45 protein-coding genes and 2 pseudogenes (2 of these 47 only partly in view) are annotated in these 57,671 nt (G+C 60.1%); 29 read left to right on the plus strand and 18 right to left on the minus strand.

Going from position 1 to position 57,671, the window contains the following annotated elements; all coding sequences use genetic code 11:
- From BFR47_RS09515 to BFR47_RS09540, 7 genes are all read right to left on the minus strand, one after another.
- Nucleotides 1-10, minus strand: the 5' end (the start) of a protein-coding gene (locus BFR47_RS09515) for an AzlC family ABC transporter permease (protein ID WP_071472844.1). It extends 722 nt beyond the left edge of the window; the window shows 10 of its 732 coding nt (coding positions 1-10); the start codon lies at nt 8-10; its stop codon lies beyond the left edge, outside the window.
- A 511-nt stretch (nt 11-521) separates the two neighbouring features.
- Nucleotides 522-1,856, minus strand: a complete 1,335-nt coding sequence (locus BFR47_RS09520; protein WP_071472845.1) for an MmgE/PrpD family protein — start codon at nt 1,854-1,856, stop codon at nt 522-524.
- Between the two features lie 99 nt (nt 1,857-1,955).
- On the minus strand, nt 1,956-2,978 hold the full coding sequence (gene proX / locus BFR47_RS09525) for a glycine betaine/L-proline ABC transporter substrate-binding protein ProX (protein WP_083399076.1): 1,023 nt from the start codon (nt 2,976-2,978) through the stop codon (nt 1,956-1,958).
- A gap of 49 nt (nt 2,979-3,027) precedes the next feature.
- Complete coding sequence (gene proW, locus BFR47_RS09530; RefSeq protein WP_071472846.1) at nt 3,028-3,987, minus strand: glycine betaine/L-proline ABC transporter permease ProW; 960 nt, start codon at nt 3,985-3,987, stop codon at nt 3,028-3,030.
- A 38-nt stretch (nt 3,988-4,025) separates the two neighbouring features.
- Complete coding sequence (locus BFR47_RS09535) at nt 4,026-4,838, minus strand: ATP-binding cassette domain-containing protein (RefSeq protein ID WP_281245959.1); 813 nt, start codon at nt 4,836-4,838, stop codon at nt 4,026-4,028.
- 8 nt (nt 4,839-4,846) lie between these two features.
- A complete protein-coding gene (locus BFR47_RS19125) occupies nt 4,847-5,134 on the minus strand; it encodes an ATP-binding cassette domain-containing protein (protein WP_281245960.1) in 288 nt (95 codons plus the stop codon).
- A 692-nt stretch (nt 5,135-5,826) separates the two neighbouring features.
- On the minus strand, nt 5,827-7,053 hold the full coding sequence (locus BFR47_RS09540) for an aromatic ring-hydroxylating oxygenase subunit alpha (protein WP_217645510.1): 1,227 nt from the start codon (nt 7,051-7,053) through the stop codon (nt 5,827-5,829).
- 293 nt (nt 7,054-7,346) lie between these two features.
- Here BFR47_RS09540 and BFR47_RS09545 point away from each other — a divergent pair, with 293 nt between their 5' ends.
- The 6 genes from BFR47_RS09545 (at nt 7,347) to BFR47_RS09570 (ending at nt 15,257) form a co-directional block, all read left to right on the plus strand.
- Nucleotides 7,347-8,306, plus strand: a complete 960-nt coding sequence (locus BFR47_RS09545) for a LysR family transcriptional regulator (protein WP_245748872.1) — start codon at nt 7,347-7,349, stop codon at nt 8,304-8,306.
- Between the two features lie 482 nt (nt 8,307-8,788).
- Entirely contained in the window at nt 8,789-9,634 is an 846-nt protein-coding gene (locus tag BFR47_RS09550; protein WP_281245962.1) for a dihydrodipicolinate synthase family protein, read from the plus strand.
- Between the two features lie 3 nt (nt 9,635-9,637).
- On the plus strand, nt 9,638-11,143 hold the full coding sequence (locus tag BFR47_RS09555; protein WP_071472848.1) for an aldehyde dehydrogenase: 1,506 nt from the start codon (nt 9,638-9,640) through the stop codon (nt 11,141-11,143).
- 97 nt (nt 11,144-11,240) lie between these two features.
- The gene (locus BFR47_RS09560) at nt 11,241-12,587 is read left to right on the plus strand and encodes an NAD(P)/FAD-dependent oxidoreductase (RefSeq protein WP_071472849.1); all 1,347 of its coding nucleotides are present in this window, start codon (nt 11,241-11,243) and stop codon (nt 12,585-12,587) included.
- A 62-nt stretch (nt 12,588-12,649) separates the two neighbouring features.
- Nucleotides 12,650-13,762, plus strand: coding sequence for an FAD-binding oxidoreductase (locus BFR47_RS09565; RefSeq protein ID WP_139215146.1), 1,113 nt, complete (start codon nt 12,650-12,652; stop codon nt 13,760-13,762).
- Between the two features lie 298 nt (nt 13,763-14,060).
- Nucleotides 14,061-15,257: a cyanate transporter gene (locus BFR47_RS09570; RefSeq protein WP_071472850.1), complete on the plus strand. Its 1,197-nt coding sequence runs from the start codon at nt 14,061-14,063 to the stop codon at nt 15,255-15,257.
- A 65-nt stretch (nt 15,258-15,322) separates the two neighbouring features.
- On the opposite strand, the gene BFR47_RS09575 is transcribed toward BFR47_RS09570, so the two are convergent.
- From BFR47_RS09575 to BFR47_RS09585, 3 genes are all read right to left on the minus strand, one after another.
- Nucleotides 15,323-16,957 carry a choline dehydrogenase gene (locus BFR47_RS09575; protein ID WP_071472851.1) on the minus strand — a complete coding sequence of 545 codons (1,635 nt, stop codon included), beginning with the start codon at nt 16,955-16,957 and terminating at the stop codon, nt 15,323-15,325.
- A gap of 136 nt (nt 16,958-17,093) precedes the next feature.
- Nucleotides 17,094-17,444: a cupin domain-containing protein gene (locus tag BFR47_RS09580; RefSeq protein WP_071472852.1), complete on the minus strand. Its 351-nt coding sequence runs from the start codon at nt 17,442-17,444 to the stop codon at nt 17,094-17,096.
- Between the two features lie 39 nt (nt 17,445-17,483).
- Nucleotides 17,484-18,677 (minus strand): M24 family metallopeptidase, encoded by a 1,194-nt coding sequence (locus tag BFR47_RS09585; RefSeq protein ID WP_071472853.1) that lies wholly within the window; start codon nt 18,675-18,677, stop codon nt 17,484-17,486.
- 114 nt (nt 18,678-18,791) lie between these two features.
- On the opposite strand from BFR47_RS09585, the gene BFR47_RS09590 reads away from it, so the two are divergent.
- The 5 genes from BFR47_RS09590 (at nt 18,792) to BFR47_RS09610 (ending at nt 24,336) form a co-directional block, all read left to right on the plus strand.
- The gene (locus tag BFR47_RS09590) at nt 18,792-19,628 is read left to right on the plus strand and encodes a LysR family transcriptional regulator (RefSeq protein WP_175514091.1); all 837 of its coding nucleotides are present in this window, start codon (nt 18,792-18,794) and stop codon (nt 19,626-19,628) included.
- A gap of 119 nt (nt 19,629-19,747) precedes the next feature.
- A complete protein-coding gene (locus tag BFR47_RS09595) occupies nt 19,748-20,512 on the plus strand; it encodes an NAD(P)-binding domain-containing protein (protein WP_071472855.1) in 765 nt (254 codons plus the stop codon).
- Nucleotides 20,513-20,994: 482 nt separating this feature from the next.
- Nucleotides 20,995-21,879, plus strand: a complete 885-nt coding sequence (locus BFR47_RS09600; protein ID WP_071472856.1) for a LysR family transcriptional regulator — start codon at nt 20,995-20,997, stop codon at nt 21,877-21,879.
- 401 nt (nt 21,880-22,280) lie between these two features.
- On the plus strand, nt 22,281-23,264 hold the full coding sequence (locus tag BFR47_RS09605) for a DUF1852 domain-containing protein (RefSeq protein ID WP_071472905.1): 984 nt from the start codon (nt 22,281-22,283) through the stop codon (nt 23,262-23,264).
- Nucleotides 23,265-23,307: 43 nt separating this feature from the next.
- Nucleotides 23,308-24,336: a methionine synthase gene (locus BFR47_RS09610; protein WP_071472857.1), complete on the plus strand. Its 1,029-nt coding sequence runs from the start codon at nt 23,308-23,310 to the stop codon at nt 24,334-24,336.
- Between the two features lie 57 nt (nt 24,337-24,393).
- On the opposite strand, the gene BFR47_RS09615 is transcribed toward BFR47_RS09610, so the two are convergent.
- The gene (locus BFR47_RS09615; RefSeq protein ID WP_071472858.1) at nt 24,394-25,272 is read right to left on the minus strand and encodes a DMT family transporter; all 879 of its coding nucleotides are present in this window, start codon (nt 25,270-25,272) and stop codon (nt 24,394-24,396) included.
- A gap of 176 nt (nt 25,273-25,448) precedes the next feature.
- Entirely contained in the window at nt 25,449-26,495 is a 1,047-nt protein-coding gene (locus tag BFR47_RS09620) for a GlxA family transcriptional regulator (protein ID WP_071472859.1), read from the minus strand.
- Between the two features lie 301 nt (nt 26,496-26,796).
- Between BFR47_RS09620 and glyA the strand changes: the two genes are divergently transcribed.
- The 9 genes from glyA to BFR47_RS09665 all read left to right on the plus strand — a co-directional run bounded on the left by glyA (nt 26,797) and on the right by BFR47_RS09665 (nt 38,124).
- A complete protein-coding gene (glyA, locus tag BFR47_RS09625) occupies nt 26,797-28,050 on the plus strand; it encodes a serine hydroxymethyltransferase (RefSeq protein ID WP_071472860.1) in 1,254 nt (417 codons plus the stop codon).
- 129 nt (nt 28,051-28,179) lie between these two features.
- Nucleotides 28,180-29,730 carry a sarcosine oxidase subunit beta family protein gene (locus BFR47_RS09630; protein ID WP_083399077.1) on the plus strand — a complete coding sequence of 517 codons (1,551 nt, stop codon included), beginning with the start codon at nt 28,180-28,182 and terminating at the stop codon, nt 29,728-29,730.
- Nucleotides 29,727-32,756 carry a sarcosine oxidase subunit alpha family protein gene (locus BFR47_RS09635; protein ID WP_071472861.1) on the plus strand — a complete coding sequence of 1,010 codons (3,030 nt, stop codon included), beginning with the start codon at nt 29,727-29,729 and terminating at the stop codon, nt 32,754-32,756. Before BFR47_RS09630 ends, BFR47_RS09635 begins: the two co-directional genes overlap by 4 nt.
- Nucleotides 32,749-33,378 carry a sarcosine oxidase subunit gamma gene (locus tag BFR47_RS09640; RefSeq protein ID WP_071472862.1) on the plus strand — a complete coding sequence of 210 codons (630 nt, stop codon included), beginning with the start codon at nt 32,749-32,751 and terminating at the stop codon, nt 33,376-33,378. Before BFR47_RS09635 ends, BFR47_RS09640 begins: the two co-directional genes overlap by 8 nt.
- 145 nt (nt 33,379-33,523) lie before the next feature.
- Nucleotides 33,524-34,390, plus strand: coding sequence for a formyltetrahydrofolate deformylase (purU, locus tag BFR47_RS09645; protein ID WP_071472863.1), 867 nt, complete (start codon nt 33,524-33,526; stop codon nt 34,388-34,390).
- Between the two features lie 120 nt (nt 34,391-34,510).
- Complete coding sequence (locus BFR47_RS09650; RefSeq protein WP_071472864.1) at nt 34,511-34,855, plus strand: cupin domain-containing protein; 345 nt, start codon at nt 34,511-34,513, stop codon at nt 34,853-34,855.
- Nucleotides 34,856-35,547: 692 nt separating this feature from the next.
- Nucleotides 35,548-36,864 carry an NAD(P)/FAD-dependent oxidoreductase gene (locus BFR47_RS09655; protein WP_071472865.1) on the plus strand — a complete coding sequence of 439 codons (1,317 nt, stop codon included), beginning with the start codon at nt 35,548-35,550 and terminating at the stop codon, nt 36,862-36,864.
- Between the two features lie 94 nt (nt 36,865-36,958).
- A complete protein-coding gene (locus BFR47_RS09660) occupies nt 36,959-37,585 on the plus strand; it encodes a LolA family protein (RefSeq protein ID WP_071472866.1) in 627 nt (208 codons plus the stop codon).
- 8 nt (nt 37,586-37,593) lie between these two features.
- Nucleotides 37,594-38,124 carry an SRPBCC family protein gene (locus tag BFR47_RS09665; RefSeq protein ID WP_071472867.1) on the plus strand — a complete coding sequence of 177 codons (531 nt, stop codon included), beginning with the start codon at nt 37,594-37,596 and terminating at the stop codon, nt 38,122-38,124.
- 12 nt (nt 38,125-38,136) lie between these two features.
- On the opposite strand, the gene tyrR is transcribed toward BFR47_RS09665, so the two are convergent.
- Nucleotides 38,137-39,687 carry a transcriptional regulator TyrR gene (gene tyrR / locus BFR47_RS09670; RefSeq protein WP_071472868.1) on the minus strand — a complete coding sequence of 517 codons (1,551 nt, stop codon included), beginning with the start codon at nt 39,685-39,687 and terminating at the stop codon, nt 38,137-38,139.
- Between the two features lie 227 nt (nt 39,688-39,914).
- Here tyrR and BFR47_RS09675 point away from each other — a divergent pair, with 227 nt between their 5' ends.
- The 5 genes and pseudogenes from BFR47_RS09675 (at nt 39,915) to BFR47_RS09695 (ending at nt 44,302) form a co-directional block, all read left to right on the plus strand.
- Entirely contained in the window at nt 39,915-40,475 is a 561-nt protein-coding gene (locus BFR47_RS09675) for an acyl-CoA thioesterase (protein WP_071472869.1), read from the plus strand.
- A 12-nt stretch (nt 40,476-40,487) separates the two neighbouring features.
- Nucleotides 40,488-41,914: pseudogene (locus BFR47_RS09680) on the plus strand (aminotransferase-like domain-containing protein).
- Between the two features lie 196 nt (nt 41,915-42,110).
- On the plus strand, nt 42,111-43,499 hold the full coding sequence (ccoG, locus tag BFR47_RS09685; RefSeq protein ID WP_071472870.1) for a cytochrome c oxidase accessory protein CcoG: 1,389 nt from the start codon (nt 42,111-42,113) through the stop codon (nt 43,497-43,499).
- A 58-nt stretch (nt 43,500-43,557) separates the two neighbouring features.
- Entirely contained in the window at nt 43,558-43,875 is a 318-nt protein-coding gene (locus BFR47_RS09690) for a DUF4144 family protein (protein ID WP_071472871.1), read from the plus strand.
- Between the two features lie 34 nt (nt 43,876-43,909).
- A complete protein-coding gene (locus BFR47_RS09695; protein ID WP_071472872.1) occupies nt 43,910-44,302 on the plus strand; it encodes a septal ring lytic transglycosylase RlpA family protein in 393 nt (130 codons plus the stop codon).
- 90 nt (nt 44,303-44,392) lie between these two features.
- Here the strand turns inward: BFR47_RS09695 and BFR47_RS09700 are convergent.
- From BFR47_RS09700 to BFR47_RS09715, 4 genes and pseudogenes are all read right to left on the minus strand, one after another.
- Nucleotides 44,393-47,478 (minus strand): annotated as a pseudogene (locus tag BFR47_RS09700) (transglycosylase domain-containing protein).
- A 133-nt stretch (nt 47,479-47,611) separates the two neighbouring features.
- Nucleotides 47,612-49,441: an ABC transporter ATP-binding protein gene (locus BFR47_RS09705; protein ID WP_071472873.1), complete on the minus strand. Its 1,830-nt coding sequence runs from the start codon at nt 49,439-49,441 to the stop codon at nt 47,612-47,614.
- The gene (locus tag BFR47_RS09710; protein ID WP_071472874.1) at nt 49,431-51,164 is read right to left on the minus strand and encodes an ABC transporter ATP-binding protein; all 1,734 of its coding nucleotides are present in this window, start codon (nt 51,162-51,164) and stop codon (nt 49,431-49,433) included. Before BFR47_RS09710 ends, BFR47_RS09705 begins: the two co-directional genes overlap by 11 nt.
- A gap of 243 nt (nt 51,165-51,407) precedes the next feature.
- Nucleotides 51,408-52,133, minus strand: coding sequence for a DUF1499 domain-containing protein (locus tag BFR47_RS09715; protein ID WP_071472875.1), 726 nt, complete (start codon nt 52,131-52,133; stop codon nt 51,408-51,410).
- Between the two features lie 73 nt (nt 52,134-52,206).
- On the opposite strand from BFR47_RS09715, the gene BFR47_RS09720 reads away from it, so the two are divergent.
- Nucleotides 52,207-52,773 (plus strand): peptide-methionine (S)-S-oxide reductase MsrA, encoded by a 567-nt coding sequence (locus BFR47_RS09720; RefSeq protein WP_245748865.1) that lies wholly within the window; start codon nt 52,207-52,209, stop codon nt 52,771-52,773.
- Here BFR47_RS09720 and mobB read toward each other — a convergent pair.
- The gene (mobB, locus tag BFR47_RS09725; protein WP_071472877.1) at nt 52,724-53,269 is read right to left on the minus strand and encodes a molybdopterin-guanine dinucleotide biosynthesis protein B; all 546 of its coding nucleotides are present in this window, start codon (nt 53,267-53,269) and stop codon (nt 52,724-52,726) included. The two genes, BFR47_RS09720 and mobB, sit on opposite strands and share 50 nt — an antisense overlap.
- A gap of 92 nt (nt 53,270-53,361) precedes the next feature.
- On the opposite strand from mobB, the gene BFR47_RS09730 reads away from it, so the two are divergent.
- The 3 genes in view from BFR47_RS09730 to tamB are tightly spaced (each overlapping or abutting the next) and all read left to right on the plus strand, a layout consistent with a single transcriptional unit that may run on beyond the window.
- Nucleotides 53,362-54,684: an autotransporter assembly complex protein TamA gene (locus tag BFR47_RS09730; protein ID WP_245748866.1), complete on the plus strand. Its 1,323-nt coding sequence runs from the start codon at nt 53,362-53,364 to the stop codon at nt 54,682-54,684.
- Nucleotides 54,654-55,076: an autotransporter assembly complex protein TamA gene (locus tag BFR47_RS18665; protein WP_245748867.1), complete on the plus strand. Its 423-nt coding sequence runs from the start codon at nt 54,654-54,656 to the stop codon at nt 55,074-55,076. The genes BFR47_RS09730 and BFR47_RS18665 overlap by 31 nt, the downstream gene beginning before the upstream one ends.
- Nucleotides 55,073-57,671, plus strand: partial view of an autotransporter assembly complex protein TamB gene (gene tamB, locus BFR47_RS09735; RefSeq protein ID WP_071472878.1) — the 5' portion only. It continues 1,085 nt past the right edge of the window; 2,599 of the gene's 3,684 nt are visible here — the first part of the coding sequence; the start codon lies at nt 55,073-55,075; its stop codon lies off the right edge, out of view. Before BFR47_RS18665 ends, tamB begins: the two co-directional genes overlap by 4 nt.

Here is a 57,671-nt window from a genome sequence, read left to right on the forward strand (position 1 = left end):
TGGACGCCATGGTGATTACTCCTGTTTCCGCTTTTTGCGATTACCCTTGTCCAGCATCATCGTGATGGCGGCAATACAATGTTTGGCTCCGTCCGAATGATAATTTTCTGTGCGTTGCACGTGATGTGGAGTTAACCATTTATTACCCAGTTGATGAGGCTAGGGGGAGGAGGGAGCGGGGTCAATCGATATAATCTTATCGTTTTTGGTTAGTTTTGGTTATGAGTGGCATTAGGGAAACACCAGGAACCATTATTCAGGGAATTATTCGTGGTGTTACCTTGTGTTTCCCGAACATTATTTCATGATCCGGGCACCTTCTCGGGTAAACAAGCGACCCAAAACCTGGCCAACACCACCGGTAATGACCGTTATTTTATTTTTCAAGATCACGATACAGCCTCCTTCTGTTATCAGGACAGGATCTGACTGTCACAAGCAGAATCCTCCGCTTTGGCATCATGCCACCGGAACTGATTGCCATGCGTTCGGTGGCTTTTTTCAAATAACGAACGGGATGTTTACGCGCTCAATACCTGATCGAGTAAGACGCTGCAATCGGCGGCCTGCTCCAGGTTGTCGACCGCCGCCATGATGGCCTCTATGCGTTCCGGGCTGAAATTGACCGATGCCAGCTGAACAAACTTGGTCCTGAACTCCTCCCGGGTCATGGCGGTTTCCGGGTCGCCCTTGGCGGGGGTGATCGGGCTTTCCAGCAGGCTGCCGTCCTTGAGCCGAATGCTGACCCGCGACAGAATTTCCCGGGGGAAGCGGGCCGACAGATCGTCGGCTTCGACAATCTCGATGCGGCGACTGACCGCCAGTATATCTTCTGCATGAATGGCGCTGCCGGTCACCTCGTTCGGCCCCACCTGACCACGGCTGATCAGGGCCGCCAGGGGAAAGGCCAGCCCGTACTGGGCTTCATCCGCATTGGCCGGGAAGTGTCCCTGCAGACGTACCGACTCATGGAAGGTCTCCACCCGTATCTGCTCGATGGCCTTGCTATCGAGCTCGGGATGGGCGGCCAGCAGGGCGGTGGCGGCGGTCAGTGCCGGCTGGGCCCAGCGGCAGACCGGCCAGGGCTTGAAGTACTGGGCATCGATTTCCCAGCGTTGCCCCAGATCCTGCCAGCAATGCCGGATCCGATCCATCTCGACGGTTTCTGCCGGGGCACCGGTGATCCCGGCCTGGGCCATCAGCAGGGCGTTCAGTCCGGCATAGGCGCCGGCACCGTGGGCGTCGCGCAGCATGGAGGGGAAGTCTACCAGCCGCATCATGGGACAGCGGGGGCCAAAGTACTCGGCGATGCCCAGCGCATGCAGAAACTGTTCTTCATCCAGCCCCAGCAGGCGGGTACCGCCGCAGACCACGCCGATGCCGGAAAAGGCACCGGAGGCATGGTATTCGGCGGCCGTGTCCATCAGTGCCACACCGGCTCGCAGGCCGGTTTCGTAGGCGATGGCCACCGCCGCCAGAAATTCGGTGCCGCTGATGGTGCGTCCCTGCTCACGGCAGGCATCGACCAGCGCCAGCAGGGCGGGGACTACAGTCGCGCCGGCATGGCCCTTGGAGGTAAAGTGGCCTTCGTGGGCATCCAGGCTGTCGATGGTGAAGCCGCCGACCCAGGCCGCTCCCAAGGGATGGGCCGGGCGTCCGTCAAACAGCAACCGGCTGCTCAGCCGTGAAGGCTGATAGTGGGCGAGGGCATAGTTTTTCACGCACTCGGTGGTGTGATTCTGCCTGGCCCCGGCCGCGACACCCAGAATGTCCAGCAATGCGGTGCTGACCAGATAGCGGGTATGCTCGGGTATTTCGGCAAAGGTCAGTTCCTTTACAAACTGATATAAAGACATGGTCACTATCCTTTGTGAGTCTGTAATAAAAAAGGTGCCCGACTGGGCACCTGTTCCCATCTGTGGGAGAAAGCAATTACCGTGGACTGTTATCTGGTGTCAGTTGGCCACTGCCCGGGCTTGCTCCAGCCAGCCGTCGAACTTGCCGCGGTTGGCGGTAATCCACTCCTGGGCATGACGCTTGATGTCCTCGACCGATTTTTCGCCATCCTGCATCTTCAGATTCTGGGCGCTTTCGTCGGCGGTGGTGATTTGTACCTGGGACAAAAAGGTTTTCGCGACCGGGTTTTCTTCGGCGAATTCACGGTTCATCACCGCCATTACCCGGTCGATGGCAAAGCCCAGGTTCTTGCCTTCATGCATGGTGTTTACGCCCTCATTGCCACCGGGCAGGCTGGTGAAGGGGACTTCCAGCCATTCCACATCCTTGCCCTCGACCAGCACACCGGCGATCCACTGGGGTACCCAAGTGAAGTAGAGCACGGGCTGGCCGGCCTGATAGCGGGCAATGGTGTCTGCCATCAGGGCAAAGTATGAGCCCTGGTTGTTGTTGACGTGATCCTCCAGTCCGTAGGCCTTCATGTGGTGATTGATCACCAGTTCGCATCCCCAGCCCGGGTTACAGCCGGTCAGATCGGCCTTGCCATCGCCATTGGTATCGAACAACCTGGCGATTTCCGGCTTTTTCAGATCTTCCAGGGAGCGGATGTCATAGGCATCGGCGGTTTTTTTATCGATCAGGTAGCCCTGCAATACGCCGGGGATGATACTGCCGGCCTGGATCATGGTCTCGTCACCGCCGGCCTTCTGGTAGAAGCTGTCGTGCAGTACTTCCCAGGGATGCACACTGAAATCGGCGTCACCATACGACAGCGCCAGCATCAGAGCGGCATATTCGGTCTCCTTGGGCTCTTCCACGTTGTAGCCCAGTTCTTTCAGGCCAGCCATGGCGATTTCACCCCGGAAGCGCTCCTCGGCGATGCTCGGGAAGATGGGGGTGACCGTCACCCCTTCACCCGGCTCGCTGGCGGCGAAGGCCCCGCCAGCGAGAGACAGGGTGAACAACGAGGCTGTGGTCAGTTGCAGTGCTTTCCTTGACAGTTGCGCGAATTCTATTTTCATCTTCTCATACTCCATATGATGGTTGTTGCGGTCTTGCCTTGCGGGTGGTTCAGGGGGTGGTTCTGGGTGAATGCTGCTTGCCCGGCAGGCTGCGGTAAAGGCGGACGCAGAACCCGGCCGGTCCGCTCTCGTACCAGTGCTGGGTATTGCTGCTCTCGGAGCGTTTGCCCATGGCCTGGGTCAGACGGTCGAGGAAAATGGCCAGCAGTACCAGGCCGACGCCCCCGACGGTGGCCAGACCCATGTCTAGGCGACCGATACCGCGCAGCACCATCTGGCCGAGGCCGCCGACCGAAATCATGGAGGCAATCACCACCATCGACAAAGACAGCATCAGGGTCTGGTTGAGGCCAGCCATGATGGTGGGAGTGGCCAGCGGTAACTGGATCCGGAACAGCATCTGACGCGGGGTGCAGCCGAAGGCGCGGCCCGCTTCGACCTTGTCGGACGGTACCTGACGGATTCCCAGATTGGTCAGCCTCACCAGCGGCGGCAGGGCAAAGACGATGGTGACCAGCACACCGGGCACGTTGCCGATACCGAACAGCATGACCACCGGCACCAGATAAACGAAGGCGGGCAGGGTCTGCATGGCATCCAGCACGGGGCGCACGATACGCTCGAGGCGGTCACTGCGGGAGCAGAGGATGCCCAGTGGAATACCGAACAGTACACAGAAAAACACCGACGTCAGCACCAGCGACAGCGTGGTCATGGACTCCGACCAGACCCCGATAAGACCCAGGCAGAACAAAGTGACGGCACAGAACAGGCCCATTCTTTTCCCCGCCAGCTGCCAGCCGAGCAGGGAGGAAAGGATGATGCCGATCAGGGGCGGGATCGATTGCAGGACAAACTCGATACCGTCAAGTACCTGGTCTATCGGCCAGCGTATGCTGCGGAACACACTGCGAAAATTCTGTACCAGGTAATTCAGGATGCTCTCTACCCATTCACCCAGCGGGACATTTAAATATTGAAACGGATCTAACAGGCTGAAATCTGACATCGGGATACCCCTTCATGTGATAGTGGTGACAGTGTGAATTAGCTGTGACTCAGGGTTTGCAGCAGGCGACTTCTGGATATGGTGCCGTGGAACAGGCCGTCCTTGCCTACTACCGGTATTGGGTAGGGAGTGGTGGCCACGGTATCCAGAACCTCGTGCAGGGGGGTATCGTTGTAGATGCTGTGGTGATCGTCGATGCGCAATGCCAGCAGAGTCTGCAAATCCGGTGCGCGGCCATCGTAGTCTTTGGTGGAAATCACCCCCTGCAACAGGCCCTGCTCATTGATCAGGTAGCCGTAGGGGGTGCCGGCAGCGTTGGTGAAAGGGTGCACGTTGCCATTGACGGTGATCAGGTGGTCGCTGTGTTTTTCGGCAATGTCGCCGGCCTTGAGTACCTTTGACACGTCTACACCCTTGAAGAAGGTGGCCACGTAATCATCCGCCGGGTTGCGCAGTATTTCTTTTGGCGTGCCGATCTGCACCACGCGACCGCCTTCCATGATGGCGATTCGGTCGCCGATGCGGATGGCTTCTTCCAGGTCGTGAGAGATAAAGATGATGGTGCGTTCCTGCTCTCGCTGCAGGCGGATCAATTCACCCTGCATCTCGTGGCGGATCAGCGGATCCAGCGCCGAAAAGGCCTCGTCCATCAGCAAAATGGTGGGATCATTGGCCAGGGCACGGGCCAGTCCGACCCGTTGCTGCATGCCGCCGGACAGTTGATGCGGATAGCTGGCGCCATGTTCCCCCAAGCCAACCTGGGCCAGGGCATCGGCGGCCCGGGCATGGCGTTCCTGTTCGCCGACGCCGGATACCGACAGACCGAAGGCTGCATTTTCCAGTACCGTCATGTGGGGCATCAGGCGAAGGACTGGAACACCATGCTCATGTCCTTGCGCCGGACCTGCAACAGCTCGGTATCCGACAGGCCGGTGATCTCGCGGCCATTGAGCCGGATGGTACCGGAGGTAGGTTCGATCAGGCGGTTAAGCAGCCGCACCATGGTGGATTTACCCGAGCCGGACAGGCCCATGATGACAAATATCTCCCCCCGGTTAACAGAAAAACTGGCATCAAATACGCCGACCGCCTGACCGGTTTTTTCAAATATCTCGTCTTTGCTGGCACCCTGGTTGAGCATGTCCATTGCAAGTTCAGGCTTGGCGCCAAATACTTTATAGACATTTTTGATCGAGAGTATTTCTCGTGACTCTGTCGTTACAGCCATAATTTTTACATTCCCTGTGTTGATTGCCGGTACCACTTTCAACGGCAATGATTAACGCTATTCCTATTGTCTGCCCCTCTGTATTAATCAACCGTTGCATCGAGCGGCAGGGTTAATGCTGGCTGCAGACAATTTGTATATATCCTTTCTGTTTGAACTGTATCTTTATCCGGTCATTACCAAAATACAGAGACATCGAATGTCGAAAAATAAACAACAGGTTTAACAACCCTTCCTTTAATGAAACCGGTGCATAAGCGCTACCGAGAATTTATTTTTTGTTTGTAACAATTAATCTATTGGTTTTGGTCAGAGCCGTCTAACTATGTTTGGTGGGTGTAAACCATAACCATAAGTTATTGTCCGGGATGGTTTCCGGGTGCCGGGACAGCACAGTCTGGGGGGAAAATCACCGGTGGCAAGAACGGCTGAGTTACCCTGAGCGTTGAGGTTGGTGGAGCAAATGCTGAGCGGGCAAGGGAGACGCGAAGGTGAGTGCTCAGAGCAGGGAGGGGAGAGTCATTACTGAAAGCGGGTTTGATACGGGGTATATGGCGTGAATACGCCCCCAGGCCATGACCTGGGGACGCCTTGCCGGATTACGGCCGGGATCAGTCGCTCAGTTTCTTTTGCATGGTGTCGCAGTACCAGTCGACGAACTGGCAGACGCCGTTTTCTGCAATATCCGAATAGGGGCCGGGAATATAGGATGGCGAGCCAATTCCCAGGAAGGATTCTTCCACCAGCTGACGATCCTGATCGTTGGTGGCCAGCCACACCTTGGTCAGGTTGTCCAGGTCATAATCGACGCCTTCCTGTGCATCCTTGTGTACCAGCCATTTTGTGGTAACCAGAGTTTCGCCCGGACCCAGCGGCAGAATTCGGAAACTCAGTGCATGATCCCCCAGAAAATGGTTCCAGGTGGAGGGATAGTTGAAATACAGCAGGGCACCGATATTCTGCTCGTCGGTATTGTCCAGCCTGCCGTTGACGGCGGGTTTGCCGTTCATGGTATAGCTGACGGCGTTCTTGAACAGCGGAATACGCGTCATCCGGTACCGGCCGTTGGGGTCCATCACCAGGCGGCTGGGCAGTCCCGCTTTTTCACAGCGCTCCCAGTGTGCCAGCAGTTCGGGATCATCGGCGCCGGCCACCCCCGCGACAGACAGGTTCTCCAGAAAGGAATTGAGCAGCTCGGGGTGGCTACCGTCGCAATGGTAGCATTCACGGTTGTTTTCAAAGACCAGCTTCCAGTTGCCTTTTTCAATCAGGTTAGACTCAAAAGCTACCTTGCAGTCTTCCAGATTGTGCGGGGCGATAAAGGGAGATACATCTCGGCGGAAGGGTTCAAAATCGGGCGCATCCTGTGCAACACAGACATAGATGTAGCTGTTGACCACTTCACAGTGGACCGGCAACAGGCCGTGTTCGTCGGGGTTGAACTGATCGCCCATATTGGCGGCAAACCGGAGCTTGCCGTCCAGATCATAGGTCCAGCGGTGATAGGGGCAGACCAGTTTGGCAACCTTGCCCTTGTCGCCGGTACAGAGGCGCGAACCCCGGTGGCGGCAGCTGTTATGGAAGGCGCGGACATCGCCGTTATTGTCCCGTACGATCACCACCGGATAACTGCCAATCTGCAGGGTCAGGTAATTGCCTGCCTTGGGAATCTCGAAGCTATGCCCGGCAAAAATCCATTCCTTGTACCAGATCTGCTCGAGATCCTGCTGATAGACACCGGCATCATGGTAGAGCGCACGACTCAGGCTGTGGCGGGGTTTGCGTTGCCTGATCAGTTCCAGCGTTTCAGATTTGTTGGCCATCATCTTGATTTCCATTACGGCTAATCCTTGTTGTGGTGCAGTGACACTTGTGATGCCGGTCGTACCGTGTAGACTCCGACGTTATCTTCGGTGTTTGCGGTGCTCAGTTAATCGATTGGGTATCACCACTCGTGGTGTATCATCGGTGTTGACGACAGACCCGACCCTTGCACTTGTCCCGGTCGAGTTTTAGAACCTGCATCGATTTTATATTCGTCGCATGATTGGGTGAAACGACTTTTTATCAAGGGAATTGAAAACAAAATATTATGGTTAAGCTTGTAGAACCGGACAAAATCTTGGTCAGAATGCCCTCGTTGAGGGCGGTCAGATCCTTTGTGGCCGCGGCCAAATATCTGAGCTTTACCCGGGCGGCCGAGGCACTGTGCGTGACGCAAGCGGCGATTAGCCGCCAGATCCGCGAACTTGAAGCACACCTGGAAGTGGAGCTGTTCAAGCGCACCGGACGTTCGGTCGAGCTGACCGAAGCCGGTACCATCTTTTACGATGCGGCCTACCTGTCATTTGTGAATATTGCCCAGGCGGCCGAACGTATCCAGAGCACCAAGAGCGGCAAGCAGGCTCTGACCATCTGCTGTTCACCGGCGTTTTCCGGACTCTGGCTATCGCGGCGTCTGCCGGATTTTTTTGCCGATAACCCGGATATCGATATCAATGTGGTGACCACCGGTAACTTCCTGCAGATGGAACCCGGCGTGCATCCCGATGTGTTTATCAACAAGGTCACGGATCCGCGGGAGGGCTACCACTCGACCCCTCTGTTTTATGACCTTATCTATCCAGTCTGTACCCCTGAATTTCTGCGGGATAACCCGGCCATTGCCAGCCTGGCGGGCCTGCGTGACACCGTGTTGCTGAATCTGAGTCCCTACGGCAGGGCACAGGTTGCGGAGCACGTGGACTGGAGCGTCTGGTTCTCCTTTTTCAATATCAACCTGGAAACCCGCTCCAGGGACGACAAGCATCTGTTCAATGCCAATGATTACAACATGCTGATACAGATGGTACTCAATAATCAGGGCGTGTCCCTGGGCTGGCATCACCTGGTGGCACCGTTGGTGGATCAGGGGCTACTGATCCGGCCGGTCGCGCAGGAAGTGGTGTTCCGGGAGAAGCGGCACTATCTCACCTATCCCGAGAGCAAGGTCAATAACGAGGTGTTCTGTCGGTTCAGAGACTGGATACTCGGCTGTATGGACGACGAACGGATCTCAGTCCCGACCACAGGAGTGGAACAAACAGAGTGAAAATAAATAACCTGTCGTTATCACTTGTGTGAAGAAAACATCATTCGTTGTTTCATTCGGTCTGACATATTATTTTTCAAAGTTAAATATCTCAGCGCTATTGCTTTCTGTTTGGAATTTGTCATTTGGGTTGGCCAAGGGTTGGTCTCCAGGTAAAAATATATCCCTGTTTATAACGTTTCATTTCAAGCCTGCCTAGCGCAGGCTTTTTTTATTTTATTTTTTCATGGTTATCGCTTGGATAACCCAAGGTTATGTTTATCCTTCAATAAAAGTGTGTTGTGGCGTCCGGCGGCTCTTGGTTAATCTTGCGTTAATGAAATTAACGAGCCCTGCCGGGATATTTAATATCCCTTGTGCAGATATTTAAGACGATATGATACAGGGATATAGGTGATTAACATGCAATTCAAGGGAATTTACACACCAGTCATCACGCCGTTTGCCGAGGATCACAGCATCGATTATCAGCCTTTGGGGACCTGGTTGAACATCTGATTGATGCCGGAGTGCACGGTATTATCGTCGGTGGCACCACCGGTGAATATTACGTTGAAACACTCGAAGAACGGGTCCGCCTGCTGCAACTGGCGGTTGAGCGTAGTGCCGGACGGGTACCCGTCATCTTTGGTACCGGATCTATCAACCCGGAAGAATCTATTGCGCTGGCCAAGGCGGCTGTCGAGCAGCGAGCCGATGCCATTCTGGTCGCTACGCCTCCCTATTCACTGCCGACCGAGCAGGAGCTGGCTGAGCATGCACTGGCCGTTGATCGTGCGGCCAACCTGCCGATCATGTTGTACAACTACCCCGCCCGCATGGGGGTCTCGATGGGCGAAGAGTTCTTCGAGCGGATCAGTGGTTCTGCCAACTTCTGCGCGATCAAGGAAAGTTCAGGCGATATCAACCGCCTGCACCTGCTGGCCAATGGTTATCCGCAGCTGCAACTGTCCTGCGGCATGGACGATCAGGCGCTGGAGTATTTTGCCTGGGGTGCCCAAAGCTGGGTTTGCGCCGGCTCCAACTTCCTCGCCAAAGAGCATGTCGCCCTGTACAACGCCTGTGTGATCGAAGGCGACTTTGCCAAGGGCCGCCGCATCATGTCGGCGATGATGCCGCTGATGAGCGTACTGGAGCAGGGCGGCAAGTTCATTCAGAGTGTCAAGCACGGCGTGACCCTGTCCGGGCACTTCGCCGGCGTTACCCGCAAGCCGCTGCTTGGCCTGAGCCAGGAAGAACAAGGTGCCCTGGAGCAGGTGGTGACCACCCTCAAGCGCACTATTGCCGACATCCAGGCGGAAAGTGCCGTCTTTGCGAAGGAGGCATAAGCCATGAGTGAACTGTTGACCCGGGAACAATATCAGGCCATTGCGGCGTCATTGACGCCGGCGGCCATGAGCTTTATCGATGGTGGCTTCCGTCCGGCGCTGTCCGGCAAGACTCTGCCGACCGTCAACCCGGCCACCGGGGAAACCCTGGCCGAACTCGCCGCCTGTGGGCGCGAAGACGTGGATCTTGCCGTGCAAAATGCGCGTGAAGCCTTTGATGACGGCCGCTGGCACAAGCAGCATCCTTCAGCGCGCAAGCAGGTATTGCTGGAGCTGTGTCGGTTGATCCAGAGAGAGGGTCATGAGCTTGCGGTACTGGAGAGCCTGGATTCCGGCAAGCCGATTTATGATTGCGAAACCATTGATATTCCCGAACTGATCAAGGTGTTGACCTGGCACGCCGAAACCATCGACAAGCTTTATGACCAGACTGCGCCGGTGGGGGCGGACGCGGTGGCCATGGTAGTGCGTGAGCCTATCGGTGTGGTCGGTGCCGTGCTGCCCTGGAACTTTCCGCTGCTGATGCTGGGCTGGAAGATAGGCCCGGCCTTGGCTGCAGGCTGTTCCATGGTGGTAAAACCCGCAGAGCAGACCTCGCTGACCGCGCTGCGGGTGGCCGAGCTGGCGGTTGAGGCCGGCTTGCCCGCCGGGGTACTGAACATCGTGACCGGCACCGGGGTGGATGTGGGTGAGCCGCTGGGCATGCATATGGATGTCGACATGGTGAGCTTTACCGGCTCTACCGTCACCGGACGTCGTTTCCTGCGCTATGCAGCCGACTCCAACCTGAAGAAGGTGGTGCTGGAATGTGGCGGCAAGAACCCCTGCATCGTACTGGAGGACGCGGAAAACCTGGACAAGGTGGCGGAGCAGGTGGTTGCGGCTGCATTCTGGAACATGGGTGAAAACTGCTCGGCCGGCTCGCGTCTGATTGTGCATGAGAACATCAAGGATGCCCTGCTCGAGCGGGTCAAGGCCCATGCCGGGGAATGGCGCACCGGCGATCCGCTGGATCCGGCCAACCAGCTGGGCGCCCTGATCGACAAGGGGCATTTCGGCAAGGTGGAAAGTTACCTGCAACTGGGCAAGGAAAACGGCCATCAGCTGCTGATGGGCGGCGATACCCTGGATGGTATCTATGTACAGCCGACCATCTTTGATGGGGTGCGCAGTGGTGACCGCCTGGCCCAGGAAGAAATTTTCGGCCCCGTGCTGTCGGTCATTACCGTGTCCAGCTATCAGGAAGCCATCGAGGTAGCCAATGATACCGATTATGGTCTGGCGGCTTCGGTGTTCACCGCCAACGGCAAGCGGGCCCTGCGTGCGGCGCAGGCGGTGCGTGCCGGTACCGTGACGGTGAACTGCTTTGGCGAGGGGGATATCACCACTCCCTTTGGCGGCTACAAGCAGTCCGGCTTTGGCGGGCGTGATAATTCCATCCATGCCCATGACCAGTACACCGAGCTCAAGACCATCTGGATTGACTTGAGCGATGATGTAGCCGGCTGAGCCATCTCCAACGTCCGGCATCATGCCGGGAACCCGGTATGGTTTGGGCCGCAGGCTCAAACCATACCTGTCGTTTCTCCCTGAGAGGAACTGGATAATGACCAAAACGATTAATGTCAGCCGCATTCCCAGGGATACCGGGCCTGCCGGCTGGAACAAGATCCTCACACCCGCCAGACATTACCCTCAGCTGAAGGAAGATATCCGTGCCGAGTGGGTAGTGGTGGGGGGAGGGTTTGCGGGCATTGCCGCTGCCCGACGGTTGAGTCAGTTGACCGGCGATGACCGTATCGTGCTGCTGGAGGCCAACCGGCTGGCGGAAGGGCCGGCCGGTCGCAACAGCGGCTTCATGATTGATTTGCCCCATGAACTGAATTCGGAAACCTACGCCGGTGCGGCCGAAGCGGATTTGCAGCAGATCCGGCTTAACCGGACCGCCATCGATTTTGCTCGCCAGATGGCGGAAGAGTTTGCCATGCCGCAGCGGGTCTTCGATCCCTGTGGCAAAGTCACCGGCGCCGCTTCGGCCAAAGGCGAGCAGCATATCGACAGTTATGTGAATCATCTCAGCAGCCTGGGTGAGCAGTACCGGTTGTTGACGGCGACCGAGATGAAAGACCGGACGGGTATCGATTACTACCGCAAGGGACTCTTTACCCCCGGTGCCGTGATGATCCAGCCGGCGGCCTATATCCGGATGGCGGCCGAGGGAATTTCCGATCGCGTTTCCATTTATGAACAAAGTCCGGTGATGTCGATGGAGCTGGGCGACGAACATGTGCTGACCACGCCGGGGGCCAGGGTTCGCGCTCGTAATGTGATCCTGGCGGTAAACGGCCATATTCAGTCGTTTGGATTTTTCCCCCGTCAGTTGCTGCATGTATTTACCTATGCTTCCATGACCCGGGCTCTGAGTCCGGCAGAAGTGACCCGTTTGGGGGGACAGCCCGACTGGGGGGTCTTGCCGGCCGATCCCATGGGCACCACGGTGCGCCGGGTATCGGATCTGATGGGCAGTGGCGACCGGGTGACGGTACGCAACCGTTTTACCCTGAACCAGTCGATGGAGATATCGGATCGGCATATAAAGGATGTGGCGCGGGCCCATGACAGATCCTTCGCCACCCGCTTTCCCATGCTGGCAGGCGTGCCGATGGAACATCGCTGGGGAGGGCGACTCTGCCTGTCCTGGAATTCGGTGCCGGCGTTCGGCGAGCTGGAGGAGCGGGTTTTTTCCGCTGCCTGCCAGAACGGGCTGGGGACGGTAAAGGGTACCCTGTCCGGTATGATGGCGGCGGAGCTGGCGGTGCGTCGTCAATCGCCGCTGCTGGAAGAGTTTGTCAGTTGCGACGCGCCGCGTCGGTTGCCACCGGAGCCTTTCTTGTCGGTGGGAGCCAATATGACCATGCGCTGGAAAGAATGGCTGGCAGGTATCGAGTTGTAATTGCCGACCGCATCACTGGTTTGCCGGGCAGGCAGTGAACAGGATTGAACAAGGAGTATGCAATGAGTATTAACACTGCTGAGTTTCTTAACCCGGTGAATACCCAGACCTGGGAAAATGGCCGCCATTTGGTTCGCTGTGTAAAGGTCATTCAGGAAACCCATGATGTCTGCACCTTTACCTTCGGGATGGGGCAGCCGGTCTTGTTTTTCTTCAAGCCAGGCCAGTTTGTGACTCTGGAGTTGGAGATCAATGGTGAGCGGGTCATGCGCTCCTATACCATTTCCAGCTCACCTTCCATTCCCTACAGTTTTTCGATTACGGTGAAACGGGTGCCCGGTGGACAGGTGTCAAACTGGCTGCACGAGAATCTGCAACCCGGCGATCAGGTTGCAGTACATGGGCCGGTAGGGCAGTTCAACTGCCTGGACTATCCGGCTGACAAGGTGTTACTGCTGTCGGGCGGAGTGGGCATTACCCCGGTGATGTCGATGGCGCGCTGGTGGTTCAACACCGACTCCGAAGTGGACATGGTGTTTGCCCACTCCGCCCGGACGCCCAGAGACCTGATCTATGGCCATGAGCTGGAGTACATGTCGTCCCGCATCGACAATTTCCGGCTGCATCTGATCTGCGAACGTATTGACGTGGGCCAGTCATGGAGTGGCTATCGGGGGTATCTGGGCCGGTCGATGCTGGAGTTGATTGCCCCGGACTTTCTCGAGCGGGAAGTATTCTGTTGTGGCCCAGCGCCCTACATGAGAGCGGTTCGACAGCTGCTTGAAGACGCCGGTTTCGATATGCGTCATTACCATGAGGAATCGTTCGGCGCGACCCCGGTCAAGGACATTCGCCAGGCGGAAGTGCACGCGGATGAAGCCGAGATACAGGAAGCCGAGCAGGAGCTGCTGGAAACGGTCGAGATCAGTTTTTCAGACTCTGGTAGCAGTGTTGGTGTGGTTATCGGAACCAACCTGAACGAGGCGGCGCTGGAAGCCGGTGTCAGTATTCCCAAAGCCTGTGGCATGGGGATCTGTGGCGCGTGCCGGGTAAAGGTAAATACCGGCAAGTATCACATGGAGCACAACGGCGGTATTACCGAAGAGGAAATCGACGCCGGCTATGTGCTGTCCTGCTGCACCACAGTGAAAGGCGCCATGGAAGTGGAATACTGAGCCTGGGCTGTCAGCGCGGGGAACATCAGTAAGCCGTTTTCAGGGAAAGCAATGTAACAACGCCGGTGAATGCCGGCGTTGTTATTGGCGATGAATGTTCCAGACCCTTTGATTTTAAGGTGCCTTCGGCAGCGCCGCGAGCTATTCGTTTTGGCAATAGGCTCCATTCAAATATTTAATTTCTAAATGCGCGGCTCGGCTTTTACCATGCCGGTTGTGCCGAAAGGGTGTGCCAGCCAAAACAGGCCGGCGCCGCTGATGTGCACGCCCGTTTTTCTGCCCGAACCGGACAACATTCATGACTTCACAATCCCGTTCCTTGCCCGCCGAGCAGGGCGCCATGCTGCTGTTGGTGGTGCTCGTCGGCCTTAACCTGCGTCCCTTTATCACCGGCCCCGGCCCGGTGATGGAAATGATCCGTACCGGCACCGGCCTCAGCTATGTGGGTATGTCGATGATGACCCTGCTGCCCTTTCTGCTGATGGGGGCGGGCGCCTTTATTTCGCCCCGGCTGCAGGCCCGCTGGGGCACCCGTCGTGGCCTGCTCACCGCCCTGGCGCTGTTGATGCTGGGCTCCGGGCTGCGGCTGGTAGTGCCGAACGGCGCCTCACTGCTGTTTACCGCCCTGCTCTGTGGCATGGGCGTGGCCTTTGTGCAGTCGGTGTTTCCCGGCATTATCAAGCAGCACTTTCCGGGCCGCATGGCCATGGTGACCGGCCTCTATTCGGCCATGATCATGGGCGGCGGCGCCATGGGGGCCCAGCTCACCCCCTGGCTGGCCGGAGCCGGGCATCACTGGCAACAGGCGCTGGCCTGGCTGGCGGTGCCGGTGGTGCTGGCCTGGCTGTGTGCACACCGGGTGCTGGCCGAGCAGGGCGGGCGGCGGCCCGAGCCGGGGCTGGCAACAAGGCTGCTGGCACGGCCCCGAACCTGGCAGCTGATGCTGTGCTTTGGTCTGGTGAACGCCGGTTATTCGACCATGGTGACCTGGTTGGCACCCTATTATCAGCAACTGGGCTGGAGTGCCACCCGCAGCGCCGGCCTGGTGTCGGTCATGGCCCTGGCCCAGGCGGTGTCGGCGGTGGGCATTACCCTGCTGGCCCGGGGGCAGGATCGCCGGCCCTGGTTGTGGCTCACCCTGGTGTTGCAGGGCATCGGCTTCGCCGGCCTGCTGTTTCAGCCCGGGCTGGCGCCCTGGGTGTGGGTGGCGGTGTGCGGCATGGGGCTGGGCGGTAATTTTTCCATGTCGCTGGTCACGGCGCTGGATCACCTGCCGGTGCCCCAGCAGGCGGGGGCGCTTGCCGCCCTGATGCAGGGGGGCGGCTTTTTGCTGGCGGCCATGGGGCCACTGGCGGTGTCGTTGCTACAGCAGGCCAGCGGCAGCTTCGCCGGCGGCTGGGCCCTGCATCTGGGGCTGGTGGCGGTGGTGCTGCTGACCACGCTGCAGTTTGATCCCCATCGTTATGCCCGGGCCATGGCGCAGGCCCGAGCATGACCACCAGTGCTACAGGCCGGTGTGAGTAACACCGTGCGTGGATGATTCATCCGGCTGGTATGACGTTAAGGGCGGCAGTGATACGGCAGCGGCTCGGCCTGGAGAGCGGGCTGGCCCAGCACCAGGTCGCTGGCTTTTTCGGCCAGCATGATGGTAGCGGCATTGATGTTGGCACTCGGCACCGAGGGAAACACCGAGGCATCGATCACCCGCAGATGGTCGACGCCCCGTACCCTCAGCTCGTTGTTCACTACCGCCATGGCGTCGTCATCCGGGCCCATCTTGCAGGTTCCGCAGGGGTGGTAGGCGCTGGCCGCGTCATCGCAAATAAAGTCATCCAGCGCCTTGCCGCCGCGAATGTGACTGCCCGGCGTGTCTTCGCGATACTGAAACTTTTTCAGCGCCGGCTGCTGCGCGACCTCAAGCCCCAGGCGCATGGCCTCGCGCATCACCCGCCAGTCTTCTTCGGTGGCCATATAGTTGGGATCAATGCGCAGCGGGTCGTCCACATTGCGGCTGCGCAGGCGCACATTGCCGCGGCTGGTGGGACGCATGGGCCCCACGCCGATGCGATAGCCGTAGGTGGTCGACACCGGAATCCAGTCCTTGTTGAAGAACACCGGAAAGAAATGGAACTGAATATCCGGGTGTACGGTGTCCGGCGAACTGTTGAGAAACGCGCCCACATGACACTGGTTGACCGAAGCCACCCCTTTTTTGAAGCCAAACCACTGCATGCCGGCCCACAGCATGCGATGGGGCTGCAGCTCCCGGTTGAGTGATATCGGCTCTTTGGTTTCAATCTGAATATGACACTCCAGGTGGTCCTGGAGGTTCTCGCCAACCCCGGGCAGGTTCACCTTGCAGTCAATGTCGTGTTCCCGCAGGTGCTCGGCCGGGCCGATGCCCGACAGCATCAGCAGCTGGGCCGAGCCGAACACGCCACAGCTCAGTATCGCCTCGCGCCGGGCGCGAACATCCACCGTCTTTCCCTGGTACCGCACCCGAAAGCCGGTGGCCCGCTTGCCTTCCAGGTTGACCTGCTGCACCTGGCAGCCGAGCCAGATGGTCAGATTCGGATTGTGAGGCTGGCTGTGCAGATAACCGTAGGCGGCGCTGTTGCGAATGCCGTTGTTCACGCTCATCTCGAAGCGGGAAACCCCTTCCTGCTGAAAGCCGTTCACGTCGTCGGTCAGCGGAAATCCCGCCTGCTGGCCGGCTTCCAGAAACGCCGCATTCAACGGGCTCAGCTGTTCCTGACGCTGCGCCCGGATGGGACCGTTCTGGCCGCGATGGCGGCTGTTGACCACGCTTGATTCGATTTTCCTGAAGTAGGGCGCACAATCATCCCAGCTCCAGCCGTTGGCCCCCTCTGCCTGCCAGCGGTCATAGTCGAGGGGATGCCCACGCAGCCAGGTCATGCCATTGATGGATGACGAGCCGCCCAGTACGCGGCCGCGAGGCTGTTGTATGCGGCGGTGGTTGAGGTGCTTTTGCTCTTCCGTGTAATACCACCAGTTGTACTTTGAGGTCGGCCTGAACGCCGAGCGCAACCCCGCCGGCATGCGAATAATCCACGACTTGTCGGAAGGGCCGGTCTCCAGCAACAGCACCTGATGACCGGCATCGGACAGTCTGCGGGCCAGCACGCACCCGGCAGAGCCTGCGCCTGCAATGACGTAATCAAATTCGGTATTCATCTCTTGTTTCTCCAAAGGCCCCGGGTCATCACCGAGGCTGATACCTGCCCGGCAATACCCGCCTGCAGAGGCGGGTGCCGGATACACGGGAGCAGCGGTGTGGGCCCGTGGTACAGCCACCTTGCCTTATCTGATGTTATTCGCCCGACCAGTAAACCTGGGCGTTGCGGTTGGCGGCAGAGCTGAAGGTGTCGTGGTACAGGTAGCAGGTTTTGATCGGTTGCGATATGGCCCAACTGGCGCTGGCACCAGGCTCGATGGTCAGAAAATCCCCGGCTTCCAGGTCCACGGTTTCCCCGTTATCGAAGGTCAGGGTGGCGAGGCCATGATGCACATAGAGCGACACCCTGCGGTCGTAGTGATACTGGAACGCCGGCTCGTCACACTGCCAGGTATCCCAGCCGGCCATTTTGCGCAGGGTGTCTGCGGTGGCCTTGCGCCGTTGAAACTGCTGCGCGTCCAGTCTGCGTTCGTTCAGGCGGGTCATCTTTATCTCCTTTCATGATATTTGGCTGAGCGAGCCGGGTTACAGGTAGCTTTCCTCGAACGGGCAGGTAGTGAGGGGAACAGGCCCATCGCGGGTGATCAGCACGGGCTGCTCCAGCTTGACCCCTTCGTCTCCGCCCACCGGGCCGACGTAGCTTTCAACGCACACGCACATGCCTTCCTCAAAGGCCCCGGAATACTGCCAGGTCTCGTGATCCTCCGGGTAGTAGATAACCGGGTATTCCACGCCGAAACCGATACCATGCACCATTTCGGCGTAGCGGTTTGGCAGGTAAATATCGTGCATCTTCCAGGATTTTTCGCCGAATTCCTGGAAAGTGGTGCCCGGACGCAGCAGCGCCATATTGTGCTGAAGTTGCTCGTAGGCGTGGGCATACAGTCTGCGCTGGGCATCGGTGGGCTTGCGATCTCCCACCACAAAGGCGCGGGTTTGATCCACGAAAATGCCGTCCGGGCCGATAAGATCGCTGTCGAACACCAGCATCTCGCCGTCTTCGATGATCTTGTTGCTGGATTCGGTAAACCAGGGGTTGGTGTGATGACCGGAAGCCAGCAGGCGGGTTTCCTGGTATTCACCGCCATGCTCCTGGTTGTACTGGTTCATCAGCGACAGCAGGTAGTTTTCGGTCACGCCGGGTTTGGCGTGCTGACGCATGTGGGCAATGGCGTCGGTGCAGACCTGCATGGAATTCTTGATGATGGCGACTTCTTCCAGCGACTTGATGGATCGCGCCATTTCCATCGGCCCCTTGGCATCTCTCATGCTGATGCCGCGCTGCTGCAGGGCCAGCGTGGGCAGCAGATCGGCCCGGTCGATGCCCAGGACGGCGTTGCGGCCGCAGGTCTGGCGCAACAAGTCGGCAATTTCATCCGCCCATTTGCCGGCATGCTCCTCGGCCCGGTTGCCGGAGCCGAAATAGTCCCAGCTCTTGGCCGGACGGGTCTCGTCTATGGTGTCCAGATCATCCGACAGGTGCATGGCACCGCCATAATCGAACAGAACCACGGGGCCATTGACCGGCACAAAGACATAGCGGGACAGGTGGTGTGAGGTCCACACCTGCATGTTCCGGCAGCCGGTGGCGTAGCGCAGGTTCAGGGGGTCGAAAAGCACGGCGGCATCCATATTGAACTTGGCCAGCAGTTCCCGGGTGCGCTGCAGCCGATAGGCACGAACGCGCTGTTCGTTGATGGTAGTGGGTAACTCAAACATGGCTCACCTCTTGCTGAAAGACTGGTCAATGTTCGAACTGTCGGGTAAATTAATCAAACTAAATAAAGTTGATTAGTGAGTAAATATTTCTTAATTATGCAACATGCACTGGATTTGGAACTCATCAAGACATTTCTGACCGTGCTGGACGCCCGGGGCTTCAAGCCCGCCGCCGAGCAGCTCAACAAAACCCCGGCGGCGGTCAGCATGCAGATTAAAAGGCTGGAAGAAATTCTGGGCAAAAGGCTGCTGGAGCGCAGCAATCAGGGGATTTCCCTGACGCCCGCCGGGGCGCTGTTGCAGCACAAGGGCAAAAGGCTCATGGCCCTCAACTATGAGTTGCTGGGCGACATGCGGGAAAATGAACTGTCGGGGGCGGTCAACTTTGGTGCTCCGGCCGATTATGCGCCGACCCTGCTGAAAAAACTGCTGCCGATCTTCCAGCGGGACTTTCCCAGGGTGTCTCCCAGCATCCTGCTTGAGCCGAGCCGGTCGCTGCGTCCGAGAGTGCACTCGGGCATTCTCGATATGGCCATTGTCGCGCGTGAAGGTGAAAACCAGGCGGGCCACGAGCTCTGGGCCGAAGAAGTCGCCTGGTTCGGCAATGCGGCCCAGCCCGATGGCCGGCCCCGTGTTGCGGTGCTGACTACCAATTGCGTACTGAGGGACAAGGCCCTGGGTGATCTGAAAGCCTGTGGGGATAATCATGCGCTGGTGCTGGAAGCGGTGACCGTGGCGTCGTTGCGGGATGCGGTGGCAGCGAATTTCTGTCAGGCCTTTCTGCCGGTATCGGTGGCGGAAGGGCTGGAGCGCTCCGGGGCATTTGCCAGTGCTCTCTTTCACCGGCTCACGTTCGAGTTTATTGCCGGGCCCGCCCTTGAGTCGGAAACTGCCGAACGGGTGGCGCTGCAATTCAGACGAGCCATGGCGGAGCAGGGCGCCACGGCCTGATGTTGAGTAACGCCTTTCTTTTCTGTATTGGTAAACGCCTGACCTCATGATGAGGGCAGGCATGAGGCGTTAAAGCCCTTGTTCTGTAAGACGGATTACCACAGAGGGAGAAAACCGACATGAGCACACCCACACTGGGCATTCTGGGCGTTGGCCACCTGGCCACCTATACGGTGACCGGCCTGCGCCACGGCGGTGACCAACGGCGCATTATCCTGAGCCCGCGTAATGCCCAGGCAGCCAGCCGGCTGGCCGAGCAGTGCCGGTGCGAGGTGGCCGGCAGCAATCAGGAAGTGGTGGATAACAGCGACATCATCCTGCTGGCGGTGCGACCGGAGAGCCTGAACATGCTGCTGCAGGATCTGAGTTTCAAACCCGGCCAGCTGGTGATCTCGGCCATGGCGGGGGTGGCGCTGCCGCAGTTGCGGCACTACCCAGCGTTGCAGGCGGCCACCCTGGTGCGCGCCCTGCCGCCGGCCAGTGTGGAGGTGGGCGCCGGACCGGTGCCGCTGTTCCCGGCCAATGAGGCCGCCGAGACCCTGTTTGGCACCATGGGCAAGGTGATTGTGCTGGAGTCGGAAGCCCTGTTTGATGTGGCGCTGGCCCACGGCTGCCTGCATGGCTGGAGTTATTTTCTGGTGCAGCAGCTCATCGACTGGAGCATGGCCCAGGGCATGAGCAAAGAGGCCGCCAGGCAAATGGTGGTGCACTCCATCGGCAGTGCTATCGAGCTCGCCGAATCCCGGCCCGAGCTCGACTACGGCGATATTGGCAACGCCATTGCCACCCCCGGCACCTTTACCCTGAAAGGCCTGGAGCACATCAAGGCGGGCAATGGCCTGCAGGTCTGGTGTGACGCCATGGACACGGTGAGTAAACCGTAATAAGTCCGGCGACCCTGATGCCATGCAGGTTCTGCGTGAAACGGCATTACTTGTCTTGCCACCGACTCGTTGTAACCCCCCATATATGGGCTTACGGCGAGTCGGTGTTCGAGCCTGATTGCTGAAGCGCGATCAGGAACAGTTATTTAGCCATCAGGATTCTCAACCCATGCCGCCTGTGAACCCAACATCATATGGATATGCCCCGGAGGGACGGGCAGTTCGGTATCGATCGCAGGGGCGTTGTTTCCTGAATCAGGGAAGTCGTCAACCGGTCAGTCAAGTACATCAAGCCCGGTAGGGACGGGCAGCCCCGGGCCCGATTTGATCAATAATGCCGATTAACAACGTCAATCAGCCCGCATCACTGAGTGTCTAGGTGGCGAGCATTGGCGACAGTCAAATGATGAAAATAATAATATATTTTCAATAAATCATGAATTATATTCATGATATTGAGTGCTAAAGACAGGAGTTAAGTTGTGTTGGAGCGGTTTCACCTTGAAGTGCTGGCAGCAATAAAAGAGCAAGGAACCTTAACCCAGGCTGCTGAATCGTTAAATTTATCCCAGTCTGCATTGAGTCACAGCATCAAAAAACTGGAAGGCCAGATCAAAACGCCGGTTTGGCAAAGAGAAGGTAGAAACTTGCGTCTTACCAATGCTGGTGAACAAGTTTTGACTCTTGCCAATCGGGTTTTGCCGCAATTTAAACACACTGAACTTATATTGCGTCAGATAGCGAAAGGCGAAATGGGGTCACTTCGTATCGGCATGGAATGCCACCCTTGCTATCAATGGCTGTTAAAAGTGATTGAACCTTATCTTGAAAAGTGGCCAAACGTTGACATTGATGTAAAGCAGGAATTTCAGTTCGGTGGTTTGGGTGCCCTGCATAGCTACGAGATAGATATCCTGGTCACGCCTGATCCCTTGTATAAACCCAAGCTGACGTTTATACCGGTATTTGACTATGAACATAGACTCGTCGTTTCATCATCTCACCCCCTTGCCATGCAAAACTCGATCATGCCCGAACAGCTAGGTGAAGAAGTGTTATTTAGCTATCCGGTAGAGCCTGAGCGGCTGGATATTTACAGTCAGTTTTTAAATCCCGCAAAATGCACGGTCAGAAAACACAAGACGATAGAAACCACGGAAATAATGTTGCAAATGGTGGCAGCAGGCAGGGGGGTCTGTGCACTGCCTGGTTGGCTAGTGGATGAATTCGCCAAAACAATGGCCATTAAAAGCCTTCGGTTTGGTCAACATGGGATTAAAAAACAAATCTTTTTGGGGGTGCGAAAAGGCGAAGAGCAGATGGATTACCTGAGTGACTTCATCGCTTTGGCTCAGAATGTCAGGTAATACCCCCGTCTTGCGTTAATTTCATACCGTTTTTCAATAACCCGGCTGCCGGTGCTGTCATCTCTTCCCCCATGATGTGATCACCGGCAAATGGTGCACAACATCGGCAGCCGGCAGCCGGCAGCCGGCAGCCGGCAGCTGGCATCAGCATCATGGCCGCCGCACCCAGACGGTTGAACGTGACATACCGCTTGCCCGAGCAAGTGTTGCCCTACAGTAAATCATGAACGTTGTTCATGTATCGATGAGATAAAATCATTTTTGTTCATGTAATCGGCCCTGTATAACATACCTATGCTTAGCTCTGGACATCTGGACTTCCAGATGACAAAAAGTCATCAAGCCCGGAAAGAGCAAGGAATAAATTCAGGTTTTATCTCGGAAATTGGATGCAGAACACGATGAGTAACGACTTTAAATTTGCTGTAAACAGCATTAGTTTCGATGAGAATTATCAACCCTCGGACAATACGCGTATTACTACCAATTTTGCTAACTTGGCCAGAGGAAAGAGCCGGCAAGAGAACTTGCGCAACACCTTAAAGATGATTGACAATCGTTTCAATGCCCTGGCCCATTGGGATAATCCCAATGGTGATCGTTATTCTGTTGAACTTGAAATCATTTCCGTTGATATGAATATTGATAGTGAAGGCAATGATAGTGCCTTCCCTACGATTGAAATATTGAAAACGAATATTGTTGATCAAAAAACTAAAAAACGCATTGAAGGCATTGTAGGGAATAATTTTTCCTCTTATATGCGAGATTATGATTTTAGTGTGTTGCTGTTGAATCATAATAAGGGCCAGCTCAAGTTTAGTATTCCAGATAATTTTGGCGATCTGCATGGGAAGATCTTCAAATGTTTCGTTAATTCCGATGTCTACAAGCAGAATTTTATTAAGCCACCTGTTATATGCCTCAGTGTCTCGGATAACAAGACCTATCATCAGACTGAAAATCAGCACCCTGTGTTGGGTGTTGAATATCTGCCAAATGAAACATCTTTGACTGAGCAGTATTTCAAGAAGATGGGGTTGAAAGTTCGCTATTTTATGCCGCCACATAGCGTTGCACCACTGGCTTTTTACTTCTTTGGTGATTTGCTTAATGATTACAGTAATCTTGAGCTTATAAGCACCATCAGCACAATGGAAACTTTCCAAAGAATTTATCGGCCTGAAATTTACAATGCTAATGCTGCGGCAGGAAAACGCTACAAACCGAACCTGAAAAACCCGGATCACTCATTAACTCGAATTGTTTATGATCGAGAAGAACGCAGCAAGCTGGCCGTTAAGCAGGGAAAGCTTGCTGAAGAGAACTTCATCAAGCCATACCAATCTATCCTTGAGCAATGGTCTGCCAGCTACGCCTCCTGATTTCGGGCTTTATAATTAACGGAAATATAAGACGGTATTTATTATGAAAAAGTTATTACCTACGTCAACTGCGGGCAGTTTACCCAAACCGTCCTGGCTTGCACAACCCGAGACACTGTGGTCGCCTTGGAAACTGCAAGGAGAAGAATTAATAGAGGGTAAACACGATGCTTTACGTGTGTCGTTGCAAGACCAGCAACAAGCAGGTATTGATATTGTCAGTGATGGCGAGCAAACGCGCCAACATTTTGTGACTACCTTTATTGAGCACCTTGACGGTGTTGATTTTGAGAAACGCAAGACCGTTAAAATTCGTGATCGCTATGATGCCAGTGTTCCGACGGTTGTTGGTGCAGTCAGTCGCCAAAAGCCAGTTTTTGTTGAAGATGCCAGGTTTTTACGCCAGCAGACCAAACAACCCATTAAATGGGCTCTGCCAGGCCCCATGACCATGATAGATACGCTTTATGACGATCATTATAAAAGTCGTGAAAAACTAGCCTGGGAATTCGCTAAAATACTCAATCAAGAAGCCAAAGAGTTAGAGGAAGCGGGTGTTGATATTATTCAATTTGATGAGCCTGCATTTAATGTGTTTTTTGACGAAGTAAATGATTGGGGGATTGCTGCCTTAGAAAGAGCAATTGAAGGCCTTAAGTGTGAAACTGCCGTACATATTTGCTATGGATATGGAATTAAAGCCAATACGGACTGGAAAAAGACGTTGGGTTCCGAGTGGAGACAGTATGAAGGGATCTTTCCCAAACTGCAAAAGTCTAATATCGATATTATCTCATTAGAATGTCACAACTCTCATGTCCCAATCGAGCTGCTTGAACTCATACGAGGTAAAAAGGTGATGGTAGGGGCCATTGATGTTGCAACCAATCGCATTGAGACACCAGAGGAAGTCGCCAATACGCTACGGAAAGCACTCGAGTTTGTAGATGCCGACAAGCTCTACCCTTGCACCAACTGTGGCATGGCCCCCTTATCTCGTGAAGTAGCAAGAGGCAAGCTGAATGCTCTAAGGGCAGGTGCCGACATTCTCCGAAGAGAACTCTCGGCCTGAGGCGTCTTTTCCACGTCAGTGAACTCTCAGCCATCATACCCTTGGTAACGGCCTGGCTCAGGCCTGGCAGGGAAACTTGGCCGAACCTGCCTTACGCTGGCGCTTTCCCGGCCACGACTGGCAGGTGATGGCCATCAGTACTACCAGCCCGCCCAGCCAGGCCTGCGGGGCGGGTTGTTCCGCCAGCACTAGCCAGACCCAGAGCGGGCCCAAGATCATTTCCAGCAGCATCAGCAGGCCGACTTCCGCCGCCGGCAGGTAGCGGGGGCCCTGGGTGATCAGGGCGTAGGCCAGAGGCACCACCAGCAGGCCGAGGATGGCCATCCACAGCACATCCTGTGCCGGCATCATGATGGTCGGGGCCTGAAACAGGGCGAACAGGCACACCAGCAGCCCGGCCGGCACCAGCGCCGGCATCATGTTGGCGGGTCTGGCGGCCCGTTCCACCACGAACTTGGCGGCCATGCTGGCGGCACACAGCAGGGCGGTGAGATCACCGAGCAGATGGCTGCCGTCCCGGCTGCCGGAAAACACCAGCGCCAGTCCCCCCAAACACAACAAAATCGCCAGCCAGGTGCGGGCGGATACCGTCTCTTTCAGCACAAAACGGCTGAGCAGGGCGCCGATCAGCGGCGCGGCACTGAGGATGATCAGGGTATTGGCGACACTGGTCAGACGGATCGAGAGCACGAAGGTCACGGTACAGACCGCATAAAACAGCGCCGAGCCCAGGCCGAGGGTGAACAGCTTGCGGTTGGGGCGGTAGTGGCGAGCCCGCCACAGGCAGACGGCGCCGATGCACAGGCTGAGCAGCAACCCGCGCCAGAACAGCAAAATCCAGGGGTCGGCGCTGATCAGCTTGATCAGCAGCGCATCCAGGCTCAGCACGGCGACCCCGGTGGTGGTCAGCAGTCTTCCCTTCAGGCGGTTATCCATGGTGTGCTCCCGTTTGTTGCATGATTGTTATACCCGCATGGTATGTCTGGCGGGTTGCCGGCGCGGCTCTGTTGGCGGCCTGTTGTTGCCATAAAACGACCTGCGGCAGGGAAGCGCCCCGAGACCGACGGCCTGGAATCGCGGCGTTAACAGCATGGCATCATCGGCAGCCCGGCTCAGCCCCGTTGCTTCTGGCGGGCCTGGCTGGGCGAGATGCCGAAGTAATCCTTGAAACAGTGGCTGAAGTGGGTCGAGCTGAGAAAGCCGCAGGCCACGGCGATATTGACGATGGTGTCATCGCTTTGCAGCAGCAGGCGGCGGGCATGGGTGATACGCAGCTCCAGGTAATAGCGGGAAGGCGTGGTTTCCATGTGGGTTTGAAACAGCCGCTCGATACGCCGGCGGGACACCCCGACAAAAGAGGCCAGTTCATCGACACTGAGCGGCTCCTCGATATTGCTGCTCATCAGTCGCAGCAGGTTGCGCAGGGTCTCCGGAAAACTGGGATCGTCGGCGGGCAGGATCAATCGGGCCTCGTCGCTGTCGGCGACCTGGTCACAGCTGAGGATCTCCCGAATGGCGCGCACCGTGGCCTTGTCCTGCACCTGTTCGATCAGGGCCAGCATCATTTCCAGCGCGCTGCTGGGGCCGGCGCTGGTCACCCGTTTTTCTTCCACCACCAGCACCCGGTCCGACACCTTTACCTGCTTAAACCGCTCCCGGGCAAAGGCGTGGTTGTCCGGGTGCAGGGCGCAGCCGAGCTGGTCGAGCAGGCCGGCATGGGCCAGCGCAATGGCGCCGTTCCATAACCCGCCCAGAATGATGTTGTGCCTGGCCGCCGTTTTCAGTTTGGCGGTCAGCGGTGGCTGCTCCGCCAGCGAGCAGCGGTAGCCGCCACACACAATCAGGATATCCAGCGCCTCTTCTCCTTCCAGCGGCAATTGACTCAGCTCGCCGCTGGTGGAGATATCCAGCGCCAGATCGCTTTTTACCGTCACGCTGTTCAGGCCGAAGGTACAAAAACTGAACAGGGGCGCGGTACGTACCAGGTTGGCGGTGACCAGGGCGTCCACCGCGGCGGTAAAGGCCATCATCGAAAAGTGTTCGAGCAGTATAAAACCGACCCGTATGGTTTTTTCGCCGCTGTCCTGTGACGGAAGAAAGGCGCTGTTGGCATCGCGCAACAGGGTATTGAAATGACGTTTTTCTTTTACTTCACGCATCGACGACAGGCTCGTTCCGGTAACGGTTGATCAGGTCAGACCTGGATGAAGGGGGACGGGGTCATGATACCGGCAGCCATGCCACTTTTCATCTGCTGCGGCCGGCCGGTGGTCGTGTAGCGTCACATTTTCTGCACATCCTTGTCGCAAATACACAGCATTCCGGCGCAGCTAGTCAAACACCGGCCGATTGTACTCTTTACTATGAGCATCAATAAGGCTTGGAGTGACCGGCAAAACGGCACGGCCAAGGATGACAAGTCTGGTTGGGGGCGCATCGCCCGCAAAGGAGAGCAACACGATGTTCAGCAAGCAAACCCGCATACAGGATATGGACCCGGCACTGTGGGCCGCCATGGAAGAAGAAGCCGCCCGGCAGGAACAGCATATCGAGCTGATTGCCTCGGAAAACTACACCAGCCCGGCGGTGATGGAAGCCCAGGGCTCGGTGCTGACCAACAAATATGCGGAAGGCTATCCGGGCAAGCGCTATTACGGTGGTTGCGAAGCGGTAGACAAGGTTGAATTGCTGGCCATCGAGCGTGCCAAGCAACTGTTCGGTGCCGACTATGCCAACGTGCAACCTCATTCCGGCTCCCAGGCCAACGCCGCCGTGTACATGGCGCTGTGCGCTCCCGGCGACACCGTGCTGGGCATGAGCCTGGCCCACGGTGGTCACCTGACTCACGGTGCCAAGGTCAGCTTTTCCGGCAAAATCTACCACGCGGTGCAGTACGGCCTGAACGAAGCCACCGGTGAAGTGGACTACGACCAGGTGGAAGCCCTTGCGCTGGAGCACGAGCCGAAGATGATCGTGGCCGGCTTCTCGGCCTATTCCCGGGTAATGGACTGGGCCCGTTTTCGCGCCATCGCCGACAAGGTAGGTGCCTATCTGTTCGTCGACATGGCCCATGTGGCCGGTCTGGTGGCCGCCGGTGAATACCCCAACCCGGTGCCCCATGCCGACGTGGTGACCACCACCACCCACAAGACCCTGCGCGGCCCCCGCGGCGGCCTGATCCTGGCCAAGGCCAATCCGGAGCTGGAGAAAAAGCTCAACGCCGCCGTTTTCCCCGCCGCTCAGGGTGGCCCGCAAATGCACGCCATCGCCGGCAAGGCCGTGGCCTTTGCCGAGGCACTGAAGCCGGAATTTACCGTATACCAGAAGGCGGTGGTGGAAAACGCCCGCGCCATGGTGGATGTGTTCCAGAGCCGCGGTTTCGACGTGGTCTCTAACGGCACCGACAACCACCTGTTCCTGCTCGATCTGTCCGCCAAGGGCATTACCGGCAAGGATGCAGACCGGGTACTGGGCGATGCCAACATCACCGTCAACAAGAATGCCGTGCCCAACGATCCCCAGTCGCCGTTCGTGACCTCGGGCCTGCGTATCGGTACCCCGGCGGTAACCACCCGCGGCTTCAAGGTCGAGCATTGCCGTCAGCTGGCCGGCTGGATCTGCGACATTCTGGATCATATGGACGACCCGGAAGTGATTATTTCGGTGAAGGACCAGGTCGCGAGCCTGTGCAGTTACTTCCCGGTATATCGTTAATTTTTTAATTAAAACAGGTTGCTCCGTGGCCTTAAAGCCGATTGGGGCAGTCCTCCTGGCCGCGTCGGCGTGAGGATGCCCCAACGGCAAGCGTACCGGCTACAGAATTCAAACTGACAGGTGATCACTATGCAAAAATATTCCGGATTCGGGCTTCTCAAGCACGCCCTGACCCACCATGAAAACTGGCAGCGGGTGTGGCATAACCCCACGCCCAAGGCCGAAGGCTACGACGTCATCATCGTGGGTGGCGGCGGCCATGGTCTGGCCACGGCCTACTACCTGGCCAAGGAGCACGGCATCACCAACGTGGCGGTGATCGAAAAGGGTTACCTGGGTGGCGGCAACACCGCCCGTAATACCACTATCGTGCGTTCCAACTACCTGTGGGACGAAGCGGCGCACCTGTATGAGCATTCCATGAAGCTGTGGGAAGGGCTGGCGCAGGATCTGAACTACAACCTGATGTTCAGCCAGCGCGGCGTGCTCAACCTGGGCCATACCCTGCAGGACATGCGTGACATCGAGCGCCGGGTCAACGCCAACCGCCTGAACGGCATCGACGGTGAAGTGCTCAACGCCAAGCAGGTACAGGATCTGGTGCCGATTCTGGATTGTTCCAAGAACGCCCGTTATCCGGTGCTGGGTGCCTCCTGGCAGCCGCGCGGCGGTACCGCCCGTCACGACGCCGTGGCCTGGGGCTTTGCCCGCGCCGCCGACGCCATGGGTGTACACCTGATCCAGCAGACCGAAGTCACCGGCATTCGCCGTGAAAACGGCGCCGTGACCGGGGTGGAAACCACCCGCGGCTTTATCGCCGCCCCCAAGGTCGCCTGTGTTACCGCCGGTAACTCCGGTGTCATGGCCGAGATGGTCGGCATGAAACTGCCGCTGGAGTCCCATCCGCTGCAGGCGATGGTATCCGAGCCGGTCAAGCCGATCCTCGACACCGTGGTCATGTCCAACCACGTGCACGGTTATGTGTCCCAGTCCGACAAGGGTGACCTGGTCATCGGCGCCGGTATCGACAGCTACCTGGGTTACGGCCAGCGCGGTTCCTTCCCGATAGTGGAAGAAACCATGGCGGCCATCGTGGAAATGTTCCCCATCTTCAGTCGGGTTCGTCTCAACCGTACCTGGGGCGGCATCGTCGACACCTGTCCGGATGCCTGTCCGATTATTTCCAAGACCCATATCAAGGGCCTGTATTTCAACTGCGGTTGGGGCACCGGCGGCTTCAAGGCCACGCCGGGCTCGGGCAACGTATTTGCCCACACCATCGCCAAGGATGAGCCCCATCCCCTGGCCAAACCGTTCAATGTCGACCGCTTTACCACCGGTCACCTGATAGACGAACACGGCGCTGCCGGCGTAGCCACTGAGGAGAGTGACATGTTAAACATTTATTGTCCGCACTGCGGCGAACACCGGGAAGAAGAAGAATTCCACTACGGCGGCGAGGCACACATTGCCCGCCCGGCGGATCCGAATGCGCTCAACGACGAAGAATGGGCCCAGTACCTGTTCCTGCGCAAGAACAAGCGCGGGCTGCATCATGAGATGTGGTACCACGCCGCCGGTTGCCGCAAGTTCTTCAATGCCACCCGGCACACCGTGACCTATGAAATCAAGGAAACCTACAAGGTGGGCGAACAGCCCAAGCAAGGAGGCCAGTCATGAGCCAGCAACATCGCCTTCAGGGCAAGGGTCGGGTAGACCACAGCAAACCGCTCAGCTTTATTTTCAACGGCAAGCGCTATCAGGGCGTGGCCGGTGACACCATCGCCTCGGCGCTGCTGGCCAACGGGGTCGACGTGGTCGGCCGTTCGTTCAAGTATTCCCGTCCGCGCGGCATCATGGCGGCCGGTGCGGAAGAGCCGAACTGCATCCTGCAGGTGGGCAGCAGCGAAGCCACCATGATCCCCAACATTCGCGGCACCCAGGCCGAGCTGTACGACGGCCTCACCGCCGCCAGCACCAACGGCTGGCCGAACGTGGACAAGGACATCATGGGCCTGATGGGCAAGCTCGGCGGCAGCATGATGCCCCCCGGCTTCTACTACAAGACCTTCATGTACCCCGAGTCCATGTGGCCGAAGTACGAACATCTGATCCGCAAGGCCGCCGGTCTGGGCCGGGTGCCGAAAGAGCGGGATCCGGACACCTACGACAAGCTCAACCATCACTGCGACGTGCTGGTAGTGGGTGGCGGCGCGGCCGGTCTGGCGGCGGCACTGGCCGCAGGCCGTCGTGGCGCCCGCGTGATCCTGGTGGACGAACAGAACGAGTTTGGTGGTCATCTGCTGCACAGCACCCAGCCCATCAACGGCCAGGCGCCGGCGAAATGGGTGGAAGAAGCGGTCAATGAACTGCAGGCGCTGCCCGACGTGACCCTGCTGCCGCGCAGCACCGCCGCCGGTTATTACGATCAGAACTTCGTCACCGTACTGGAGCGCCGCACCGATCATCTGGGCGAGCGCATCTCCGGCAAGACCCGCCAGCGCCTGCACCGCATTCGTGCCAAGCGCGTGGTGCTGGCCACCGGCGCCCACGAACGCCCGCTGGTGTTCGGCAACAACGATCTGCCCGGCTGCTTCGTGGCCAGCGCACTCTCTACCTACGTCAACCGTTACGGCGTGGCCCCGGGCAACAGCCTGGTGCTGATGACCTGTAACGACTATGGCTACCAGGCAGCGCTGGACTGGCTGGATGCCGGCCGCGATCTGGTGGCGGTGGTCGACAGCCGTCATCGTCCCGAAGGCGCCCGTTATCAGGCGTTGAAGGCACGTGGCGTCAAGGTGTATACCGGCCACGGACTGATTGAAGCCAGCGGCAAGAAGCGGGTGAACGGCGCCAAGGTGGCTCCGCTGTCCAGCGATTGCAGCCAGGTGAGCGGGGAAGTCGTCAGCCTGTCCTGTGACACCATTGCCAGCTCCGGTGGCTGGAGCCCGGTGGTGCATCTGTCTGCCCATACCGGTTCCCGTCCGGTGTGGAGCGACAAGGTCATCGGCTTCGTGCCCGGTGAAACCGTGCAGCAGCAGCTGCTGGCCGGTGGCGTGCAGGGCACCTATCTGCTGTCCGACGTGCTGGCCGAAGGCCTGAGCGCCGGCCGCGAGGCCGCCGTTGCCGCCGGTTACGGCGACATTGCCGCCCAGGTTCAGGATGCCGAGATCAAGACTCAGGATCCGCAGGAAGATGCCGCCCAGGCGCTGTTCCTGATACCGCACAGCCGTGCCATCAGCCGTGCGCCCAAGCAGTTTGTGGATTACCAGAACGACGTGACCGCCGCCGGTATCGAACTGGCCGTGCGCGAGGGCTTCGAGTCCATCGAACACATCAAGCGTTACACCGCCATGGGCTTTGGTACCGATCAGGGCAAGCTGGGCAACATCAACGGCATGGCGATTGCCGCCCGGGCCATGGGCAAGAGCATTCCCGAAACCGGTACCACCGTGTTCCGTCCCAACTACACCCCGGTGACCATGGGAGCCCTGGCCGGTCGCGATGCGCACCATCTGTTCGACCCGGCGCGGTTTACCGCCATGCATGCCTGGCATGTGAAGCACGGCGCCGAGTTTGAGGACGTGGGCCAGTGGAAGCGCCCCTGGTACTTCCCCCAGGCCGGTGAAGATCTGCACCAGGCGGTTAACCGCGAATGTGTGGCGGTGCGGACCAGCGTGGGCATTCTGGATGCTTCCACCCTGGGCAAGATCGACATTCAGGGGCCTGACGCCCGGGAATTTCTGTCGCGCATCTACACCAACGCCTGGGCCAAGCTGAGCCCCGGCAACTGCCGCTACGGCCTGATGTGTAAAGAAGACGGCATGGTGTTTGACGACGGTGTGACCTCCTGTATCACCGACGAGCATTTCATCATGACCACCACCACCGGCGGCGCCGCGGGCGTACTGCAGTGGCTGGAACTGTGGCACCAGACCGAATGGCCGGAGCTGGAAGTGTACTTCGGTTCGGTCACCGACCACTGGGCGACCATGACGGTTTCCGGCCCCAACAGCCGCAAGGTGCTGGAAAAGGTTTGTGAAAACGTGGACCTGTCCGGCGAGGCCTTCCCCTTCATGGGCTGGCGCGACGCCACGGTGGCGGGCGTCAAGGCGCGGATCTTCCGCATCTCCTTCACCGGTGAGCTGAGCTTCGAGATCAACGTACAGGCGAACTACGGCCTGCATGTGTGGGAAGCGGTGATGGAAGCGGGTGCCGAGTTCAACATTACTCCGTACGGCACCGAGACCATGCACGTGCTGCGTGCCGAGAAGGGCTTCATCATCGTCGGTCAGGACACCGATGGTTCCGTGACCCCCTTCGATCTGAACATGGGCTGGTGTGTGGGCAAGACCAAGCCGTTCCCCTTCATCGGCCAGCGTTCCTGGTCGCGCTCCGACACCGCGCGCACCGATCGCAAGCAGCTGGTGGGTCTGAAGTGCAAAGAGGCGAAAACCGTGATTCCGGAAGGCGCGCAAATCGTGCCGGACCCGAATCATCCGGTGCCGGTGCCCATGATCGGGCATGTGACGTCCAGTTACTACAGTGCCAACCTGGGTCACAACATCGCCATGGCGGTGATCAAGGACGGCCTGAACCGCATGGGCGAAACCGTGTATTGCCCACTGGCCGATGGCCGGGTGCTGGAAGCCGAGATCACCAGCCCGATTTTCTATGATCCCAAAGGAGAGCGTCAGCATGTCTAACAACACCGCCAAACTGGCCGAAACCCAGACCGAGGTGCGGGTGGAGTCCCCGCTGTATCACGCCAATCTGGACGCCCTGGCCAAAAAAGACCAGCAGGGCGAGGTGGTGCTGCGCGAGAAGGCGCTGCTGGGTCACCTGGTCCTGCGCGGCAACGCCGGCAACGAGCTGTTTGCCAAAACCGTGGAGAAGGTACTGGGGGTGGCGTTGCCCACCACCCCGTGCACCTCGGTGGAAAACGACAAGGTGCTGGTGCAGTGGCTGGCGCCGGACGAATGGCTGATCATCACCGAAGGCGGCCGGGAAGGGCAGCTGGAAGTTCAATTGCGCGAGCACCTGAGCGGCCATTACTCGCTGGTGGACGTGAGCGGCGGCCAGACGGTGCTGGCGCTGTCGGGCCCCAAGGCCGAGATGGTGATCCGCAAGTCCTGTCATTACGACGTGCACCCCTCGAGCCTGCCGACCGGCAAGTGCGTGGGCACCACCTTCGCCAAGAGCGCGGTGCTGCTGCGTCGTACCGGTGCCGACAGCTTCGAGCTGGTGATTCGCCGCAGCTTCTCCGACTACCTGTGGATGTGGTTGCAGGACGCCAGTCGCGAATACGGCCTGGTTATCCAGAAGTAAGATAATTGAACGCGGCCTCCGCAGCATGCGCAGGGTCGGTTGATATCGGCCCTGCAGGCACCGCCGCAGGGCCGAATTTATTCGGCCATCGCCAATCGGAGGCTGCTCAGGGAATGACAACCGGGACCAACAAGGAGGCTGTCGCATGACACAACACGATACTCTTATTCTGACCGCCAGCTGTGCCAGCCGGCTGGGCACCGTGGATGCGGTAACCAGCTATCTGCGCCAGCACCGCTGTTACGTGGCGGACATGCAGACCTTTGATGATGCCCGCGTCGGCCATTTTTTTATCCGTGCCGAGTTTCGCAAGCCCGACAACGGCGTCTTTGATGAAGCGGCGTTTCGCGACGGTTTCGCCCCCCGGGCGGCCGAATTCGGCATGCAGTGGGAGCTGACCGAACGCAGCCGCAAGCCCAATGTGGTGATCATGGTGTCCAAGTTCGATCACTGCCTCAACGATTTGCTGTACCGCTATCGCACCGGTCAGCTGGCCATCGAGATCCCGGCGATTATTTCCAATCACCCGGATCTGCAGCGGCTGGCCGACTGGCACCATATTCCCTATTACCACCTGCCGGTTACCGCCGAGACCAAGGCCGAACAGGAAGCCAAGATCTGGCAGATTGTGCAGGAGTCGCAGGCGGACCTGGTGGTGCTGGCGCGTTACATGCAGGTGCTGAGTCCCGAGCTGTGCAATCAGTTGGCGGGGTGGGCCATCAATATTCACCATTCGTTGCTGCCCGGCTTCAAGGGCGCCCAGCCCTATCACCAGGCCTATGACAAGGGCGTGAAGCTGGTGGGGGCCACGGCCCATTACATCAACAACGAGCTGGACGAGGGCCCCATCATCACCCAGGGCATTCAGACGGTGGATCACAGTCATTATCCGGAAGACCTGGTCGCCAAGGGCCGCGATGTGGAATGCATCACCCTGGCCCGGGCCATTCAGTATCACATCGAAAAACGGGTGTTCATGTACCAGGGCAAGACGGTGGTACTGGGCAGCTAAATCCCGTTCTACAACAGCTAATACAGGAGCAAGCGGTCAGAGTCCGTAAAACAGAGCTCCCAGGAAGGAGTCTGTGTGCGGGATCTGGCGGCTTTATTCAACCAACGACAAGGAGATAGCATGTCTAACAAGATCACGGTTCTGCGCGATACCCAGCCCGAAGTGCTGCTGGATGCCACCAAGTGGGAAAAGCTGTCCGGCGACCCGCACACCGTTAACCTGAACGCCTACCAGTCGGAAGACGGCAGCAAGCTGATGGGTACCTGGATGTGTACGCCGGGCAAGTGGGCGGTGAATTACACCAAGTGGGAATATTGCGATTTCCGTGAAGGCTACTGCATTCTCACCCCCGAAGGCGGCGAGCCCATTCACCTGAAAGCCGGCGACATCTTCGTGGTCGAACCCGGCTTCCAGGGCACCTGGGAAGTAGTGGAAACCGTGCGCAAGTACTTCGTTTTTGCCTAAACGGTAAACAGGGTATTTGCCCAAACGGCGATTTTCTCGAGGCTATGACTGACATAACAGCCTCGCCCGAGAAATAACCATCGGCCTGCGCACTGCGCAGGCCGATTTTGTTTTTACTGACCGTTACACTCCGGCATTGCCTGTTAATATCGTCCGGTAGCTGCCACTTCAGTCGGCAGGCCCAGCGCAGCTGGGCAATACAAACAACGGTGGACATTGTTGCATGGGGAGTCGTGGATCAGAGGAAACAGGGTTGCCTCCTCCGACCCGCTCGAGCACATCCTTGTGACGCTCGGCTGAGGCAATCCCTGTTACCTCTTCCTGAATGCCGAGTGGCCTGTTGGTGCCGCGTTAGCTGATGCGAACGACTCAATGTTCGCATTCGGGTTGCGGTGCGGAAGGGGGGCTTTCTGAATGCCACGCCGGAATTGACGGGAGGGCAAAGGGAGCGGCTCGGCCGACCATCCGCGCCACGGATGGCGCGGCTGAGCCTCCACGGATGGATTTACGGCGAGTCGGCGGAGCTGGCCCTTTGGCCTCTGTACTACCTGAACTTCCGGTTTTGGTGACGTTGTTGCTCAACAATGCCGGTTCGGTCTGCTGGCCATCTTCCCCGCTGATAATGCCAAAAACCGACTTGTGTAACCCGAGAGTAAGAATAAGATAACGTGTTGATTATATGGAGTCGCGAGATGCAACCGATCAAAAATCTGCCCGCCAGGGATGGTCAGCTTGGCTGGTTCGAGTCAGTCCCCTTTCAGCGGCCAATGCCGGTACGGCAGGCCGAGCAGAATGAACATTTCGACATCATCATCATCGGCGCCGGTTTCTCGGGGCTGGCCACCGCCGGCCGGCTTGCCGAGCTGCGGCCGGAGGCACGTATCGCCGTGATTGATGCGCTGGAAGTCGGCCAGGGGACTTCTGGTCGCAATGCCGGCTTCATTATCGATTTACCGCACAATCTGGATGCAACCGAGCCCGATGTGGAGTTGAACACCAGGGTTCGGGACTTGAACTGTTTTGCCATCCAGCGGCTGAAACGCATTCAGGAGCAGCAAGGGCTTGATGTGTGCTGGCATGCCGCCGGCAAATACCTCGCCGCACACGAAGAAAAGCATTTCGCCAACCTGAACGCCTTTGTGAACACGCTGGAGGCGATAGGGGAGCAATACGAAATACTGGATGGTGAGGCCCTGGCAACGAGGCTGGGCACCCATTACTACCAGCGGGCCGTGTACACGCCGGGCAATATCCTGATGAATCCGGCGGCGCTGGCGATTTCCGTGGCCAGTGCCCTGCCGGATAATGTCACCCTGCTGGAAAATACCCCGGTACGCGAAGTCGACCTGTCCAACAAGGTCGTTCAGACCCCCAAGGCACGGCTCAGTGCCGACACCCTGGTGCTGGCAACGAATTCCTTCACCGAAAAGTTTGGGGTCTGCCGTAACCAGCTGGTGCCGGTATTCACCTATGCCAGCCTGACCCGTCCCCTCGACGACAGTGAAATCAGCCAGTTCGACGGGGTCACCCCCTGGGGGCTGACTTCGGCTCACCCCGCCGGCACCACGGTACGGCTGACGCCCGACAAGCGAGTCTTTATTCGCAATACCCTGAACTTTCAGCCGGCGCTTCGCAGTAGCCAGGCGCTGCTCGACAAGGCCAGAGATCAGCATCGCAAATCCTTGCTGGCCCGTTTTCCCCGGCTGGCAAATGTGCTGTTCGAATACACCTGGGGCGGCATGATCTGCATGACGATGAATCATGAACCCGTGTTCAAGGAGCAGGCGCCGGGCCTGTATGTGGTGGCCGCCATGAACGGGGTCGGGGTGGCGAAAGGCACTTATCTGGGCCACTACATGGCGGAGTTGATCTGCGGTAAACAAAGCCCGGAACTGGACTTTATCCTCCAGCATTCGGCCCCGAGCTGGGTGCCGCCGGATCCGGTGCGCAGCATGGGCGCCCGTATCCGGCTCGCGGTTGAAGCACGCAGGGCCAGAGGCGAGGTGTAACTTCCGGCCCCTGTTGCCGAAGAGGGTGGCTGCTTATTCCTGATCATGTGCCCTTGCTATGCTGAAAACAGGGTGGGGAACCGGGAGCGGATTGATGAGCGGATTGTGGTTGCTGATGGCGTTGACGCTGGCCAGTCCGGAGCCGCTGCATCCGGATCCGCTGAAAGAAGCCTTGGTGCAGTTCGAACGGCTCGATGGCTACCGGCTGCAACTGCGCAGCGAAGGGCCGGGCGGCAACCAGCTTCTGCTGTATGCCTATCGCAAACCCGGCCTGGTGCGCATGGATGTGCTGTCTCCCCATGCGGGGGCGGTGCTGATTTACCGCCCCGACAGCCATCGGGTCCGGCTCTGGCCCTTCGGCCTGCGCTGGCCTTCGGTCAGCCTGCCGCCCGGGCACTCACTGGTGATCAGCCCCCATGGCCATCGGGTAGACAAGTCCGATGTGGGGGTGCTGTTGCGGACGGTATTGGAGATGCAGCAACAAGGCCAGACCCTGGTAAGGCACGAGGCGCAAATGGCGGGACGAGCGGCCTGGCGTCTGGTGGTGCGGGGGCCGGCCGGGCCGGGTGAAGTCACGCGCTACGAGTTGTGGCTCGACCGGCAATGGCTGTTTCCGCTCAAGGTGATCGGCAGCGACGACAGAGGCAACCGGCTGGAAACCGTCTGGCTGGAGCAGATTGAGCTCGATCCCGCCTTTCCCGATGACTTTTTCTCTCCCTGAGCCTGCCGATGACGAACTACGACCTGATGAGCTGCTGGCAGATAGCGGCCCCGAGAGAGGCGGTGTATCGGGCCCTCGGCCAGCCGACGGACTGGCCACGCTGGTGGCTGGGGTTGCGCCGGGTAGAAGAGCTGGGCTCATGCAATGAACGTAGCAACGACCAGAGTAACGAACACAGTAACGACCGGAATCACGAGCAGGGCACTGGCCGGGGGTATCGCTACCACTGGCAGAGCCCCCTGGGGTATCCGCTGCGGTTCGATATCCGGGTGATCCGGCTCTATGCGCCCTGGTTGATGGTGGGGCAGGCCAGTGGCGATGTGGAAGGCTGGGGGTGCTGGCAATTGACCGAGGCGGCGGGGGGGACCCTGGTGCGCTACCGGTGGCGGGTGCGCACCACCCAACCCTGGATGAACCTGAGTGCGCCTCTGGCCCGACCGCTGTTTGTCTGGAGCCACGACGCCATGATGCAGAGCGGCGCCGTCGGCCTCTCGCGCTGGCTGCAGGCTCCGCTCGGCGCCGGCGGCTGCCGGCGCTGAGCGGGGCGGGCGTTACTTCTTGTGCTTGCCGATGCCGTAGTCCTTGAGCTTGTTGGCGATGGCGGTGTGGGAAATATCGAGCCGTTTGGCCAGTTGCCGGGTGGAAGGATACTCCGGGTAGAGCCGTTCCAACAGCAGCCGCTCGAAGCCCTTCATCGCCTCGTCCAGCGAGCCTTCGCACAAGGTGTCCAGCCCTTGCAGGCTGCTCTGCTCCGGCAGGGCCAGCTCGGCCAGGCTCAGCTCGTCCCCTTCCAGCAGGCTGATGGCCCGGTACAGGCTGTGGCGCAGCTGGCGTACGTTGCCCGGCCAGGGGTAATGCTGCAGGTAGTCGCTCAGGGCGCGCGACAGCCGCGGGCGGGGTCGTTCCAGTTCGGCGGCGAAGCGGACGCAGAAGTGCTGGGCCAGGGGCAGTATGTCTTTCTGCCGTTCACGCAGCGGCGGTATGCGCAGGTTGAGCACGTTGAGCCGGTAGAACAGATCCTGGCGGAACAGACCGCCCTGCACCAGCCTGGCCAGATCCTGCTGGGTGGTGCAAATGACCCGGATATCCACCTTGACCTCCTGCTCGTCACCGAGGCGGCGGAACACGCCGTCCTGCAGCACGCGCAGCAGTTTCATTTGCATCAGTGGTGACATCTCGCCGATTTCATCGAGGGCCAGGGTGCCGCCATTGGCCTGGTCCAGCACCCCGCGTTTGCCCTGGGTGTTGTTGCCGAAGGCGCCGGGGGCATAGCCGAACAGCTCGTTTTCGGCGGCCTCGTCGGGAATGGCGGCGCAGTTGAGCAGGATGAAGGGGCCTTCACCGCGCAGGCTGGCCTGATGGCAGGCGCGGGCCAGCAGCTCCTTGCCGGTGCCGGTTTCGCCCTGAATCAGCAGGGGGGCATCCAGGGTGGCGAGCCGGCGGGCTTCACGGATCAGCTTTTCCATCGCCGGACTCTGGGCGATAAAGCCGTCGAAGTGGCCGCTGTCGCGGCTGCGCATCACCTTGAAGTGCTGGCCGATGCGATAGGCGGACTTGAATACCACCACGGCGCCGGCCAGGCTCTGGTCGCCGGACTCTTCCGTGACCCATATCGGCAGAAAGTCAGCCAGGTAGGGTTCGCCGTCCAGGGTGACTTTTTCACTCAGTGGCTGGGGGGATGCCTGTTCCAGCCAGCGACCGACATGCACGCCCTTCAGCAGCGGGCCCAGGGGTTGCTGCACCAGCTGTTGCGAGCTCTGGTCGAGCAGGGCACAGGCCGCGTCGTTGGCCAGGGTGATCTGGCCCCGGGTGTCCACCGCCACCACCGCATCGGGCAGCACCTTGAGCAGCGCCATGGTGGCGTTATGTTCCTGCTCCGACGGCATGCAGGCGATGGTTTTGACGTCGAATACCCCGGGAATGCGACGGATGGCCGGCATCAGGTGCTGCAGGGCGGCAAAGTCGAGGGTAGGGAAGTTGAGGTAGATGATGCCGCTGATATCGATCTCGATACCGCGCAGATCGATCTGGTGCTCCACCAGGATGTCGAGCAGCTCCCGGGTCAGGCCCAGGCGGTCTTCACAGGTCACTTTTAAGCGCATGGCAATGTCTTGAACCAAATCGGGGTGTAAATAATACCTTACACCCGGGGCCGATACGAGCCTCGGTCGGATGACCTGTGCCTCAAACTTCAAAAAAGTCGGCATTTTCTGCTACGGAACGGTTTACGGCGGCGGGCGGCTCATACATCCTTAGCCCCCTTCATTCGGCCCGGTGCCAGGATGATAAAATGACAACTATTCAGTAAAAATAATATTCAGGTGAAGTAATGAGCGAAGCGGTATTCAGAACGGTCAAGTCGTCGCAGGTGATCCTCAAGGAACTGATGGTGCCTTCCTATGCCAATTTCGGTGGCAAGGTCCACGGTGGCATTATTTTGTCGCTGATGGATAAAATCGCCTATACCTGCGCGGCTACCCATGCCAAGGGGTATTGTGTTACGGCCTCGGTGGACTCTGTTGACTTCGTTAATCCGGTGGAAGTGGGCGATTTGCTGACCCTGTATGCGTCAGTCAACTACGTGGGCAAAAGCTCGATGGAAGTGGGCATCAAGGTGGTGTCCGAAGACTTCAAACAGGGCATCGTCAAGCATACCAATACCTCTTACTTCACCATGGTGGCGCTGGACGAACAGACCCGCAAGCCCTGCCAGGTGGCCGGCCTGCAGCTGGAAGACGAAGAAGAAATTCGCCGTTTCGTGATGGGCAAGCTGCGCAAGCAACTGCGTCGCACCCACCAGCAGGAAATTACCGACATTCGCAAGTCGCTGGAGCTGGGTCAGGCCATCAGCCAGCTGGAAGGCGAAAACTGCCTGTTGCCCAAGGGGTAAATACCCGCGGTCATGACCCGTTACGAGCAGCTGGCACAACAGCTGCGTGAACAGATCCGCACCGGCGTCTGGCAGGAGGGCGACAAATTGCCCTCGCTGCGCGACACGGTGCGGCGTTCGGGGCTGAGTCTGATGACGGTGCTCAGCGCCTATCAGTTGCTCGAAAGCCAGGGCTGGATCCGCTCCCGGCCCCAGTCCGGCTATTTTGTCGCCCCCGCCCGGGTGACCCCCCGTTATTCATCATCTCCCCCACCATTGCTGCCATCGGAAACGGTGGATATCAACGCCTTCATCTTCAGCGTGCTGCAGGCCGGCAACGATCCCGGTTGCGTGGCCCTGGGCTCCGCCTTTCCCGATGCCTCGCTGTTTCCCCAGCATCAGCTGTCCCGCTCCCTGATCAAGGTGGCCCGGCAGATGCCCTCGCAGGGGAGCGGCGTGACCCTGCCGCCCGGTTGTGCCGATCTGCGCCGCAGCATCGCCCAGCGTTACGCCGCCCGGGGCATGGAGGTTTCGCCCGACGAAATCGTGATCACCTCGGGCGCGCTGGAAGCCCTCAATCTCGGCCTGCAATCCCTGACTCGCCCCGGAGACTGGGTGGTGGTGGAATCGCCGGCTTTTTACGGTGCCCTGCAGGCCATAGAGCGGCATCAGCTCAAGGCGGTGGCGGTGGCCACGGACCCGCAGCAGGGCATGGATCTGGACGCCCTGGCTCAGGCCCTGCGGCAATACCCGATCAAGGCCTGCTGGCTGATGAGCCATGCTCAGAACCCGCTGGGCGGCAGCATGCCGGCGGCCAGCAAGCAACGGTTGCTGGCGCTGCTGGCCGAACACGGGGTCGGTCTGGTCGAAGACGATGTGTATGGCGAGTTGTATGCCGGGCTGGCGCCGCCGTTGCCGGTCAAGGCCTGGGATCGGGAAGGGCGGGTGTTGCACTGCGGTTCCTTCTCCAAGACCTGGCCACCGGCTTCCGGATTGGCTGGGTGGCGGCGGGGCAGCAGGCCGGGGTCATTCAGCGCCTGCAGCTGATGAGCACCCTCTCCACCAGTGCCCCCATGCAGCTGGCCCTGGCCGACTATTTGTCGTCCCAGCGTTATGACAAGCACCTGCACAGCCTGCGACGCACCCTGGAGCAACGCAAGCACATCTTTCATCGGGCCATTCTGCGGGCCTTTCCCGATGTGGTGCGGGTCTATTACGCCGACGGCAGCTATTTTCTGTGGCTGGAGCTGCCGACGCACTGCTGCGCCACCCGGCTGTACTGGCGGGCGCTGGAGGAGGGCATCACCATCGCGCCCGGCCGCATGTTCGCCGCCGGCGAGCAGTACCGGCACTGTTTTCGGCTCAACACCTCGCGGCCCTGGGATCCGCGCAGCGAGGCGGCGATTAACCGGCTGGCCGAGCTGGTCGGTGAACTGATCGCCGAGGGGCCGGGCGCCTGACACCGTTGGCCCTGTTGTCCGGCCCTGTTGCCCGATACTGTTATAGGGAAAAGTTCGCCGATGGGCACTGTTATGCCTTATTCGGTGGCAACTGTGCATGTTGTGGGGTGACCGGCCGTGTTTTACTGCGCCGGTCGTAACCGCCGATGCCGGCCGGCATCGGCCTGCCTTTCCCCTAACAAGCAATGTGAGCCCTATGGAAAACCACGCTTCCCGGATTGACGTCAAGGTCTGTACCGATCCCCGGCCCATCAGTCAGGGTCATGTCTATGTGCGAGCCCAGCGCGGGCGCTGGCAGCGTTTGCGCCAGTCGATCGGCTGGGTGCTGATGCTGCTGTTTCTGATGGGCCCCTGGCTGCGCTGGAACGGACAACAGGCGCTGCTGCTGGATCTGGATCAGCAGCGCTTTCATCTGTTCGGCGTGACCATCTGGCCGCAGGAGCTGACCCTGCTGGCGCTGTTGCTGATGGTGGCCGCCTTTGGCCTGTTCTTTATCACCGCCTTTCTGGGGCGGGTATGGTGCGGCTATCTCTGCCCGCAGACGGTGTGGACCTTCTGGTTCATCTGGGTAGAAGAAAAGCTGGAAGGCAGTGCCAACAAACGTCGCCAGCTGGACAAGGCCCGCTGGAGCCTGAACAAGGTGGCGCGCAAGGGCGGCAAGCACCTGATCTGGCTGCTGATCTCCCTGCTGAGCGGCTTTACCTTCATCGCCTATTTCGTGCCGGCCGCCGAACTGGCTGGCGGCTTGCTGCAGTGGTCTGCCGGGTTACTGCCCACCTTCTGGGTGGGGTTCTTCGCCCTGTGTACCTATCTCAACGCGGGCTGGATGCGGGCCATCATGTGCACCCACATGTGCCCCTATTCCCGCTTTCAGTCGGCGATGTTCGATCAGGATACCTACAGCGTCGGTTATGATGCCAAACGGGGTGAACGGCGCGGCCCTCGCTCGCGCAAGGCCGATGTAACGGCGTTGGGGCTGGGGGACTGCATCGACTGCAATCTGTGTGTGCAGGTATGCCCCACCGGTATCGATATTCGTGACGGTTTGCAGTATGAATGCCTCAACTGCGGTGCCTGCGCCGATGCCTGTGACCAGACCATGAACCAGATGGGCTATGCGACCGGCCTGATCCGCTATGCCAGCGAGCGTCAGCTGGCCGGCGGCAAGACCCGGCTCTGGCGACCCAAGCTGGCAGGTTATGGCCTGATGATGGTGCTGATGCTGGCGGCGCTGGTCCATGCCGCGGTCAACCGGGTGCCGATGGCGCTGGACGTGCAGCGGGATCGCAATCAGCTGTTTCGGGAAACGCCGGAAGGCTGGGTGGAGAACACCTACATGCTCAAGCTGTCGAACCGGACCCAGCAGCCCCGGCACTATCGGGTGCGGGTGGAAGGCATGGAGGTCGCGAGCTGGGTGGGCGCGGACGAGGTGGTGGTACCGGCCGGAGACATCGTCAACCTGTCCATCAGCCTGGCCGCGGATCCCTATTTGCTGTCGGGCAGCATGCAGCCGCTCCGTTTTGTGGCCGGTAACGACGAAACAGAAGTCCACGCCGACAGTCAGTTTTTCAGCCCGGGGTGGTAACGGGGTGCGCCGGTTCGGCCGGCGTACCCTCTCATATTGAATACAGGAGTAAGCCGAGATGATTCACTGGCCGGCCATTATCGAGTTTGCCGACGGGCAGGGTTATGCCTGGGTGGCGAGCGCGGAGGAGGTGGCCGAGCACCGGCCCCGGGACGGTGACCGGTTGCTCGACAGCTCGGGTCAGGCGCACCTTCTGTCGCAGCAAACCGGTGACGAGCTGTACTGTCAGCCCCAACCGCAGTTAGTATCGCTGCTCGAGCTCAATGCCGGGCTCAGGGAGTATGCCGCCAGTCTGGGAGTCTGCTGCACCAGTAAACTGACGGTGCGCACCCTGGCCGAGGCCATCGCCCTGGTCGCCTGGCTGGAGCAGCAATAGTCAATACAGATTGACGACACAAGAGGCTGACCCGATGACCTTTCCCTTACGCTGGCTGTGGTGGCTGCCGGTAGTGCTGCTGGTGCAGTCCTGCAGCAGTGATCCGGTGCCGCCCGTTGCACCCGCCGCGCCGAACGTCACCGTGCAAGGCATGGCGTCCTACTATGGTGCGCGTCACCATGGCCGCAAAACCGCCAGTGGCGAACGTTTCAACAAGGATGCGCTGACCGCGGCGCATCGTACCCTGCCGTTCGGTACCCGGGTGCGGGTGACCAACCTCAACAACCGCAAATCGGTGATCGTGCGCATCAACGACCGGGGGCCCTATGCCCGGGGGCGGATCATCGACTTGTCCGAGCAGGCGGCTCGGGAACTCAACATGATCCGCCAGGGGGTGGCCAGAGTGGAGCTGGAGCGGCTGGAATAGCCATGCGCCACGGCCTTGGACCCGCCACCGGGCGGGCAAGAGGTCGGTGTCATGAGCCTTCGGGCGAGGTGACCGTTGGCGATGGCTTTCTCAGCCTCGGGCCGCCGGGTCGGCGGGTGCCCCGGCCAGTTGCTGCTGGCAGCGACTCCGGCTGCCCGGTTGCAGGTAGGGGCGCAGTATCGGTTCCATGCCCTTGAGCACCTGCACCGGCAGCGCCGAGGTAAAGGTGAACTGATCCGACTCCTGCCCCGGCACATAGGCGGTGAGGGTGCCGAAATGGCGCTCGCCGATAAAGAACACGAAGGTGGCGGTGCGGTTGCGGGCCTCCGACTTGATCACATGGCCGTAGCGGGTCACGGTTTCGATACGGTTGTCACCGGTGCCGGTCTTGCCACCCAGGGTCAGCGGCGTGCCGTCTTCCAGGCTGAAGCTGCCCTGCAGGCGACGCGCGGTTCCCCCTTCCACCACCTGTGACAGGGCGTCGCGCAGAACCGCGGCGACCTCTTTGGCCATGACCCGTTGAGCCAGTTGCGGGTTGCGACCGAGGCGGGTTTCATAGGGGGTGTCGGCGGCAAAGTGCAGCCGGTCGATGCGTACCGTGGGCAACCGCACGCCCTCGTTCAGGATGATGCCCACCAGCTCCGCCAGGGCGGCCGGTTTGTCGCCGGAGCTGCCGATGGCGGTGGCCAGAGACGGCACCAGGTGGTCGAAGGGAAAGCCCAGCCGTTGCCAGCGTTGATGGATATCGCTGAAGGCTTCCACCTCCAGCATGGTGCGCATCCGGCTGTCACGGGCGCTGCGATGGCGGGTCTTGAACAGCCAGCCGTAGACCTCCTGACGTTCATCCTGGCTGGCCCCCGAGGCATCGGCAAAGCGGGCCTCGGGATAGCGTTGCAGGTAACCGAGCAGCCACAACTCCAGCGGATGCACCCGGGCGATGTAGCCTGATCCGGCAGGCTGTAGGCGCCGGGGCCATAACGGTGGTACAGCTCATCGAGCCGCTTCTCGCTCAGTCGTTCCGCAGGCAGCCGCCGGTGCAGAAAGGCGGCAAATTCCTGCGGGTCGGCCTCGGGCAGCAGATAGCGATGCACTGCCGCCAGCCGTACCGGGGTGGGGCGCAAGCCATCGAAGAAGCTGTCCAGCCGTTGTGTCGTGGTTTTGCCCTGATACTTGCGCCAGAACCTCAGCAGAAAGACCCGGCCTTCCTGGTCGGCGAAACGGCTCAGGTACTCCTGCCGCCGGGGATCCTTGTCGTCGGTCAGCAACTGGGCGCGGTCTTCGCTCTGATACAGGCTGTAGCGCATGATGTCGCGCAGCAGCCGGATGAAGGGCAGGTTGATGGACTCGCGCAAGGCTTCTATCAACTGCGGGTTGCGATGGTTGTCCTGGCGGCGGAAGTTGTTGAAGCTGTGCAGGCCGCCACCGGTAAAGAAACGTTCTCCGGGATTGGCGGAATAGGGGCGTTCCAGAGCGGCGGTCAACATCGTCGGCAGGGCGTGGTCCGGGTGGCTGAGCAGGTAGCCGATGGCCCAGCGACTGAGTATATCCTGTGACTCGGGGCGCAGCTGGCGCAGGCTGTCCGGCGACTTGCCGGCGTAACGCTGATGCAGTTCGGCGATGATTTCCAGATAGGTCGCCAGCACCCGCAGTTTGGCGGTAGAGCCCAGCTCCAGCTTGCTGCCTTCGTTGATGTCGAACGGCTGCTGGGTATTGTCGGTTTGCACCCGGACATCAAAACTCTCGTCGCCCCGTTCGAACAGGGTAAAGCTGTAACGGACCTCGGCGGTTTTTTCCGGTGACAGCAGGCGCTCACCGTAGAGTCCGATCTCTCCGGCCACCTGCGGATCGGCCAGCCGGTGCAGGTAGTGGGTGACTTGTTGCTGCAGCTCGGCGTTGAGGGTGGTGCGGGCCGACAGGTCGAGCCGGTCCAGCTCATAGAAGGAGGTGCCCAGCAGATTGGCCAGACGGCCCCGGGTCACCTGCAGCGTCTTGCTGTTTTCCACAAACTGGGTGACCGGCGCTTCGCCAAAGTGACGGAACTGCAGTCGTTGTGCCAGGGCGGCATCCCGCAACGCAGGGCTGATTATCCCCGCCTGGGTCTGCAGCCGCAGATAGCTGTCGGTCAGGGTGTGCAGGTCATCCCGTCCCCGGTACAGGTAGTAGGACGGGCGGCGCTGGGCAATCATCAGCGCCATCACCTGCCGCAGGGCCAGCCCCTGTTCGGCCAGCGACCCGGGCGACGGCTGGGCGGGGTCCAGCAGGCGGTTGACCTGCTCCAGCTCGGCCCCGAACCAGATCCACAACCCGTCGCCCAGGCCGTGAATTTCACCGTGGCCCGGGGCGGCGGCCAGCGGCACCGAGTTGAGGTAGGCCAGGGCAACACCCTGACGGGCGGCCAGGGTATCGGGCCCTTGCTGATAGGCGCGTATGCTGGCGGAGATCATCTGCCGCAGCTTTTCCTGGATGGAGTGGGTTCGCCCACCCGGTGAATGGCGATATTTTTCTATCTGGGTGGCGAGGGTGCTGCCGCCGGCCGAGTCGTCCCGTATCTCCAGTGCCCGGCCCAGTTGTGACAGCGCCGCCTTGGTAAAGCGCGGCCAGTCTACCGCCGGATTGGCCTGGGGCTGAGCCTGACTGAGCAGGTCCCGGTTTTCGATAAACAGCAGGGTGCCGACCACCAGCGGCGCTATGCTGGCAAAGTCGGAATAATGACGTTGCGGATAACGGTAGCGGTAGATAGGCTCGTCCCGGCAGTCGCCGATGAAGAGTCCGGCCTGGGATTTTTCCTGATAGGGCAAATACAGGCCATGGTGGCTGTATTGCTGCAGCGCCGGAGAAAACTGCACTTGCTGTTCGATCACGAACTGCTGTTGCTGCAGCGGGATCAGAAATTCCGGCAGCCGGGTGTAGCCCAGGCGTTGATCGAAGGGGCCTCGGTCGGGGTAGTGGATGGCCGAACTGGGGCCGGGTTCAAGCGAATAGCTCAGGGTCCGGGCATAGCGGGAAAGCTCCCGGGACTGCAGCCAGGAGGTTCGCATTTCAAACGACAGCAGCACGGCCGAGGCGAGCAGCAACAGTCCCAGCAGCGCCCACCATAACCACCGCCAGCGCCGCCGAACGAGCCGGGGTTCCTGCCGGGTTTCGTGCAACGAGGCGTGTTCAACTTCAGGTACCATACCCATAAATGACCCCTTGTCGCCATGTGTGGTAGCAGGGCTTCTTATACTAAGAGCGTAGCTTGGCGGCTTGCTGCGGGGGCGGTTCGCGCAAAATTATTTGTGTGATGAGACTTGAGAGGGGTCGTCAATGCTACCGGTCCGGCTGCTCGGCCAGGGCGACCCGACGGGCCTGCTGCTGCAGCCGGTACATGGCCTGGTAGCGGCCCTCGGGCAGGGCCATCAGCTGGCGGTGACTGCCGGACTCTACCAGTTCGCCGTGGGCCATCACCAGAATACGGTCGGCCTCGCTGATGGTCGATAACCGGTGGGCGACCACGATCAGGGTGACCTTGCCGTGCAGGGCCTTCAGCGCCTGTTGCACCACCTGTTCGGTTTCGCTGTCGACGTTGGCGGTGGCTTCGTCCAGCAGCAGTATGCGGGGAGCGGCGGCCAGGGCCCGGGCAATCACCAGTTGCTGGCGCTGGCCGGTGGACAGCCGGCTGCCGCGCTCGCCGAGGCGGGTGTCGAAGCCGTGCTCCAGGGCGTTGATGGTCTCCAGCAGATGGGCCTGCCGGGCGGCATTTTCTATCTGCTCCCGGGGCAGCTTGCGGCCCATGTCGATATTGTCATAAATGCTGCCCGCCAGAATAAAGGGCTCCTGGGGCACCAGGCCGATGCCCTGACGCAGCGCCTGCTGCCGGTAGCCGGTCAGGGGCTGACCATCGACGGTGATCCGGCCGCCATCCACCGGGTAGAAGCCGAGCAGCAGGTTCAGCAGCGTGCTCTTGCCGCTGCCGGTGTGACCCACCACGCCGATAAAGGCGCCGGCGGGAATATCGAGATCCAGTTGCTCGAACACCGGCTGGCCGGCGCGGTAGCCGAAGTCGACCCGCTCAAAAGCCAGCGCGCCATGGGCAATGGTGTTGCCGGTATTGCCGTAGTGTTGTTGCGGCTGTTGCATCAGCTGGTAGACCCGGTCTCCCGCCACCATCGCCTGCTGGTAGAGGTTGAAGCGCTGGGTGATTTCGGCCAGCGGTTCGGTAAAGCGGCCCATGAAGTTGAGAAAGGCATAGAGCACACCGATTTCCGCCACCCCGTTGACCAGTTGCCAGCCGAACACCTTGAGGATACCGAACAACACCAGCACGCTCAGCAGATCGATGGCGGGCCGCAGCAGCGCGGCTCCGATGTTGATGGTACGCATGCGGGCCCGGTAGTAGCGCCGGTTGAGTTGCTCGAAGCGTTCGGCGGAGTGCTGTTGCAGGCCACAGGCCTGCAATACCGTCATGCCGGCAATGGATTCGCCGAGGGTGGCGTTGATGTCGGAGCGCAACTGGCGACTGTCGGCCACCGCCCGGCCACTCAGCTTCTGGTACAGGTAGATCATTCCCATGACGGCCGGCAGCAGCAACAGCGCCACCAGCATCAGTTGCACGTTCAGTAACGCCATGGCAATGATGATGCCGACCAGCAGCACCACATTGGTCAGCACCACCGACAGAAACTGGACATAGAGATCCTTGATGGCTTCGGTGTCGTTGGTGATCCGGCTGACCAGCTGGCCGGTCATGGCCCGGTCGAAGAAGGTCATCGGCAGGCGCTGTACGTGGGTGAATACCTGCTGGCGAATATCCAGCACCGCGGCCAGTGCCATGTCGGTGAAACGCAGGGTCTGCTGGTATCTGAGCCAGGCGGCGGCCAGCTGGGTTCCGATATAGGCCAGGGCCAGCCCGGCTACCGGCCATGGCGGCAGGAATCCGGCCAGCAGGTAGTCGTCGATAAACACCTTGGCCAGCAGCGGGCCCGCCACATCGGCGGCGGTGGCCAGCAGCAACAGCAGCAGGGTTTTTACCAGCAACGGCTTGTCCCGATAGACATAGTCCAGCAGCAGGCCGAAGGTGCCCTTGCCCTGTGGTTGGGAGTGTTTGGCCCAGGAAGCTTCGGTCTGGGCGTGCTCGGCCGGTGCAGGTTCAGGCGTCATCGAGACGGGCCTCCAGTTGTTGATAGGTCCACATCCGGCTGTACCAGCCATCCTGTTTAACCAGTTCGGTGTGGTGGCCCGACTGCTGTATATGGCCGTGCTGGAGCACCAGAGTCCGGTCCGCATGTTCCAGCGCCGACAACCGGTGGCTGACGATGATGCAGCTCTGGCCCTGGCGGCGGCGCAACTGCTGCAGTATGCGTTGTTCGGTATCTACGTCCACCGCCGACAGCGCATCGTCCAGGATCAGGACCGGGGCGGTACTTATCAGGGCCCGGGCGATGGCCAGTCGCTGGCGCTGGCCGCCGGACAGGCTCATGCCCCGTTCACCCACCTGGGCGTCATAACCGCCGGGCAGGCGCAGTATGTCGTCATGCACACAGGCCTGGCGGGCCGCCTCCATGATGTCTTGCCGGCTGGCGCCGGGCCGGCCGAAGGCGATGTTGTCGGCAATGCCGGCACTGAACAGAAAGGCGTCTTGCGGCACATAGGCAAACTGGCGGCGCAGGGCGTCGAGCCGGTACTCGGCCAGGGGCACGGCGCCCAGGGTGATCTGTCCGCTGTCGGCCTCCCAGTAGCGCATCAGCAACTGCAGCAGGGTGCTCTTGCCGGCGCCGGTGGGGCCGGCGATGCCCAGCACCTGGCCCGGTGCCAGCGTCAGCGAGACATGTTGCAGCGCCGGTTGCCGGCTGTCGGGGTAGCGGAAATCCAGTTGCTCGACCCGGAGATCGGCGCCTTGCGGTTCACGGGTGCCGAGATCGGGAACGCTGTCGGGGATGGCCAGCAGGTCTTGGACCCGGGTCAGGGCGGCGCTGCCGCGTTCGACGATGTTGAGCAGCCAGCCGAAGGCGAACATTGGCCAGATCAGCTGGGCCAGGTACAGGGTGAAGCTGGTGAGCTGGCCCACGCTGAGCTGTTGGTGCCAGATAAGCCAGGCGCCAAAGCCCAGGGTCAGCAGCAGGGCGGCAGACATGGACAGGAACACCACCGGCTCGTAGAGGGCCTCGGCCCGGGCCACCTGATAGTTGCGCAGCGTGGCCGCCTCGGCAATGGCACCGAACTGACGGCTCTCGATGGTTTCCCGGCCCATGGACTTGACCAGTCGTATGCCGGCAATGGCTTCCTGGGCCTTGTCGTTGAGCACCGAGAACTGTTCCAGCGCCGCCCCGAAATGATGGTGGATACGGTTGGAGATGCGGTAAAACGCCAGTCCCATCAGCGGAAAGGGCAGCAGCGCGACCAGCGCCAGCCGCCAGTCGATGAGGCCGAACATGATGATCAGCACCAGCAGCAGGGTCAGCAGGCCATCGAAGCCGGACAAGACCCCTTCACCGGCGGCGACTTCGATGGCGTCGATATCGTTGGTGGCGCGGGCCATCAGGTCACCGGTGTTGTGGTGGCTGTAAAAGGCCTGGCCCTGCCGGGTGAGCCGCTCGAAGAAACGGCGGCGCAGCAGGTTGCCCAGCCGGTAGGAGGTGCCGAACAGCACCCGGCGCCAGCCCAGACGCAGGCCGTATACCGCCAGACCCAGCCCCAGGATCAGCAACAGCAGCCGGCCCTCGGCTTCACCATCGGCGGAGGCGACCAGCTGATCGACGGTGAGGCCGATCAGGTAGGGAATGGTCATGTTCATCGCCGACACGGTGGCGAGCATGATCAGCGCCAGGCTGTAGGTGCGCCAGTGGGCCCTGAAAAACCAGGCCAGTTGCCTGAATAGTTGCATGCTTGATCCCGAAACTCATTTCAATCTGGTTAAACAGGCGGTGTACGCAGGCCAAAGGGCCCGCTCCGCCGACTCGCTGTGAATACCTATATGTACGCTCTCTGTTTCATCCCTGAAACAGAAGGTCTGCGGAGCAGATCCCTTTGTCCTCCTTGATTTTCCGGCGTTGCCTGTTGGCGCCGTCTGCAGGCCACTCGGTGTTCAAAAAGAGGCAGCTGTGTTGCCTCTCTGGTACCGCACGCCTTACTGTTGCTCCAGATCAACCAGAAAAGCGCGGATGCGCTCGGCGTTGGCGCCCAGATCGCTTTTGCCGACCCGGGAGGCGGAGCGCATGTCGACTCTGGTATGGATTGCGGTGTGACTGTCGGACTCGTTCTCGACCGGCGTCAGGCGAATGGCCACGTCGTCGCGAAAGCCGAACAGGCGGCTGCTGACCACGGCTTCCAGTTGCTGCTCACTGTCGGTGGCCGTGTCGGTGCTAGTGTCGGCGGTCAGGGTCCAGCCCCGCTGTGCGATCAGGGCCAGCGCGCGCGTACGCACCTGGCCGGGCGGCTCGGCCAATACCAGGGGCGCCAGCGTCGGCCAGGCCGCCTGCTGCTGCCGGGCCAGCTCCGTGCCGGCGTAGTCGGTGGGGTGATCGGAGGCCGCGCGCAGCCGGGCGGCGGCGGTGAGCGGTGGTGGCTCTGTGGTATCGGTGCTGATGTCGTGAATGGCGGGCAGGGTCAGGCCACGGATAACAGAGGGGGACAGGCTCAGTATCAGCAGCAGGGGGGGCAGCACCGACAGCCACTGTCGCTGCCACAAGAGCAGGGGCAGCAGTAAAACGGCCAGTCCCAGCCCCGCCACCACCAGCAGCAGGCCCAGGGTGTAGGGCCACCAGTGCCAGCGGGTGCCGGCCACCCCGAGCAGGGGGAGCAGTACAGAAGCCAGCGAACCCAGCAGCCAGCGGTAAGCGAAAAATGTTTCCATATCGTTTCAATCAGTTAGCATACCCGTCGATAGACTATGAGTAAGTCGAAGACGCTTGTAAAGGAGCAACCGGGTGGTCGGAAAAACCGTAATGATGCTGATGCTGTTGGTGGTGTTACCGGCCCAGGCCGCTCAGGCGGTGTTTGCCGGCGGCAGCTTCTGGGTGATGGAGGCGCTGTTTGCCGGGCGGCCCGGCGTGGAAGGCACCGAGGTCGGCTGGATGAAAAGCGGCAGTCGTCACCTGCGCCGGCAGGTGGTGCGGGTGGAGTATGACCCCGACATGCTGAGTTACGGCGAGTTGCTGACCCTGTACTGGGCGGCGGTGGATGCCTTCGATGGCGACGGGCAGTTCTGCGAGCGGGGGCCGGAATACAGCCCGGCGCTCTACGTACAGAGCGCCCTGCAGCAGAAGTGGGCCCAGCAAAGCCGGGCCAGGCTGCATCTGGAACGCGGTCGGGACAGCAGTGTGCGGATACTGCCGGTGGGGGCCTTCAGCCCGGCCCCGGACCGGCATCAGCAATACCGTCGGCATCACCCCCTGCTCTATGCGGGCTATCGCCGGATGTGCGGGTACCCGGCCGGTGAACAACTCAATCTGAGCGCACTCGCAGGCGCCCCGCTTGCCACCACCGGAAAATAACATCGGCCACGGCGGCGGGGTCGTTCAGATCCAGCAGCGGGACCGGGGCGACCAGGCTCGCCACGTCGGTGGCCACCGCCAGAATATGGGGGTCGTGCAGGCACAGCAGCGGCTTGGCACAAACGGGTCTGTGTACCTCGATTTTGGCGATGGGGGCGTCGCGAAAGCCTTCCACCAGCACCAGGTCGAGCTGATCCAGGCTGAGCCGTGACAGGGACAGCTGTAAATCGGCGTCCTCTGTCTTGGTGTTTTCCCAGGTGAGAATGCTACGATGGGGCCCGGCCAGCAGGCACTGGCGGGCACCGGCGTGACGCAGTTCGAAGCTGTCCTTGCCCGGTGTATCCTGTTCCACATCGTGATGGGTGTGTTTGATGATGCCGATACGCATCTGGCGTCGGGTGAGCAGACTGACCAGTTGCCGCAGCAGGGTGGTTTTACCGCTGCCACTGAAGCCGGCAAAGCCGAGCAAGGCACAAGCATGATGAGATGGGGACATAAGGCACCCGGGAATGAGTCGACAGGGGAGCAGTCTGCCATGCGGAACCGATATAATACATATACACAGAATAATCGAATAAATGGTGCGCTATGAGCAAAGGACTATGGGGACTTGCGGTTCTGCTGTTGCTCAGCCTGAATGTCCGGGCCGACGAAGTCAGCTTCGAGTTGCAGGGGCTGAAGGGCAAATTGAAAAACAACACCCAGATATATCTGGATCAGCTGCCGGCCATCGACGCCGAGCAACTGCCTCGTTTTCGCAAAGACATCGAAACCGCGGTGATCAACAGCCTGCAGGCGCTGGGGTACTACAACCCGGTCATAGAGATTGTTGCCGATAACGACAAACCGGAGCGGGTTGAGGTGCGGGTGACGGCCGGTGAACCGGTGCGTATTCGTACCCTGGATCTGCTGCTGCAGGGCGACTCGGCCTCGGATCCGCAGTTTGAGCAGCTGATCAACAAGCTGGGGTTGCGCGAAGGCGATGTTTTTCGCCACGACAAGTATGAAAAGACCAAGGCGAGCCTGCTCAGCCTGGCCCTGGCCCGTGGCTACTTCGATGCCAACTATCAACGCAGCCAGGTACTGGTGTATCCCCATGATAAAGCCGTCGATGTCACCCTGACCTTCGACTCCGGCCCGCGCTTCAAGTTTGGCGAGCTGAGAGTGGACGCCGACCGTCCGGTCGATCGGCTGCTGACGCCGCTGGTGAAGGTGAAACCCGGCGATCCCTATCAGGCCAGCCGCCTGGCCGAGCTGAGCCGCGACCTTTCCTCCTCCGGTTATTTTCGTCAGGTCGAAGTGTTGCCGGTGGTGAGTGAGGCCGATGAACATCATCGCATTCCGTTGACGGTGCTGCTGCGCGCCAAGGCCGACAACGAAGTCGAAGTCGGTGTGGGCTTCTCGACCGATGAAGGACCCCGGGTCTCGTCCAGCTGGGACAAACCCTGGATCAACAGCCTGGGGCACAGCCTGACGACCAACCTCAAACTGTCGGCGCCGACGCAGGATATCAGCGTGGTCTACAAGATCCCCCGCGGTAATCCGCTCAACAACTATTACACCATTCAGGGCGGTTATCAGATGCTGGATCAGGACGACACCGTGAGTGATCGTCTGGTGGCCTCGGTACATCGCTGGGACAAGGACGTCGATGACTGGACCCGGGATGTGTTCATTCGCTCCGAATACGAATCCTATGTCCAGGGCGAACAGGAGGATGAGAGTTTCCTGTTGATCCCCGGTGTGTCCTACAGCCGTACCCGGGTGCGCGGTGGCCTGGACCCGATCTGGGGCGACGCCCAGCTGGCGACCCTGGAACTGTCCGAGCCTGGTGGGGATCCGACACTCGCTTTGTCCGTCTGTGGGGACGCAGCAAGTGGTTGCGCACCATCGCCGAGAAGCAACGGCTGATTGCCCGGGCCGAGCAGGGCGCGGTGTGGGTGGAGGACGTACAGGAATTGCCGCCGTCGTTACGTTTCTTCACCGGTGGTGACATGACGGTACGCGGCTTCAGTTACCAGTCCATTACACCGGTCGATGAAAACGGTGATCGGCTGGGGGCTAAATACGCCACCGCCCTGAGTCTGGAATACGACTACAAGGTGGCGGAGAAGTGGCGTGTGGCCAGCTTCGTCGATACCGGTACCGCCACCAACGACTATTCCGAAGACTGGAAGGTGGGCACCGGGGTCGGGGTGCGCTGGTTGACGCCGGTGGGCGCGGTGCGAGTCGATCTGGCATTTGGGGTATCGGAGGAGCAGGTCCCCATGCGAATACATTTTACCCTGGGACCCGAGTTATGATGTTCAAGCGAATCTTCACCGGCCTGGTGGTGAGCCTGTGTGTACTGCTGATGCTGTTGTTCAGCCTGCTGTTTACCCATGCCGGTAACCAGTGGCTGTGGGGGCTGACCAAGCAGCAGGTGCCGGGCCTCGAGGGTACCATGGTGTCCGGTCAGCTGGGGCAGGGCTGGCAGTTTTCCGAGCTTAGCTACGAGCAGGACTCGCTGGCCTTTTCGGCGCGCGAGGTCACCATCGACTGGCAGCTGGGCAAGCTGCTCGACCGCCGTTTCTGGCTGCGGCAACTGGTGGCCGAAGACATCGAGGTTACCATCCGGAGCCTGCCCCCTGCCACGGACGAGCCGCCTTCCGAGCCGGCGGGGCCCATTACCCCGCCGCTGCGCATCGATCTGGACGATATTCGTGCCGACCGGGTCAGGATATCGCTGCCCGGCCAGACCATCGCCTGGCGGAGCCTGCAGCTGGCGGCGCACTGGAACGATGACGGCATGGTGCTTACCGGTCCGAACATGGACGGGCTGACCCTGACGTTGACGCCCGGCGACGACGCTGCGCCGGCCGGCGAAACACCCGCCGGGGCGGCTCGCTCACAGCTGACCCTGCCCGAGGTGGTGCTGCCGTTTCCGATCCGGCTGCAAGGCTTCAGCCTGACCGACAGCCGGCTGATCCAGAACGGGCAAACCCGGGCGTTACACGCCCTGGTACTGGAGCTGGAAGGACAGGGCAGCGAACTCCGGATCCTGAAGGCCGAGCTCGATCACGAGCTGGCCGCGGTGACACTCGGCGGCAACCTCACCCTGAGTGGTGATTACCCGCTCGAACTGGCGCTGAACGCGACCCTGCACAAGCCGCTGCTGGACGGGCAACTGGCCGGTCAGACCCTGGCGCTGACCCTGTCCGAGAGCCTGCAACAACTCAAGGGCAAGCTGGCCCTGGGTGGGGTGGTGGAGGCCAACGCCTCTCTGGAAGCGCAACCGCTCGACCCCGCACTGCCGTTTGATATTGCGCTGAACTGGCAGCAGCTGGGCTGGCCGCTGGCCGAGCCCGCATGGCAGCTGAAGCAGGGCAAGTTACGGCTGAACGGCGAGCTGGCCGACTACCGGCTGACGCTGAATGCCGAAGGTCAGGGACCGGACCTGCCTCCGCTCGGCATCAAACTGGCGGCGAACGGTGATCTGCAAGGTGCCCGGCTCAACCCCCTGACCCTGACTTTGCCTCAGGGCGAGGCGCAGGTGACCGGCGCCCTGGGCTGGAGTGACGGCATCGACTGGCAAGGACTGCTGGCGCTGACCGAGGTGGATCCGGGGGTCTTTGTGGCCGGGCTGGACGGCCGGCTCAACGGCGAGCTGGACACCCGCTTTGCGCTGCAGGGTAAAAACTGGGAGCTGAATGTACGGCCCGATATTCACGGTCAGCTGCGGGATTATCCGCTGTTGCTCGAAGGCGAGGTGGTGCTGGATCAGGCGCTGCAGGGCAGCATCAACCAGCTTCGGTTGGTCAACGGCAACAACCAGCTGACAGTGAATGGCCGCATCACCGACCGCTGGCAGCTGGACGGCGTGCTCAAGGCGCCGGAGCTTGCGGTGTATGCGCCCGGGCTGTTCGGTGACCTGGCCGGAGACATTCAGGTGCGGGGAGAACTGGCCGCGCCGCAAATCCAGGCCAGCCTCAAGGGGGACCGCGCCGGCTTCAACGAGACCCAGGCACGCACTATCAATCTGCAGGCCAACGCCATCCTGGGTAAAGAAACCAGCGGTGATGTGCGGCTGAATATCGCCCGCATCCAGGCCGGTGAGCTGAGCTTCAAGGACATACGGCTGACCGCCAGCGGCGATGAAGCGGCGCACCAGCTCGAACTGGAGCTGGACGGCGACCGGCTGGCGGCCGAACTGCGGCTGGACGGCAGCCTGGACCAGGACGGCTGGCGGGGGCGGCTGAGTCGGGCGGTGCTGGATACCCCGCTGGAACGCTGGGCGCTGCAGCGGGAGCTGGCCATGTCGTGGCGGGAGCAGCGTTTTCGCGCCGAGCCCCATTGCTGGAGCTCGGGAGCGGCGTCGCTGTGTTTCGACGCCCTGACGGCCAGCGCCAAACAGGGGCAGGCCGGGGTCAATATCCGCGACCTGGATCTGGCCCGCCTCAAGCCGTTTTTCCCGAATGATTTTGCCTGGGAGGCGACCCTGGGTGGCCGGGCGGAGCTGCGCTGGCAGGATGGGGTGCCCCGGCTTAACGCCAATATCAGCACCACGCCGGGCACCTTTGTCAGTGGCGATACCCGACTCGACTACCAGACCCTGTCACTTACCAGTGACGTGGCCGACAACCGGCTGCAGTCGTCGCTGGCCTTTCGCTCCAGGGTGCTGGGACAGTTGTCGCTGGATGCCAATGTGGCGGATCTGAAGGGGCGACGTGCGCTGAGCGGCAACCTGAGCATCGAGGATCTCAAGCTCGACTGGCTGACGCCGCTGTTGCCGGAAGTGGCCCGGCTGCAGGGTACCCTGGCCGGACAGGGACGGCTGGATGGCACCTTGCAGGCGCCCTTGCTGTTTGGCGAGATCAACCTGACCGGCGGCGAGGTGGACACTTATTCCGACATGGTCA

This window comes from Oceanisphaera psychrotolerans (assembly GCF_001870485.1).
Lineage (GTDB): Bacteria > Pseudomonadota > Gammaproteobacteria > Enterobacterales > Aeromonadaceae > Oceanimonas > Oceanimonas psychrotolerans.

Coding starts and splice junctions, on each gene's coding strand:
- BFR47_RS09520 (WP_071472845.1), bottom strand. CDS start 1,856: ATGTCTTTATATCAGTTTGTAAAGGAACTGACCTTTGCCGAAATACCC.
- glyA (WP_071472860.1), top strand. CDS start 26,797: ATGTTCAGCAAGCAAACCCGCATACAGGATATGGACCCGGCACTGTGG.
- BFR47_RS09690 (WP_071472871.1), top strand. CDS start 43,558: ATGATTCACTGGCCGGCCATTATCGAGTTTGCCGACGGGCAGGGTTAT.
- proW (WP_071472846.1), bottom strand. CDS start 3,987: ATGTCAGATTTCAGCCTGTTAGATCCGTTTCAATATTTAAATGTCCCG.
- BFR47_RS09705 (WP_071472873.1), bottom strand. CDS start 49,441: ATGACGCCTGAACCTGCACCGGCCGAGCACGCCCAGACCGAAGCTTCC.
- BFR47_RS09615 (WP_071472858.1), bottom strand. CDS start 25,272: ATGGATAACCGCCTGAAGGGAAGACTGCTGACCACCACCGGGGTCGCC.
- BFR47_RS09585 (WP_071472853.1), bottom strand. CDS start 18,677: ATGTTTGAGTTACCCACTACCATCAACGAACAGCGCGTTCGTGCCTAT.
- tyrR (WP_071472868.1), bottom strand. CDS start 39,687: ATGCGCTTAAAAGTGACCTGTGAAGACCGCCTGGGCCTGACCCGGGAG.
- BFR47_RS09650 (WP_071472864.1), top strand. CDS start 34,511: ATGTCTAACAAGATCACGGTTCTGCGCGATACCCAGCCCGAAGTGCTG.
- BFR47_RS09595 (WP_071472855.1), top strand. CDS start 19,748: ATGAGCACACCCACACTGGGCATTCTGGGCGTTGGCCACCTGGCCACC.
- BFR47_RS09640 (WP_071472862.1), top strand. CDS start 32,749: ATGTCTAACAACACCGCCAAACTGGCCGAAACCCAGACCGAGGTGCGG.
- ccoG (WP_071472870.1), top strand. CDS start 42,111: ATGGAAAACCACGCTTCCCGGATTGACGTCAAGGTCTGTACCGATCCC.
- BFR47_RS09555 (WP_071472848.1), top strand. CDS start 9,638: ATGAGTGAACTGTTGACCCGGGAACAATATCAGGCCATTGCGGCGTCA.
- BFR47_RS09715 (WP_071472875.1), bottom strand. CDS start 52,133: ATGGAAACATTTTTCGCTTACCGCTGGCTGCTGGGTTCGCTGGCTTCT.
- mobB (WP_071472877.1), bottom strand. CDS start 53,269: ATGTCCCCATCTCATCATGCTTGTGCCTTGCTCGGCTTTGCCGGCTTC.
- BFR47_RS09610 (WP_071472857.1), top strand. CDS start 23,308: ATGAAAAAGTTATTACCTACGTCAACTGCGGGCAGTTTACCCAAACCG.
- BFR47_RS19125 (WP_281245960.1), bottom strand. CDS start 5,134: ATGGACATGCTCAACCAGGGTGCCAGCAAAGACGAGATATTTGAAAAA.
- BFR47_RS09730 (WP_245748866.1), top strand. CDS start 53,362: ATGAGCAAAGGACTATGGGGACTTGCGGTTCTGCTGTTGCTCAGCCTG.
- BFR47_RS09605 (WP_071472905.1), top strand. CDS start 22,281: ATGAGTAACGACTTTAAATTTGCTGTAAACAGCATTAGTTTCGATGAG.
- BFR47_RS09630 (WP_083399077.1), top strand. CDS start 28,180: ATGCAAAAATATTCCGGATTCGGGCTTCTCAAGCACGCCCTGACCCAC.
- BFR47_RS09570 (WP_071472850.1), top strand. CDS start 14,061: ATGACTTCACAATCCCGTTCCTTGCCCGCCGAGCAGGGCGCCATGCTG.
- BFR47_RS09540 (WP_217645510.1), bottom strand. CDS start 7,053: ATGGAAATCAAGATGATGGCCAACAAATCTGAAACGCTGGAACTGATC.
- BFR47_RS09675 (WP_071472869.1), top strand. CDS start 39,915: ATGAGCGAAGCGGTATTCAGAACGGTCAAGTCGTCGCAGGTGATCCTC.
- proX (WP_083399076.1), bottom strand. CDS start 2,978: ATGAAAATAGAATTCGCGCAACTGTCAAGGAAAGCACTGCAACTGACC.
- BFR47_RS09565 (WP_139215146.1), top strand. CDS start 12,650: ATGAGTATTAACACTGCTGAGTTTCTTAACCCGGTGAATACCCAGACC.
- BFR47_RS09620 (WP_071472859.1), bottom strand. CDS start 26,495: ATGCGTGAAGTAAAAGAAAAACGTCATTTCAATACCCTGTTGCGCGAT.
- BFR47_RS09710 (WP_071472874.1), bottom strand. CDS start 51,164: ATGCAACTATTCAGGCAACTGGCCTGGTTTTTCAGGGCCCACTGGCGC.
- BFR47_RS09560 (WP_071472849.1), top strand. CDS start 11,241: ATGACCAAAACGATTAATGTCAGCCGCATTCCCAGGGATACCGGGCCT.
- BFR47_RS09635 (WP_071472861.1), top strand. CDS start 29,727: ATGAGCCAGCAACATCGCCTTCAGGGCAAGGGTCGGGTAGACCACAGC.
- BFR47_RS09665 (WP_071472867.1), top strand. CDS start 37,594: ATGACGAACTACGACCTGATGAGCTGCTGGCAGATAGCGGCCCCGAGA.
- BFR47_RS09655 (WP_071472865.1), top strand. CDS start 35,548: ATGCAACCGATCAAAAATCTGCCCGCCAGGGATGGTCAGCTTGGCTGG.
- BFR47_RS09545 (WP_245748872.1), top strand. CDS start 7,347: ATGCCCTCGTTGAGGGCGGTCAGATCCTTTGTGGCCGCGGCCAAATAT.
- BFR47_RS09580 (WP_071472852.1), bottom strand. CDS start 17,444: ATGACCCGCCTGAACGAACGCAGACTGGACGCGCAGCAGTTTCAACGG.
- BFR47_RS09575 (WP_071472851.1), bottom strand. CDS start 16,957: ATGAATACCGAATTTGATTACGTCATTGCAGGCGCAGGCTCTGCCGGG.
- BFR47_RS09535 (WP_281245959.1), bottom strand. CDS start 4,838: ATGACGGTACTGGAAAATGCAGCCTTCGGTCTGTCGGTATCCGGCGTC.
- purU (WP_071472863.1), top strand. CDS start 33,524: ATGACACAACACGATACTCTTATTCTGACCGCCAGCTGTGCCAGCCGG.
- BFR47_RS09660 (WP_071472866.1), top strand. CDS start 36,959: ATGAGCGGATTGTGGTTGCTGATGGCGTTGACGCTGGCCAGTCCGGAG.
- BFR47_RS09695 (WP_071472872.1), top strand. CDS start 43,910: ATGACCTTTCCCTTACGCTGGCTGTGGTGGCTGCCGGTAGTGCTGCTG.